The organism is Propionivibrio soli, assembly GCF_025770765.1.
Taxonomy (GTDB): Bacteria; Pseudomonadota; Gammaproteobacteria; order Burkholderiales; family Rhodocyclaceae; genus Propionivibrio; species Propionivibrio soli.
The window spans coordinates 1-55,687 of the sequence record NZ_JANZKY010000021.1 but is presented as its reverse complement, the minus strand read 5'-3'; the positions used below and the strand labels follow the sequence as shown (position 1 = coordinate 55,687).

Sequence of the window (55,687 nt, the reverse complement as noted above, 5' to 3'; positions counted from 1 at the left end):
CGGGATAGGAACCTGTTCGGGAGCCGACACGGACAAGTTCGCGAAATTCAAATTCACCGCGGTGCCGGGCAAGGTGGTCAAAGCCCCCTTGATCAAGGAGTGCTTGGCCAACATCGAGTGCAAGGTGATCGACATCGTCAGGAAGCACAACATTGTCGTGCTCGACGGCGTCGCCGCTTACATCGATTCCACCCGGAAAGAAAAACGCACCATTCACGCCGTCGGCGACGGCACGTTCATTGTCGATGGGAGGAAGCTGGACCGGAGAACGATGATGGCCTCCAAGTTGCCAGCCGGCCTTTAGCATGGCGTGAGAAAGTCGACCTGCGAGGCAGAGCCCGTCTTTTACTTGTGGTTGCCCGGCTGGATGCGCTTCTGCCAATCGCGCTGTTGCGTCTTTCCTGCGTCATAGCCATCGGTCCAGCCCTGGCGATACTGCTCGTCGTTTGCGAATCGCCGCGTATCCTTTTTCAAGCTGTAGCCCAAACCACCGGCAGCGTTCTTCCCGCTCGAGACGCCCTCCTCGTACCCCTGGCTGTACGACGCGTCCATTCCGTTGTGTTCCATTTGTTCGTGCATGCTTCCAAAGCAGCCCGTTAACGCAAGGCAAAGCGCAGTCATCAAAACTACGGGAGCGCTCTTCATCATTTATCTCCGTTGGAATAAACGCACAAATCATAGTCGCGCACAAAAATGCCAAACGACTATTTCCTTCGGGAATCCTTAAAGCGTTACTCGCCTGCGACGGAAGAAGCCGCCAAATAAGCTTTGAGTGACAACTACACAGAGATCGCCGCGCGACGCCGGCCGCGTTGGCTGAGAGGCAGCGCTCTGGAGCACCCGCCTCGCCCCGTGCGCGTCGGGCATCAAGAAGCGTCGGTGCTGATCGCCTCCACCTTCTTCTTTGACGACCTAATTTTCCTTGCCTTGACAATACTTGCCCGGGCAAGTATATTCATCACCATACCGTCTCGCAAAGGAAATTTCCGTGGTACATGCTCCGAACAAACCAGTCTCCGCTTCTTCGTTTTGTGGCGAGCCGGACAGTCTCGGCATGCTCCTGCATTTCGTTCGCCAAGGTCTGATCAAGCATTTGGAGCAAGCCTTGGCGGAGCAGGATCTCGGACTCAATTTCACGCAGTACCGCGTGCTCAAGACGCTGGCCGGCGTACCGCAAATCAGCGCCTCGGAGCTGGCACGCCGCATAGAGCATGACCCGGGCGCCCTCACCCGGCTTCTCGATAAGATGCAGGAACGGGGGTTTCTCCACCGGCACCCTTGCCCCGAAGACCGCCGTTCCGTGGAAATTTCGCTCACCGATGCCGGCCGTGCGCTGGCCCGTCCCCTGCGCGCCATCTCCGACCGCTTGACCGAGTATGCGTTGAGCGAGCTGTCGGAGGAGGAAAAAACAACGCTAACGACGCTGCTCCAACGTGTTCGAGCAACGCTGGAAAAGTAAGGAAATGAATTACATGCCTAGGCAACTAATAACCCTAAAACTAGCGTGTCTATCTGGCGTCATCTTCCTGGCCGGGTGTGCCGACATGGGCGGATTGGCCCCGTTTGGCCAACTGCGCTCGGAACAAACGGTCGCCGCCACGGCAAGCCTGGCCGGCGTGAAGCCGGCGCCCTGGCCGACCAACGATTGGTGGCGAGGGCTAGGTGACGAGTCGCTGGATACGCTGATCCGCGAGGCGGTCAAGGAGAACCCGGATATGGCGGCCGCGGACGCACGCATGCGGTTGGCGGCGGCGCAAGCTGGTTCTGCCGAAGCGGCGCTCTATCCGACGCTCGACGCCAAGGCGAGCTTCCCCGGCACACCCTTCCCCGACGATTTCCCGAAGCCCTTCGCTGGTTACACGTCGGCCAAGCAGATCAACCTGACGGCCGGGTATGTGTTCGACCTCTGGGGCGGGCAACGGGCCGCCTGGGAAGCGGCGCTCGGCCAACAACGCGCGACCGAAGTCGACGGCGAGGCGGCGAGGCTCACGCTTTCCACACGCGTCGCACAGGCGTACAGCGACCTCGCGTACGCCTTCGCCTCGCACGACGTTGCGATTGCCGACCTGGATCGGGCGCAGAAGCTGCTCGACCTCACCCGCCAGCGCGTCGACGCCGGTATCGACAGCCTCGCCCTGCTGCGCCAGGCGGAGTCGACACAGGCCAGCGCCGAACAGAAAAAGGCCCAGACGGCGCAGCGGATCGAGTCGGTGCGCATGCAACTCGCGGCCTTGCTTGGTCAGGGACCAGATCGCGGCCTGACGATCGAGCGACCGCGCGCGCTCAACGCCGCCGAGCTCAGCGTACCGGAAAACCTGCCTGCCGAACTGCTCGGGCGGCGTCCCGACATCGTCGCCGCACGCTGGCGCGTCGAAGCGACCCGCCGCAACATCGACGCGGCCAAGGCGCAGTTTTTCCCCAACATCAACCTGACGGCCGTGTTCGGCGTCATGGCGCTAAAGGGTGCCGACCTGCTCGAATCGCGGAGCCGTTTCGGACTGGTGACGCCGGCCATCTCACTGCCGATCTTCGACGGCGGCCGCTTGCGTTCCAACCTTGCCGGCCGCGACGCGGACTACGACCTCGCCGTGGCGCAGTACAACAAAACCCTGATCGGCGCTTTCAACGAGGTGGCGGAGAACCTGAGTCAATTGCGTTCGCTGCAGACTCAATTGGCATCGCAACAGCGCGCGTTGAGCAGCGCGCAACAAGCGTGGGAACTCTCCACGCAGCGTTACCGCAACGGCGTCGGCGGCTACCTGGAAGTGCTGGTCCTGCAGCAAGCGCTGCATCAGGCCGAAGATCGTTTGGCGGAAATCCAGAACCGCCGGATCGACGCCTCGATCAATCTCGTGCGCGCCCTGGGCGGTGGCTACCGTGCGGATACGCCGATCGCCTTATCCGCCGCATCCGCCGACGTTCAAGCAACAACAAAGGAAAACTGACATGAGTGACAAGCACCCCGCAGAAACGAAGCCCACCGCCTCGCGCCGCAAGCAATGGCTGGTCGGGCTGGGCATGGGCCTCGCGCTCGCCACAGCCGGATCCGGCGCTTATTACTATCTGGTCGGCCGCTGGTTTGAGAGCACCGAGGACGCTTATGCCAACGGCAATGTCGTGCAAATTTCGGCTCAAATACCGGGCACGGTGGTCGCCATTCACGCCGACAACAATGGCCTCGTGAAGACGGGCCAGGTGCTCGCTGAACTCGACACCAGCGACGCCCGCGTCGCACTCGAACAGGCCGAAGCCAATCTCGCACGCACCGTGCGCCAGGTGCGCGGGCTCTATGCCAACGTCGGCAGTGTACGTGCCGAAGTGGAATCGCGCCGCGCCATGTTCGAACGCGCGCAGGCAGACTACGAGCGACGCAAGGGCCTGGCAGCGACCGGCGCCATCCCGGCCGAAGAACTCTCGCACGCTCGCGAGGCACTGGCGGCCGCCGAAAGCGCCTTGGCCGCCTCCGACCAGCAATTGGTGAGCAGCCACGCGATGGTGGACAACACCGCGTTGCTCACGCATCCGGACGTCAAGGCAACGGCTGCGGCGTTGCGCCGCGCGTATCTGGATTACTCACGCAGCCGATTGCTGGCTCCGATTTCCGGGCATGTCGCGCAACGCAGCGTGCAAGTCGGTCAGCGCGTCCAGGCGGGTGTACCGCTGATGGCGGTGGTACCGCTCGACCAGATCTGGGTCGACGCCAACTTCAAGGAAACCCAGCTTGGCCACATGCGCATCGGCCAACCGGTCACGCTGCATTCGGACCTCTATGGCTCCGACATCACCTACCACGGCAAGGTCGATGGCCTGGGCGTCGGAACGGGCAGCGCCTTCTCGTTGTTGCCGGCGCAAAACGCCACGGGCAACTGGATCAAGATCGTGCAGCGCGTGCCGGTACGTATCGCGCTCGACCCGAAGGAACTGGCCGAGCACCCGCTCAAGATTGGCCTCTCGATGCACGCTGAAGTCGACATGCACGATCAATCGGGCCCGACATTGGCGCAAACGAGCAGCGCGACCGCGCTGTTCTCGACAGATGTATATGCGGGCGAATTGAACGAAGCCGAGCAACGCATTGCACGCGTCATCGAGGAAAACGCCGGAGCGGGTAGTGTCTCGAAGGCCAAGCTCGCCACCGCACAAAACGGAAAGCACGGCTGATGACCGCGCAATTCCGGCCCGACAATCTGGGGCTGTGCACCACGGCGCTGGCGCTCGCGACCTTCATGCAGGTCCTCGACACGACGATCGCCAACGTGTCGCTGCCGACGATTGCCGGCAACCTGGGCGTCAGCACGGACCAGAGCACGTGGGTCATCACCGCCTTTGCCGTGAGCAACGCCATCGCCTTGCCACTGACCGGCTGGTTGACGCGGCGTTTCGGCGAGGTGCGCCTGTTTGTGGCGGCCACGTTGCTGTTCACAATCGCCTCATTTCTGTGCGGCATCGCCTTCAGCATGGGCAGCCTGGTCGGTTTCCGCGCCTTGCAGGGTTTCGTCGCCGGGCCGATGTATCCGATCACGCAGGCCTTGCTGATCTCCATCTACCCCCCGAACAAACGCTCGCAGGCGCTCGCGCTATTGGCCACAGTGACCGTCGTCGCTCCGATCGCCGGTCCGATTCTCGGCGGCTGGATCACCGACAACTACTCGTGGCCGTGGATCTTCTTCATCAACGTGCCGATCGGTATCTTCTCGTCCTTCACTGTCTGGCGCCTGATGCGTCACAAGCCGGCGACGTTGGAAAAGCCGCGCATGGATTACGTGGGTCTCATCACCCTGGTGATCGGCGTCGGCGCATTGCAGCTCGTTCTCGACAAGGGCAACGAGGAGGACTGGTTCAACTCCGATTTCATCGTCGCCACGGCGATCATCTCGGCCATCGCGCTGACGATCTTCCTGATCTGGGAGCTGACCGAAAAAGAACCCATCGTCAATCTGAAGCTCTTCCGCCATCGCAACTTCAGTGCAGGAACGCTGACTTTGATGCTCGCCTACGGCGGTTTCTTCTCGATCGGCCTGCTCGTACCCCAGTGGCTGCAGACGCAGTTGCACTACACCGCCGTCTGGTCCGGCTTGGCTTCGGCGCCGATCGGCCTGCTGCCGGTATTGCTGACGCCATTCGTCGGCAAGTATGCGGCCAAGTTCGATATGCGCATGCTGGCGTCGACGGCTTTCCTGATCATGGGACTGTCGAGCTTTTACCGCTCCGGATTCAATGCCGACATCGACTTCGCGCGGATCGCCTGGGTGCAACTCTTCCAGGGCCTCGGCATCGCGTTCTTCTTCATGCCGGTGCTGACCATCCTGCTTTCGGATCTGGAAGGGCACGAGATCGCCGCCGGCTCGGGGCTGGCGACGTTCCTGCGCACGCTGGGCGGCAGTTTTTCGGCGTCGTTTACCACTTACTTGTGGAGCCACCGCGCGGTGATTCACCACGCGCATCTCACCGAAGCCATTTCGCCCTACAGCCCGAGCACTCAGGCGGCCGTGCAGCAATTGGGCCAAGGGGATGCGCAACGTGCCGCGGCACTGCTCGATCGCATGATCACGCAGCAGGCTTACCAGATCTCGTTCAACGAAATCTGCCACGGGCTCGGCTATCTGTTCCTCTGCCTGATCCTTGTCCTGTGGCTCGCCAAGGCTCCGTTTCACAAGGCCGCCAAACCGCAGGCAGAAACGGCCGGCGCACATTGACCTCGCCTGGCGTCGCGCGGGGCACCTGAAACAGCCCCGCCGCGAAGCCCTGCTGCTGCATTGCGCTTGGAACCGTCCATCCGCCTGGTTTCGCTCCCCGCTCCACGCAGCCACCTCATCCATCTTCATCGGCATCGGCGATTGCACTTTCTCGGACGCCGCGTAACCTATCGGCTTTTCCCATTCTTCTACCCGAATCACACCTTTCGAGGAGTGCGCAAATGACTGGATTGCACGATCGGTTTGCAGGGGCAAGGGCGATCGTTGTGACGGGGTTGCTCGGGGTATTGCTGGCCGGGTGTGCCACCAACAACGCACCGCAAACGACGGCGCTGGCGGATGGCGTGACACGCGTTGATCTTGGCGCCGTCGCCGTGACCATGCTGCGGGACGGTCAGGGATCGCGTCCATTGGATGCGGCCTTCGTGCGCAATGCGCCGCTCGTCGACGTTCAAGCCGCCTTGGCCGAAGCCAAGCTGCCTACAGATCGCCTTGAGGTTCCTTACACGCCGCTTGTCGTCGACGTCGGCTCCGAACGCGTGCTGTTCGATACGGGCAATGGCGAGTTCGGCGCGGCCGGCAGCGGCAAGCTGCTGGAGAACATGGCGAAGGCCCGAATCGATCCGCGGTCGATCACGGCGGTCGTCATCTCGCATTTCCACGGCGACCATATCAACGGCCTGCGCAGCCGGTCGGGGAACCTCGTCTTTCCCTATGCAAGAGTGTATGTGCCGGCTCCCGAGTGGAACTGGTGGATGGACGAAGCGCGCCTGGCGGCGACGCCGGAAGCGCAGCGTGGCGGCCTGAATACCGCGCGCCGGGTGTTCGCCCCACTCGCGGATGCCGTGGTGCGTTTCGAACCCGGCGTGGAGATTCTTCCCGGCGTGCGCTCCATCGCCGCCTTTGGTCACACGCCTGGGCACACGGTGTTCATGATCGAAGGCGGATCACGCAAGGTGCTGTACTGGGCCGATACGACAAACGTCTCGATGTTCGTGCGCCATCCGGATTGGGCCGTGGTCTTTGACATGGACGCCGAAGCCGCCAAGACGACACGTCGCCGCATCGCCGACCTCGCCATCCGCGAGAATGCGCTGGTCGCGGGTTTCCATCTCCCCGGTGCCGCCATCGGTACGCTGCAGGTGCGAGGCGACGGGTACGAGTTCACACCGCTGCCGTGAGTCCGCAAAACCTCGACAATGAGCAGGATGTCGCAAGCCCGGCGGTAAGCGAAGCGCCACAGGCTGTCATCGCCAGCCGGGCCGACATGATGCGCTACCACGACCCTGAACGCATCCAGGGATACTGCCAGTCTTGCGAGAAGCACGGTCAGTACTGGTCTTGCCCGCCCTTTGCCGAGCCGCCGCTGGCGCAATTGGGAGAGTGGACGCACGCCGTCCTTGTGACACAGAAAACGCGAGTTGCTTGCGGGGCAACGAAAGAAGAATTGATCGAATGTTTTCTTGAGGCGCGCCAAACACTTTGCAAGGCGATGCGCAATTCGGAGGTCGACGGCGCTCTGGCCGTTGTCGCCGGCCATTGTGAGGGCTGCTCGATCTGCACGCGTTCGCTCGGCATTGCCTGCTGCGCCCCGACACGAATGCGCTATTCGCTGGAAGCGCTCGGCTTCGACGTGACGGGCCTCGCGGAGGGGCTGGCCGAGCAGAAGGTACACTGGCCGGCACACGGCCTACCCGACTACTTGATGACCGTCGGTGCCTTGTTGTGTCCTAGCCCGGAGGTTGCGATGCGTTTGTATTCCTTGTTTCGGCTGGCACGTGACATGCCGCAATAATGCCGGCTCGCTACGCCATGGCAGAGGAGGTCGGGTGCTACTGCGCCTCCAGGGACTATGCTTCAGTTTCAGTAATCCGGCTCATGAGGTTGAAATGGCTTTGAAGGTTATCGCAAGAAAAAGCGGTTTGCACGGCAGGGGTTTGTTCGCCGCGAGTGACCTCGCCGCCGGGGAGCGGTTGATCGAGTACAAGGGAAAGCGCTACGCCGCGGGTGACTTGCCGGACATGAAAATCGAAGGCGTCACCAAATTTCTCGGTCTATCGGACGGAACGGGAATTGACGGAACGGGCTGGGCAGCCCTCGCCAACCACGCGTGCGAACCGAACTGCGAACTGCGTGAGCATGAGGGCCGAGGGCAGCTTAGGGCATGGCTGCATGCGCTCAGAGACATCAAGCAGGACGAAGAACTCGTGTGGGACTATCGCCTGGTCGTAAAGTCGAGGAAAGAAGCCTATTCGCGCTGGGCTTGCGCCTGCGGCGCGCCATCGTGCCGGGGCACCATGGCCAACCCGGAACTCTTCAGCAAGACCAGGAAGGACAAGGCGAAGGAACAGGCCTCATCACCTCAGTGAGATTGCAGAGAGATCGTTGCAGCCAACCAAGGCTGCGTGCTCCTACGCCACATGGCTGACTTCATTACATCGCATCACCATGCTGCTCTTCGAAATTCTTGCCGAACAACGGATTCGTGACGCGATCGCAAACGGCGAATTTGACAACTTACCGGGCGCGGGACAACCGATCGATTTCGAAGATGAACTGTTCGTCTCGCCGGAGCAGCGAATGGTCAGCCGCATCCTCAAACGCGCCGGCCTCGTTCCTTCCGACGTTTCGATGCGCCAGGCGATTGCCAGGCTGCGCGAGGAGATCAAGCAGCTCCCCGAGGATGACGCGCAGACCGAGAACAAGCGGCGGGAACTGACTTACCTGCTGCTCAAGGTCGAAGAGGAACGCGGGTTTTCCTGAGCCTCTGCGACTTGCTTCTCCGGCGCAAGACACCGTGCACCGGCAAGTCCGCCGCTTTCTACGAACCGGCCTCTTTTCCTGTCATGCGCCGGTACTCAAGCTCGGCGGCCTCGATCGACTTACCGTTGATCAGGCGCGACATCAAAGCCACGGCTACGGCACGCGTGCGACTGTTATATTCGGCGGCCCCGCTGTCGAGCAGCGGCATTTCGATCAACCCCAACTTGGCATAGAGCTGCTGCAGCCGGCCCTGCACGCTCCGCAGCGAGATGTTGCGCCGGTCGGCAATCGCCTGATCGGTGAGGCCGAGCGTAATATCGAGAAGGACTTCGTATTCGGCCTCCGACAGCCCTTCCGATCGGTCCTGCCCGCGTTGCTGCACGCCGCGGATCTCGCGATCGATCACGTTCTGCCCTTCGAGAAAAACACACTGAATGGAGCGGCGCAGACGGTCCTTCGACGACGTCTTGAGAATGTAGCCGTAGGTGGCGCATGCCGGGACGATCTTGGTTATGCCACGCACATAGGCTTCGTCATCATAGTTGGACCAGAAAACGATCGGCATCTTCGGGTTCTCGGCCCAGATGGCCTTAGCGGCCTGCACACCTGTCTTGTTCGGCATCTGCAGGTCCATGACGATGCCCTTGGGCTTGTATTCATGGACGCAGCGAATCGCTTCTTCACCGTCAGCCGCTTCGATGAGTTGCGTGCATTCAAGATCGGACTGGATGATGACTTCGCGCAGGAAGTTGCGGTGCAGCGCGTCGTCTTCAACGATCAGGAACGTGCTCATGCCTGTTTTTCTCCCTGGCTCTGGTGGGCCGGAGACGATGCCGGCAGAGCGATTTCAAGGCGCGTGCCCTTACCTCCCGGGCCCGCTGTCGCGGAAAGCTCGGCTTGTATCAGCGATGCGCGTGTGCGGATATTGCCGAGCCCTCCTGTCCGGCGCGCTCCGCCCTTCGGCAACCCGCTGCCGTCGTCTTCGACGACGATGTGTATCCGCTCGCCCGCCCGCTGTAGGCGGACCTCGATCGTCGACGCGTTGGCGTGACGTACGGTGTTGTTGATCGCTTCCTGGACGATGCGGTACAGGGCAACGACGGTGTTCGCCGGCAGGTCGTCGACGCCGGAACCGCCGTCGTCGCAAAGCCGATAGCTGAGCGGCGACGTCGCCGAACGCACGCTGCGCTCCAGCAAGGCCTCGACCGCCTCGCAAAAACCGAAGAACTGCAGAACCGAGGGTTTGGCGTTGTCGATGATGACGCGAAGTTCGCGCACGCAATGCTCGACGTCCTTCTGCACCAGCTGCAGTTCGCTGCCGCGCAGGGTCGGCTTGTTGACCAGCCGCTTCAGATTGCGCGCGATGCGCGTGAGATCGGCCAAGGTCTGGTCGTGCAGGTCCATGCCGATGGCCTGACGAGCGTTCTCGAGTTCTTCGGTCAAGCGTAGTGCACCGACCCGCAACCCCTCGGCGCGGGCCTCGGTCTCCCGCTTCTGTAACTCGCCCTGCTTGACGAGCTCGCTCTGCTGCAGCGAAAAGAAGTAGGAAGACAAAATGTCGGCAACGATTTGCGCGTTGTTCACGTCGCCCGGCCGGTAGGCGGCCGTCTTCTGCGTAGAGAACGATAGGGCGCCGCACACGCGCCCCTCGACCTTGAGGGGGACGTGCAGGCGGCTGTGCAAGCCGGCCGCGAAGATCGGCTGGGAGAAGGCGCCGGGAAAATGAAAGCGGGCGTCGGTCTGGGCGTCGTCGGTGACGATATGGTCCACCACGCCTGTAAACAGGTCGCGAATCGGGCTCGCCACCACCGGCTTGGTCGCCGTCGTGCTCGCGTCCCATTCGGTGTGCAGGCCTGTCTCGTACGCGACGACCAGCGTCCTGTCGCTGTTCAGCAAGGCGACGTCAAGGTGATCGTGCGGCAGGAGGTCGCGGATCTCTGCCGAAACGGCGCTGATTACGGCACGAAAGTCGATCTGTCCGGCGATGGCGCGGAGGATCGACAGGATCTGCGCCATGTCGATGCAGCGGGTTGAGTTTTGCATGGAGGTCCCATTTCCTGCAGCAAGACTACTGAATGATTGTGCCATGCGACAGAGGGGGAACCCGGATCGCATTGCGGGAACCCGCAAAAAAAATTCGCGATGTGCGCTTTATCGGCGATGCCGCGACAGCGATAGTTTGCGTCAGTTTCTAGACCGATAAACCAGCGCGGCATGGCAGGCAGATACCCGGCACGCTAGGGCGTTGTTTGTTGCCGCACCGACACGAGAAACGGATGAGGGCCAAGACGTTCAGGAGACTGCCGCGCGCCGATCTGGCGTTGACGGCGATGGGGCTCGGTTGCTCGCAGATGGGCGGGCTGTACCGCGCTACGACACCCAAGGAGGCTGCTGGCGTATTCGAAGCGGCCTGGGAGGCCGGCCTTCGCTATTTTGATACGGCCCCGTTCTACGGCTACACCCGTTCGGAACACCGCCTCGGAATGCTGCTCGCCGATTGTCCGCGCGCCGCCTATGTGTTGAGCAGCAAAGTCGGACGACTGATGCGCCCGGACGCAAGCGTTGCACCGGGTGATGACGGTTGGGCAACGCCGTATCCATTTCGCCCGTTCTACGACTACAGCTACGGCGGCGTAATGCGCTCGTTCGAGGACAGCCTGCAACGTCTCGGCGTCTCACGCATCGACGTGCTGTACGTACACGATATCGGCCGCTTCACGCATGGCGGGCAGCACGAGCATTACTGGGACCAACTGACCTCTGGAGGCGGCTTCCGTGCGCTCGACGAGCTCCGCCGTGGCGGCAACGTCTCCGCCGTCGGCCTTGGGGTCAACGAGAGCGAAGTCGTCGTTGATAGCCTGGGCGAATTCGATCTCGACTGCGTCATGCTCGCCGGCCGCTACACCCTGCTCGATCAAAGCAGCCTTTCGCCCTTGCTCGACGAGTGCACGCGGCGAGGTGTCGGGGTCGTAACAGCCGGGGTCTTCAACTCGGGCATCCTCGCCGGGAACAACAAGTTCAACTATGAGGATGCGCCGGCCGACGTCGTCGCGCGCGTCGGTGCGCTGCGCGCCGCGTGCGCCGAGTTTGGCGTGCCGATCCAGGCCGCGGCCCTGCAGTTCCCGATGGCGCATGCCGCCGTCGTCTCCTGTGTCGTAGGCACGCGCACGGCGGATCAATTGATTCAGAACCTGGACTGGTTCGAACAATCCATTCCCGACGCTTTCTGGGACGCTGTTCGGGAGCGCCGGCTGATCGATCCTGCCGCCCCTGTCCCGTCGTCCGGAGACATGCCGTGTTGATCGACGCGCACCAACATTTCTGGCGGCTGACAGACCGTGCCGGTTACTGGCCGCCGCCTGAGTTGGCCGCCATTTACCGCGACTTTTCGCCGGCCGATCTCGTACCCTCGTTGCGTCGGAGCGGTATCGACGGAACGGTGCTGGTGCAATCTTTGCCGAATGTGGCCGACACCGAGTACATGTTGGCGCTGGCTGAGGAAAACCTCTTCATCCTCGGCGTTGTAGGATGGGTGGACTTTGAGAGCCCAGACGTCCCGGCGTGCATTGCCCGCCTGGCCAGGAATCCCCTTCTGAAGGGATTACGGCCGATGCTGCAGGACCTCCCCGACAACCGCTGGATCGAGCGCTCGACGCTCGACCGTGCCGTCAAAGCCATGCTCGATCATCGGCTGCGTTTCGACGCCTTGGTGCTTCCTCGCCATCTCGAGCCGCTGCTCACCTTCGCGCAGAAGTATCCTGAGCTGCCGATCGTGATCGACCACGCGGCCAAGCCGGCCATCGCCGAGGGCATCGGCGATCCGTGGTTTTCCGATATGCGGCGTCTGGCCGCTCTGCCGCATGTGCATTGCAAGCTGTCCGGTTTGCTCACGGAAGCCGGTGACACACGGGATGCCGAAACGTTGTCGCCCTACGTGCGCGCCCTCATTGAGTTGTTCGGCCCAGAGCGGCTGCTGTGGGGTAGCGATTGGCCTGTCTTGCGGCTGGCCGGTGATTACCCGGGGTGGCTGGCGATGAGCCGTGGCTTCCTCGCTCACCTACCGGTCGATCAGCAGGCGGCTGTTTTCGGACACAACGCGATACGGTTCTATGACCTCGATACGGGACGCGTCGCCAAGGAACGACGATGAATAAAAGGCGCGACGCGGCATGCGTCCGGGCACCGTAAGTTCTGTTGCACGTGCTCCGGTTTTGATGCGATATTGATCCATCATTTTCGAAAAGACCACACTGTGACACCGATCGTAACCATCCGGCATCTGAACAAGACCTTCCCAGGCGTACGGGCACTCAACGACGCCCAGTTCGAGCTATTCCCCGGCGAAGTACATGCGCTGATGGGAGAAAACGGGGCAGGCAAGTCTACGCTGATGAAAGTACTCGCCGGCGTATACCAGAAGGATTCGGGTGAGATCCTGGTCAACGGCCAGGCAGTGGAAATCAACGATCCGCGCGAAGCCCAGGCGCTCGGCATCGGTATCATCCATCAGGAACTCAACCTGATGAGTCACCTCAGCGTCGCGCAGAATATCTTCATCGGGCGCGAACCGCGGACCCGCTCCGGGCTGTTCATCGACGTACCCCGGATGTGGCGCGATACGCAGGAAGTCCTCGATCGTCTGCATCTGACGCTCGATCCGCGTACGCTGGTCGGCGACTTGACGGTGGCCAAGCAGCAGATGGTCGAGATCGCGAAGGCGCTCTCGCACGCCGAATCGCGCGTCCTGATCATGGACGAGCCGACGGCGGCCCTGAACAATGCCGAGATCGACGAGCTGTTCCGCATCATCGGCCAATTGAAGAGTCACGGCGTGGGCATCGTTTACATCTCGCACAAGATGGACGAGCTCAAGCGCATCTCCGATCGCGTGACCGTGATGCGCGACGGCCAGTACATCGCCACCGTGCCGACTGCGGAAACGAGCATGGAGACGATCATCAGCATGATGGTCGGACGCACGCTGCTCGACACGGGCGGCCCACAGGTGCCGGCGGAGCAAAGCGAGGTGGTGCTGGAGGTGCGCAACCTGAACCGCGGCAAAGTGATCAAGGACGTAAACTTCGTCGTGCGCAAGGGCGAAATCCTCGGCTTCGCCGGACTGATGGGCGCGGGCCGTACCGAGGTTGCCCGTGCCGTGTTCGGCGCCGACAAGGTGGATTCGGGCGATATCCGAGTACGTGGCGAGAAGGTTTCGATCCGCCACCCGGCCGATGCAGTCCGTCTCGGCATCGGCTATCTCTCGGAAGACCGCAAGCGCTACGGCCTGGCGACCGGCATGGACGTATCTTCGAACGTTGTCCTCGCCAGCATGAAGCGCTTCCTCTGGTCGCAATTCGTCCTCAAGCGGCAAGCGATCCGCGCCACATGCGCGCAATTCGTCAAGCAGCTTGAAATCAAGACGCCGTCGTTGGACCAGAAGGTCGCACTGCTCTCCGGCGGCAATCAACAAAAGATTGTTATCGCGAAGTGGCTGGTGCGGGATTGCGAAATCCTCTTCTTCGACGAACCGACGCGCGGTATCGACGTCGGAGCCAAAAGCGAAATCTACAAGCTGCTGAATGCGCTGGCGCAGCAGGGCCGGGCCATCGTCATGATTTCGTCCGAACTGCCCGAGATTCTGCGTATGAGCCACCGGATTCTTGTGATGTGCGAGGGCCGCATCACCGGTGAGGTTTCGGCGGCCGAAGCGACCCAGGAAAGAATCATGCAGCTTGCCACGCGGCGTGAAACCGCGAAATCCAACTAGAACGGAAGACATCCATGTCTGAATCGACGACACAGCAAAAACCGAAGCGAGCACTCTTCAGCAGCAATACCCGGCAAAAGCTCCTCGCCTTTGCCAGCCTGATCGGACTCATGGTTTTCTTCAGCCTGGCGTCTCCGAGCTTCATGCAGACCGACAACATTGTCGGCATCCTCCAGGCCACGGCGGTAAACGGCGTGTTGGCGATCGCGTGCACCTTCGTAATCATCACGTCGGGAATCGACCTCTCGGTCGGCACCCTGATGACGTTCTGCTCGGTCATGGCCGGCGTCTTCCTCACCTATTGGGGGCTGCCTTTCTACGTCGGCGTTCTGGCGGCGATCTTCTTCGGCGCGCTTTCGGGTTTCATCTCCGGTACGCTGATCGCAAAGCTGAAGATTCCACCGTTCATCGCTACACTCGGCATGATGCTGGTGCTCAAGGGGCTGGCGCTGGTCATCTCCGGTACCAAACCGATCTATTTCAACGACACGCCGGAATTCACCAGCATCTCGCAGGAATCGCTGATCGGATACCTGTTGCCCGACCTGCCCATTCCCAACGCCGTCCTGATTCTATTTGTCATGGCTGTCGGCGCCAGTTTGATTTTGAACAAGACGGTGCTCGGCAACTACACGTTTGCACTCGGCAGCAACGAAGAAGCCGTCCGCCTTTCGGGCGTCAACGTCGATCGCTGGAAGATCGTCATTTACACCTTTGCCGGCGCCATTTGCGGCATTGCCGGCCTCCTCATTGCCTCGCGCCTCAACTCGGCACAGCCGTCGCTCGGGCAAGGCTACGAACTTGACGCCATTGCGGCCGTCGTCATCGGCGGCACATCGCTGAGCGGCGGCACGGGAACGATCCTGGGGACGATCATCGGCGCCTTCATCATCAGCGTGCTGACCAACGGACTGCGCATCATGTCGGTCGCTCAGGAATGGCAAACCGTCGTTACCGGGGCGATCATCATCCTGGCCGTCTTCGCCGATAACATGCGTAAGAGCAAATGACATGTACGGGAGGGTACTCCGCTCACGTTTTTCCTCGACTGCGCGCCTTCCCTTCGCGCAGCCCGGTCTTGTCGGTCAAAGGGAAAGAGTCACCGGGCGATGCTGTTGGTACGGTGTTTTTCCGTTCGTTAACGATGCAATCGTAACTGGAGAGATAAGATGGTCCTGCATAGAAAACTGTTGAGCTTGGCCGTTGGCCTCGGGTTTGGCCTGTCCGTCGGTTTCGCCGGGACGGCTTCTGCGGCTGATGACATGTACATTCCGCTCGTATCCAAAGGCTTCCAGCATCAATTCTGGCAGGCCGTGAAGGCGGGCGCGGAGCAGGCGGCGAAGGATCTGAAGGTCAAGATCACCTTCGAAGGCCCCGAGTCCGAATCGATGGTCGACAAGCAAATCGACATGTTGTCGGCCGCGCTGGCGAAGAAACCCACCGCCATCGGGTTTGCCGCGCTCGACAGCAAGGCCGCGATTCCCTTGCTGAAGAAGGCGCAAGCCTCGAAGATTCCCGTCATCGCCTTCGACTCGGGGGTGGACAGCGATATTCCCGTAACGACGACGACGACGGACAACGTCGCGGCCGCCGGGCTCGCCGCCGACAAAATGGCCGAGTTGATCGGCAAGGCGGGCGAAGTGGCGCTCGTGGTGCACGACCAGACGAGCCGCACCGGCATCGATCGCCGCGACGGATTCCTGAACCGTATGAAGTCGACCTACCCCAACATCAAGATCGTCAGCGTTCAGTACGGTGGGGGCGACCAATTGAAGTCCACGGAAATCACCAAGGCGATCCTGCAGGCGAATCCGAACATCAAGGGCATCTTCGGCGCCAATGAAGGTTCGGCTATCGGTGTGCTGAACGCCGCCCGGGAAATGAAGCGCAAGATCGTGATTATCGGGTACGACTCGGGAACGCAACAGAAAGCGGCGGTCGCCGACGGTTCGATGGCCGGCGCCATCACGCAAAACCCGGTCGGCATGGGCTACAAGACGGTCGAAGCCGCCGTCAAGGCGATCAAGGGCGAGAAGCTGCCGAAGGTCATCGACACCGGCTTCTACTGGTGGGATAAGAGCAACATGAACGACCCGAAGATCGCCGCCGTGTTGTACGACTGAGCACCGTGCAAGTAAGGGGGAAAGGCGTTCCCCCTGGCGTCCCTCCGCCGGTGTCCCTCCCACCGGTTGGAGGGACGTCCTGTATCCTGTGTCTGTAAAAACTGAGTATCGAGGCAGAGTCCGATGGCCAATGACGTAGTCGTTGTTCTCGATTGCGGCGCCACCAACGTACGTGCCATCGCGGTCGACGCGAACGGCCGCATCGTCGCCAAGAGCGTGTTGTCCAACGCCACGCAACCAGCGCAGGAGAATCCGACATGGCACGTCTGGGCGCTGGACGAAATCATGGGCAAGTTGGGTCGGTGCTGCCGCGAGATACGCGAGGCTCTCAACGGCGCCGATGCGCGTGTCGTCGGCCTGACCGTCACGTCGTTCGGTGTGGACGGCACGCTGCTCGACGCCGAGGGAAACTTGCTCTACCCGGTCATTAGCTGGAAGTGCCCGCGCACGGCGAGCGTGATGGCCGACATCCGGAAATACATCGACCCAGACCGTTTGCAGCGTGTTTCGGGAGTCGGTCATTTCACGTTCAACACGATCTACAAGCTGATCTGGCTGAAGGAAAACCGGCCAGAACTCGTCGCGCGAGCGACGACGTGGCTGTTCATCTCGTCATTGATCAACTTCCGGTTGACCGGTGTACGTTCAACGGACCGAACGATGGCCGGCACAAGCCAGTTGCTGGACTTGAACAGCGGCACGTTCAGCGAAGAAATCCTTGCCTGCGTCGGTATCGAACCGACGCTTTTCCCATCGATGGAGGCCCCCGGCACGGTCCTCGGTACCTTGCAATCCGAGGCGGCGGGATTGCTTGGATTGCCCGCCGGACTGCCGGTAACCTCTTCCGGCCACGACACGCAATTCGCCCTGTTCGGTTCCGGCGCCGGCATGAACCAACCGGTCCTCTCTTCGGGAACGTGGGAGATCCTCATGGTGAGGAGTGCGCACGTGGATACCGCGGCACTCACCGGTTTTCCCGGCTCGACCTGCGAGCTTGACGCCACGCCGGGCTATTTCAATCCTGGCCTGCAATGGCTCGCGTCCGGCGTCCTCGAATGGCTGAGGGAAACGTGCTGGAAAGACACCGATAGCGCCACCGTCTATACCCGAATGATGGAGGAGGCCGAGAAGGTGCCACGCGGCTGCAATGGCGTCAGGATGATTCCGGACCTGCTGATCGGAGAACTCGGGAGTGGAGCCGGTGCTCTCAGCGGCTTGTCGATCGCCACGTCGCGCGGGCATTTGTACCGTGCGGCCCTCGAGGCCCTCGCGGAAAAGCTCGCCGGTCAGTTGCGTGAGCTCGAGGAGATCGGCCGATTCGAAGCATCCGAATTGATCATCGTCGGCGGCGGCTCAAAGAACCATCTGTGGAACCAGATCAAGGCCGACGCGATACAGCGGCCTGTGCGTGCCGTTGCCGAAAACGAAACCACCGTACTCGGCGCCGCGTTGTACGCGTTTTTCGGGCTCGGTCGCTTCTCGTCGCCGGACGCGGCACGAGCCTCGGTGCACCATGATTACGCGCTGTTCGAGCCGGGCAGCGCAGACCTCCAACCGATCCCGTCGCAAGGAAACTGAATGAGTCCCGTAGATAACGCTACCTGGTCCATCACACCGGCGCTTCCGGACCCGGAATTCGTATGGAACGACGATGAACGTTATGTCTCGCCGGATGAAGTTCAGCGCTTCTTTCTCAGCGACCGGCTGGCCGTGCTGAAGGAACGTATCTGCGATATCGGGCGGCGGTTGTGGGCGCGCGAATACACCGACGGCAACGGCGGCAATATCTCCGTCCGCGTCGGGCATGACCTGGTGCTCTGCTCGCCGACGCTGATCAGCAAGGGGTTCATGAAGCCCGAAGACCTGTGCCTGGTGGACCTGGAAGGCCGCCAGAAAGCCGGCATCCGCCCCGCTTCGAGTGAAATCAAGACGCATCTCGCGATCATGAAGGCCACCGAGGCACGTGCCTGCGTGCATGCGCACCCGCCGCACGCCAATGCCTTCCTGATTTGCGGCATGGTGCCGCCGACCGGGATCATGCCCGAGCCGGACATCTTCTTTGGCGAAGTCGGCCTTGCGCACTACGCGACGCCTGGCTCTCCGCAAAATGCGATCAACGTCGCCACGGCCGCCAAGGACCATCAGTGCGTCTTCATGCAGAACCACGGCGTCATCGTCTGGGGACGGCACGTCGAAGACGCCTGCTGGAAAATGGAGAACGTCGACGCCTATTGCCGCATTCTTTTGCTTGCCGCCCGTCTCGATGCCCCGGTGACCCGGGTCGGTGCCGACTCGATGCGTGAACTCGTCAATATCCGCCTCAAGCTCGGCATGCCGGACGCTCGCGCCCACCGATCCGACGAAGCGCTGTTCAACGCTGATGCGTTTGCCGGCAAGCCCTTCAAAACTCTGTGAGGAAACACGATGCTCAAAGGAATTTCGCCCGCAATCTCGCCCGAACTGTTGAAGATTCTCTGCGAGATGGGCCACGGGGACGAAATCGTTCTTGCCGATGCCCACTTCCCGGGGCATAGCGTCAACCACCGCGCTATACGCGCCGACGGCGTCGCTATCGACACATTGCTACGGGGAATCGTCCCGCTCTTCGAACTCGATTCGTACGCGCCGCCGCTGATTATGATGGCGGCGGTCCCGGGCGACGAACTCGACCCGCAGGTGGAACGGCGATATCGCTACGCCTTGTTCCCCGATGGTGATGGCCCCGAAATACAGCGCATCGATCGCTTCGCGTTCTACGACCGAGCCAAGTCCGCTTTTGCCGTCGTCATGACGGGCGAAATCGCGAAGTACGGAAACATCATCTTGAAAAAGGGCGTAACGCCGGCTTTCGAGGGCTGAGCCACAGTAAACGCAAGGAATACGCTCGTGAAGGCGGCGGTCTCGACGCCACGCTCCGTTGGCCCGCACGCCGCGTCGGCGGAGCGCTTGACCACCGGGAGTCGGCGGCCCCGGCCACGATCGCCGATTAAGTCGCTGCCGAGGATCATTAGGTACCTGCCCGCTCGATTGAGCATCCCCCGTGCACCCCGCACGGCCCTGCTCCGATAAGACACTGGCCGCGGGGGTGGTATCCCGCGGCTTTGCTTTCCCTTTCGTTCGCCGAGTCAGGTCGTCGGTCGCCTAGACCTTATACACCGCCAGGGCCTGGGCGATCTCGCGGCTCATCTCGCTCATGCGATGCACGGCCTGCGCGGTGCTCTCGGCCGCCGCGGTGTTGCGCTCGGTCATCTGGGCGATCTGTTCGATGCGCTGGGAGATGGAGGTGCTGGCGGCGCTCTGTTCGCGCACGGCTTCGCTGATCTCTTCGACGGCGCCGACGACGGAGTTGGAGCCTTCTTTGATGCTTTGGATGGATTCGCCGGCGCGTTGGGCGTTCTCGACGCCGACGTCGACTTCGCGCACGGCAGCGACCATGCTGTCGACGGCTTGTTTGGCACTGCCTTGCATCTGTTGCAGGAGGGTGGAGATCTCTTGCGTGGATTTGGAGGTGCGTTCGGCGAGTTTGCGTACTTCGTCGGCGACGACGGCGAAGCCGCGCCCTTGTTCGCCGGCCCGGGCGGCTTCGATGGCGGCGTTGAGGGCGAGGAGGTTGGTCTGGTCGGCGATCTCTTTGATGATGTTGGCGACGGAGGAGATGCTTTCGCTGTCGTTGCGCAGGGCTTCGATGCGGCCGGAGGCTTCGCGCACGGAGTCGGAGATGGTCTGGATGCCGTGGACGGTGGAGAAGATGACGTCGGCGCCTTGGTCGGCTTTGTCGCGGGAGGCCTGGGTGTTGTGGCTGGCGTCCTGGGCCTGGTTGGCGACCATGGAGATGCTGACGGTGAGTTCTTCGATGGCGGCGGCCATGCCGGAGGAGGCGTCGCTCTGGGCTTGGGAGTTTTCGGCGATTTCGCTGGAGGTGGTGTTGACTTCGTCGGTGATGGCGGCCATGCGGGCGGCGGCGGCCTGAACTTCGCTGAAGCTCGAGCGCAGGCGGGTGAGGAGTTCGTTGTAGGCGTGCAAGGTGCGGCCGACTTCGTCGTTGGAGGTGACGGCAATGGTGTCGCGGAAGTCGAGTTCGTTGGCGGTGCGGGTGATGGCGCGTTGCATGGCGCCGAGCGGGCCGGTGATGGAGCGGCCGAAGAAGAAGCCCATGATGCCGATGACGGCGACGCCAAGCACGGCGGCGGAGAGGGTGATGGCCAGCGTCCGCGTGAAGGCCGATTCGGCCGAGGCGGCCACGGCGTTGACGTTGGTGACGTTGATCTTCACGAGTTCGTCGAAGGCCGCGGAGAGGCGCTGATGGACAGGAGTCACATCCTTCTGGATCACGCCCAAGGCCAGCTGCGGTTCGCCCGCGTTTGCCAGGGCGCCGACCCGTTTGGCATTCGCGATGTAGGAAGCGATCCCCATTTTCGCTTCGGTCAAAACTTTCTTCTCTTCTTCGTCCGTCGTACGTGCGGTGTAGTCGTTGATCTGCTTGATCAGGCTGTCGCAGCCCTCAGCGATGAGCTTTTCCTGGGCGGCCCCTTTTTCGGCCTCGGCTACGGCGGCTCGGTCGTAGAGTTGCGGCATCAGCGCGAGATAGCTTGTCCGCATGTTGCTCACGAGCATCAACGCCGGAACGGAATTTCCCGCGATCTCGACCATGTTGGAGTTGACCCGCTTCAACCCGTATAACCCGAAGGTCGAAACCGCGGCGCACGTCGCCATCGCAATTCCGACCAAAAGCCATACTTTTCTGCTGATCAACATCTGGACACTCCCTTTTTCCGATTTACCGATGGTCCGAATAGGCGGTACGACAAGCGGCCTTGGTTATTTGCTTGCCCGCGACAATTCTAGTCGACGCGGCGTTTGAGTGCGCAGCACGCGTTAGCTCTTGCGTACTATTTTTTTCTAACGGCGCGCAAGGCGATAACTTGGGGGCGTTTTTCTACCGAAAATTCTCGCGTCTTCCGCAACTCTCGATGGCTTACTCGATAAAACATGGAGAACAAAAAACAAGGGGCACAGCTCCGGCGATCGACGCCGAATACCGTACCCCTGCCTCAACCCTGAAGGAAGATGCTCGTTGGTTTTGAGAACTAAACGCGCACCTTGCCATCCATGTCGTCCGCGATGAACGCACGAACGATGCTCTCGAAATCCGCGTCGCCCCGGAAACCGAGCGAATGCGCGCGCGTCATGTCCCAACGCCCCGGCCAGCTGCCGACGATGCGCTGAATCGTTGCGTCACTTTCCCAGCGGACTTTGTCGACGGCCGCCTTGCCGGCCACCTTGCCGAGCGTTTCAACCATCTCTCCAACGGTCACGCTGACACCCGGCAGATTCACCATCCGGGTTTCGGCAAACGTCTCGCTGCCCAGGTCGTGCGCGAACATCAGACACTCGATGGCTTGGCGCGGAGAAAGGAGCCAAAGCCGCGTATCGCGTGTGACCGGGCAAACCGACTCCTCCGCATGCAACGGTTCGCGGATGATGCCGCTGGCGAACGACGAGGCGGCCTTGTTCGGCTTTCCGGGTCGCACCGAGATCGTCGGCAGACGCAGGCCGCGTCCGTCGATGAACCCCTTGCGACTGAAATCGGAGAGCAACAATTCACCGATCGCCTTCTGCACACCATACGATGATTTCGGGTTGAGCGCGGTATCGTTCTGCACCACCTCCGGCAGTTTGCCACCGAAGACGGCGACCGAACTCGTGAATACGACGCGCGGGCAATGCCCGAGTCGCCGGCATGTTTCGAACAGCAAACGCAGCGCGTCGACATTGATGCGCATGCCGAGGTCGAAGTCGGCCTCGGCTTGGCTGCTGACGATGGCCGCCAGATGGAAGATCGACGTCGTGCGCGTATCGACGATCGCGTTCAGGGCGTTGGGGTCGGCGATATCGCCGGTGACGACTTTCACCCGTGGGTCGGTAAAGCCTTCGGCGGGGACGACGTCGAACAACACGAGCTCGTCGATCCTCTCCTCCTGGCCCTGCGCGTTCTTCAGCGTGCCGCGCGCGAGCAGCCGCTTCGCGAGTCGCTTGCCGAGGAAGCCGGCGCCTCCGGTAATCAGGACCTTCATTGCATTTCCTTCAACCAGCCCAGGCCGTCTTCGGTCTTGCCGCGCGGACGGTATTCACAACCGACCCAACCCGAGTAGCCCGTTTCGTCGAGCAGCTTGAAGATATGGCGATAATCGACCTCGCCTTCATCCGGCTCGTGCCGCGCCGGGACGCTGGCGATCTGGACGTGGCCGATGCCCGCAAAGTTGTTCTTGAAGGTCATCGACAGATCGCCCTCCATGATCTGCGCATGGTAGAAGTCCATCTGCACCTTCAGGTTCGGTTCACCGATCTCCTTGCAAATGGCATGTGCCTCGGATTGCAGGTTGAGGAAATAGCCCGGCATGTCGCGCGTGTTGATCGGCTCAATGACCAGGGTCAGCCCGTGCTTGCCGAGTTCCTTGGCTGCATACCAGATGTTGTCGACGTACGTGACGCGGTGCGTATCGCGGTCGGCTTCCGGCGGCAGCAGACCGGCCATGGCGTGAACGGTCGGCGTGCCGAGCGCCTTCGCGTACTCGATCGCTTTCGCTACGCCGTCGCAGAATTCTTTTTCGCGGCCCGGGATCGACGCCATGCCACGGTCGCCAGCCGCCCAGTTGCCGGGAGGCATGTTGAACAGCGCATTCTTGAGCTTGTTCGCTTTCAGCCAGCCGGCCACTTCGGCCGGCGAGTAGTCGTACGGGAAGAGGAACTCAACGCCTTCGAACCCGGCTTTCGCCGCGGCGGCAAAGCGTTCCGGGAACGGGACTTCGTTGAACATCATGGTCAGATTGGCAGCAAATTTCGGCATGGCGCATCCTCAAATATCAAGTTTGAAAACCGTTTTCAATTCGTCGATCTGCTCGTCGTTGAGGCAATGGACCGACGTGTTGCGCAGGAGCAGGAATATCTTCGCCGTCTCCTCGAGTTCTTCCGACGCATAGATCGCGCCTTCCAGATCGGGGCCGGACACCACCGGGCCGTGATTGGCGAGCAGCACCGCACCATGGCGCGCGGCGAGGCCGCGGATCACGTCGCCGAGCGCCTTGTCGCCCGGGCGGTGATACGGCACCAGCGGCAGGCGGCCGATCTTCATCACGAAGTACGGTGTCAGCGGCGGGATGCAATTCTCGCGGTCGAGCCCGCCCATGCACGAGACGGCGGCCGAGTGCGTCGAGTGCAGGTGCACGATGGCCCCGGCTTTGGGCCGCGCTTCGTACATCGAGCGATGCAGGAAGGCTTCCTTCGACGGCGGATCGCCGGCGAGGAGCGTGCCGTTCCAGTCGAGTTTGGCGATGCGTGCCGGGTCGAGTTCGCCCAGGCAGGAGTTGGTCGGCGTCAGCAGCCAGCCGTCCTCCAGCCGGACGCTGATGTTGCCGCTGCTGCCGGCGGTCAGACCGCGCTCGTACAACGAGCGCGAGAGCGTCGCGATCTTTTCGCGCTGACGATTCTCTTCGGTGTGCATAAGGGCGGTCATTTGAGTTTCCCCCAGGCCTTGAGGAAGAAGTCAGGCGTACCGAAGTTGCCGGACTTGAGCGCAAGCGCGATCGGACGTCGAGTCGTGTCGCGAGTGATTGCCGTCGTCCAGGGCACGCCGGGGTCGATTTCAGGTCCGATGCGCAGGCCGTCGACGCCAAGGGCTTTCACCACCGCGCCGGAGGTCTCGCCGCCGGCGACGATCAGTTGGCCGACGCCCATGGCGACAAGGCCTTTCGCGATCGCGGCCAGAGCGTCCTCGACGAGGCTGCCGGCCTTCTCGACACCGAGCTGGGCCTGCACGGCTTTCACCGCTTCGGGTGTCGCGGTGGCGTAGAAGAGCACCGGTTCCTTCTCGATCTTGCCCTTGGTCCAGGCGAGCGCCTCAGCAACGACATCGGTGCCATGGGCGAGTTCGAAGGGGTCGATGTTGAACGCCGGGTGCTTCTCGCGCATGGCGGCGACCTGCCCTTGCGTGGCGATCGAGCAACTGCCAGAGATGATGGCGCGCAGGCCGCCGGTGGCAGGCAAGGCGTCGGCGACCTGGTTGTCGACCAGGAGTCCGGCTTGGCGGAAGTTCTGCGGCAGCCCGAGGGCGATGCCCGAGCCGGCGGTGACGAGCGGCAGGTCGGCACAGGCGGCACCGATGGCCATCAGGTCGTCGTTGCAGAGCGCGTCGGTAATCGCGAAGTTGCAGCCTTCGGCCTGGAGTTTTTCGAAACGCGCCTTGATGGCCTTCGCCCCTTGGCTGACGACGTTAAAGTCGACAAGGCCGACCTTGCCCTTGATCTGCGCTTGGAGGACGCGCACGAGGCTGGCGTCGCTCATCGGGGTCAGGGGGTGATTGCGCATGCCGGAGTCGGAGAGCAGGATGTCGCCGACGAAGAGGTGGCCCTTGTAGATGGTGCGGCCGTTCACCGGAAAGGCCGGGCAGGCGATCGTGAATTTTGTGCCGAGGGCCTGCATCAGGGCTTCGGCCACCGGACCGATATTGCCCTTGGGCGTGGAGTCGAAGGTCGAGCAGTACTTGAAGTAGAACTGCTGGCATCCGGCCTGTTGGAGCCAGCGCAACGCGGCCAGCGATTCGGCAATGGCGTCGTCCACCGGGCTCGTGCGCGACTTGAGGGCGATGACCACGGCGTCGATATCGTCGCCGATCGGCTCCTGTGGCACCCCAATCATCTGTACCGTGCGCATGCCGGCCTTCACCAGCATGCCTGCCAAATCCGTCCCACCCGTGAAATCGTCCGCTATACATCCAAGCCGTACTGCCATCGCTTACTCCTGATCAAAATAAAACTCAAAACATCCGGTTACCTACCGGATCATCAACAAAAGGTGCCTGGCGCCGCTCGATGCTCTGCAACCGAGAGAGTCCCGGTGCGGGCTCAGGGTATTGCACTTGCCACCTTTTGTTGCCGATCCGCATTCTCAACTGATGACCCAAACCACCTTGGGCTACATTCCCTCTGCGCGTTCTCACTGCACCGGTTCAAGAAAAGACGGGCCGTTGACCGGCCCGCCGAAAGTACCACCTCGTCACTTCATTCTTGGTCTGTCTGCTTGGCTATTTCTTGGCTTCCGGCAGTTTGATCCCCGGGAATACCTTGATCACCGCGGAGTCATCTTCACCGCCATGCCCGGCCGCCGACGCGGACATATACATCTGGTGCGCCGCCGCGGACAGCGGCAGAGGGAAGACTGCTTTCTTCGCGTAGTCGAGCACGATGCCGAGGTCTTTGACGAAGATGTTGACCGCCGACAAGGGCGTGTAGTCGCCGGCCAGGATATGCGGCACGCGGTTCTGGAACATCCACGAGTTGCCGGCGCTGTTGGTGATTACTTCATAAACCTGATCCGGATTGGCGCCGGCACGGATGGCAAGCGCCATGGCCTCGCCCGCCGCGGCGATGTGAACACCGGCGAGCAGCTGGTTGACCATCTTGACCACGGAACCAGGGCCGACTTCATTGCCCAGCCGGTAGACCTTGCCCGCGATCGCGTCGAGCACGTTTTCGCATTTGGCATACGCCTCCGGCGAACCCGACGACATGACGGTCATTTCTCCGGCCATGGCCTTTGCCGCCCCACCGGAAATCGGCCCATCGATCATCAGCAGCCCCGCGTCGGTCAGCCGCTTGCCAAGCGCTTTCGCAAACTCGGGCGAGACCGTCGCGCTGGCGATCACGACCGAGCCACTTTTCATGTGCGGCGCCGCGCCCTTCTCGCCGAAAAGCACCGTTTCGGTTTGATCGGCGTTGACGACGACGGTGATCAGCACATCGACCAACGGCGCCATCGCCGCGGGCGATTCGGCGCGGATTCCACCCGCGTCGACGACCTTCTGCACGGCTTCCGGACGCACATCGCAAGCATGGACTTCGAAGCCTTCCCGAAGCAGTGACATGGCCACGCCCATGCCCATGGCACCGAGGCCGATAACTCCGACCGGTTTCCTGGCTTTTGCGTTCATATGATTCTTCTTCCCTGTACGAATTGAAAATGCTCTTGCCGGCGGCGGCTAGTACCCGTATACCCAATCCCGGAGGAACAACGAGATCTGCGGGACATAGGTGATGATCATCAGACACGCGAGCACCGTCAGCACGAACGGAATGAGTTCGCGCACAATCTTGTCGAGAGAGATCTTGGCCACCGTACAGGCCGCGAACAGATTCACCCCGAATGGCGGCGTAATCATGCCAAGCGCAAGGTTCACCACCATGATCGTTCCGAAATGCACGGGATCGACGCCGAACTTCTGCGCCACCGGAGCCAAGATCGGGGCAAGGACGATGATCGACGCTGACGTCTCGATGAACATCCCGATAATGAACAATGCGATATTGACGCCAAGCAGGAACATACCGCCGGACGTCAGGTGCGCCTTGAGGAAGTCGCCGATCGCTTCCGGCACGCCGGCACGAGTGATCAGGAAGCTGAACAGCCCGGCGTTGGCGATGATGAACATGATCACGGCCGACGAAATCACCGACTTCCGGAAGATCGGGTAAAGATCTTTGACCTTGATTTCCTTGTAGATCAGCATGCCGACGATCAAGGCGTAGAAGACGGCCACGACCGCCGCTTCCGTCGGCGTGAACACGCCACCGTAGATGCCGCCGAGGATGATCACGGGCATCATCAGCGCCAGAGCCGCCTCCCGAGTAGCGTGCCCGAACTTCATGCGCCCTACGTGATCGTTCTTGCCGTAGCCCTTGTATTTCGACCAGCACCAGACGAAGAACATCAAACCGGAGCCGATCAGGATGCCTGGTCCGAAACCGGCGATGAACAGTTCCCCGATGGAGACTTCGGCCGAGACGCCATAGAGAATCATTGGGATCGACGGCGGGATGATGACGCCGAGCTCAGCACTCGTTGCCTGCAGTGCGGCGGCAAAGTTGGTGGGATAACCATGCTTGATCAGCGCAGGAATCAGGATGGCGCCAATCGCGAATGTCGTCGCGACGCTTGAACCCGAGACGGCCGCGAAGATCATGCACGTCATGACGCAGGTGATTCCCAACCCGCCCTGCAACCCGCCGACGATCGATTTGGCGAAATTGACGAGGCGGTTGGAAATGCCGCCGACCTCCATGAGGTTGCCGGCGAGGATGAAGAACGGGATCGCGCCGAGCGCGAACTTGTCGATCGACGAGAACATCTCCTTGGGCACAACCAGCATCGGTGTGTTGGTGAAGAAGAACAGGCTGGCGGTACCGGCAAATCCGATCGATACCGCGATCGGAATGCTGAAGGCAAAGAAGATGATCATCGAGAGGAACATTGCAGCGGTCATGATGACTCCTGAGTCGGTGATCGTTACGCGAGCTTATTGCTGCGTTTCGAGTTCGTTATGTTTCGGGTCGAGATAATTGGCGACGGCGGCGATGACCGCGAAAATCGCTCCGACTGGCAGTGCCGCATAACCAACGCTCATCGGCAAAAACTCCATGCCGCCGATTTCCTGGAAGCGCGTGCGCCAGGTGATGTCGAAGCCGTACCAGATGATTACAGCGAGGAAAAGGACCGCGACCACGGTGATCACGAAGTGCAGCGGTCGCTGAAACCGTCCGCTCAAGCGGAACATCAAGTCCACCGAAACTTGGGCGCCTTCGCGGAAAGCGATGACGACACCGAACATGACCATCCAGATAATGACCAGGCGGATCAAGACCTCGCTCCAACTGATCGGCTGGTTGAAAATGAACCGGCTCAGCACCTGCATCATCCCGAGGGTAGACGCGATGCCGAGCAGAACGCAGGCGGCGCGAATGATGATCGCCGATAGCCAGTGCTCGAAGCGTAGGAATGACTGTTTCATAGGTTGAACTCTCCCACCGGGAAGCGCTAAACGCTCCTTCCCGCTATTTATTCCTGGGTGTCGAGAAACCGCGCCGCTTGCTCGCGGCGCGGTAATACAAGGCTCTGTGCCGTTACTTAACGTCCATAATCCGCTTGATATTGGCCTCGCCGAACTCCTTGTTGAAGCTCGTGTAGGCCGACGCCACAGCCTTCTGGAAGGCCGCGTTGTCCACCTGCGTAATTACTTCGGTACCGGCCTTCTTCATGATGTCGATACCATTGGCTTCGTCGTCATTGACCTTCTTGCGGTTCGCGACCAGGGCGATCTTGGCGGCTTCCTTGAAGGCGTTCTTGTCCGCGTCGCTCATCTTGTTCCAGATGTCCTTGTTGATGATGAGAAGCGCGGGCGAATAGACGTGCGAATCAAGCGTCACGTACTTTTGCACGGTGTACAACTTGTTGGCGAGGATGACCGGAATCGGGTTCTCCTGACCGTCGACGGTACCGGTTTGCAGGGCAGTGAATACCTCGTTCATGTTCATCGGCGTCGGCAACGCGCCCATCGCCTTGAAGGCATCCATGTGCACCTTGTTTTCCATGGTGCGGATCTTGAGGCCCTTCACGTCCTCCGGCGTCTTGACCGGACGCTTGCTGTTCGTGATGTGGCGGAAACCGTTCTCCATCCAGCTGATCGCCACGAGTCCTTTTGACGGGAACTTGGTCAGCAACTCTTGACCGATCGGGCCGTCGAGAACCTTGCGAGCGTGATCGTAGTCGCGGAACAGATAGGGAATATCGACGATCCGTGTTTCCGGAACGAAGTTACCGACGGGTCCGGTCGAAGTAATGATCATCTCCTGCGTGCCGAGCTGCACGGCCTCGAGCATCTCGCGTTCGCCACCGAGAGCGCCGGACGGAAAATACTTGAGCTTGTAGCGACCATTCGTGCGTTTGGCGATTTCGTCGCCGAACGTGGTTACGCCAACGCCATAGTGCGAGTCAATCGTGTTTGTCCAGCCGATCTTCAGCTCGGTCTGCGCCTGAGCCGTTACCGCGGCGCCCATGCCCAAGCCCAATGCCAATATCAATCCTGCTGCAATGCGAGATGCTCTCATGTACCTCTCCTCTGTCGGAAAAACCTGCCCTGAACAGGGCGTCCACCCGAAGCCCGGTGGCCGGCAATCAGAACGTGATCGAGGTTTTTTACAGCGCCCTCTTTGTACGAGCCGGCCAGCTTCTTTTCATGTCCGGCTCAGCTTCTGACTCTTTATCGGTCAGTCCTTTTGGTACTTCTTTGTCGGCCTTTCTCTTGCTTGACAAGGCCCACAGCGAGCTTCAAAGTTGTCACACAATATTACAAATGACGAACTTCGAGCGAAGTAAAGCACATAACTTGTATAATTACAATACAGCTAGACAAATTTCCCGGGGATGTGAAATGGCGTTGTTTCCAGAGTTCAAAGTCGAGCGTTTGACCAACGGCGGTACGCTCGCGGATCGGGTTTGCGACAGTCTGATCCAGCTGATAAACAGCGACGATTTCCCTGCAGGAACACGGCTTCCCTCAGAAATGAGCATGGCCAGCCGCTTCGGCGTCAGTCGTACCGTGATTCGTGAAGCCGTCTCGCGGCTCAAATCCGAAGGCATGGTCGAATCCCGGCAAGGCAGCGGAGTCTTTGTGCGCAAGGGGAATCTCGATTCCCCATTCCGTTTCGACCGCAATGTGATGGCCTCGATGCAGTCGGTGCGACAGGTGGTGGAAGTTCGACAAGCCTTGGAGGGGGAGATCGCCGCGCTGGCCGCTGTTCGACGCACGAAGGCACAACTGGCGGCGGTCAAGCAAGCCGTGAAGCGTATCGACGAGGACGTGGCCAAAGGCAGTGACGGCGTCGACGCCGACATCGTGTTCCACCGTCGCATTGCCGAGGCTTGTGGGAATCCCCATTTCGTTGCCTTGGTTGAGTTCCTATTCAACGTTCTTCGCCGGGCCACGCAGATCACCCGCGCCATTGAAGCGACCAAAGTTGAACTCGCCCAGCAGGTCAGAGAAGAGCATCGAGCGATCGTGGAGGCTCTTGTCGCACAGGATCCGGAAGCGGCGCGCGCGGCGGCGCGGTTGCATATGGAGCGTGCATGTGCGCGTCTGGCCTCGCTTGACGACGACGGTGCGTTGCGGCGTTTCGTCGACAATCCGTCGGAAGAAATCGCATTTCCCGGTTGAGGCACGACGGATTTTCCGTCTCTCGATTGGACCTCTCCGGACACATTCCCACTCTGCAACATGCGGGAATGGGCGGCCGCTCTTTGCAGCGCAAACACGGAATGCACAGAATGCCGCAGCCTGGCATCGAGGGGAGCCGAGTCACAAGTCCAGCGATTATCCCGCATATCGAGAGCCGCCTTTCCGTTCCAACAGGTGCGCGTAACGGCCGTCCGTTCAGCCGGCATGAGCCTTCATATACGCGAGATTGTTCGCGTTCCACTGGTTTTCCAACCGGCATGTCTCTTCGAACGAGTCCTGCCACGTCAGCCAGTGCTCGACGATGCGGTTGATTCCGCGCGATTCCGGCGCCACTTTCCGGATCATGTAGTCGTAATCGAGGAGCCCCTGGCCGAGTTCGGTCCCTTCCAGCGTAAAACCAACCCAGCCGCCGCGACGCGTAAAGGCAAAGTCCTTCACGTGCAGATTCACGACGTACGGTGCGCATCGGTCGATGACATCGCGCGGGTGCTCGAGCGCCGCGACACAATTGGCGGGATCGAGGCAGATACCGAGACTTGGGCTTCCGATGGATTCAACGAGTGACACGAGCTCGCGCGAGCCGAGCTGCTCGTACGTTTCGAGCCCGATCTTCACGCCTGCCGCCTCGTAGGCCGGCAGTATCTCCTTAAGCAGCTTTTCAGCCTCGGACAACGTTGGGCGGTGATCGGGGGTGTTGACCATGCTGCGGAGGACTGTTGCTCCGAGCGCTTGCGCCATATGCAGGAACTTCGCCAGATGCGCCGGTTGGATGCCTTTCGTGCCGAGTTCGAGCACGATACCGGCCCGGTCAGCAACCGCTTTTACATCGCGGAGTTGAGCATCCGGGAAGTCGAGGATCGGAAGGTAGTCGCAGATCTGAAAGACTTCCCCTCCGAAATCCCGCGTCCGCTGAATCATGGCCGGCAAGTCGAGCGGCTGCGGCGCGCGCGCTGAATGCTGCCAAAAGAATGCGTAGGTGCCGAGGCCGATCATGTTCGTTTCCTTCCCGCGTATTACGCTGCCGACATTCAATACCATTCGTTCTCACCGTAACCGCTGCCGACTCTGCGGCCGGTTCGATTCGACGGGTAGCACCAAGGACTTCTGACCGCTGCGCTACCCGTTTGCATGGACTAGATTTTCGGATCGTCGGGGTGCAGCATCGTTGCGATACTGCGGTCGAGCACATCGTCTTCCCAGATACGTTTCCAGTCGTCACGCAACACCAGGCGGTTACCGAGCCCGACGGCCACCTTGCACGCATCGGACACTTGAACGTTACCCATCTTGCCGAGGAAGACCGCCGAGAGAATGTTGATGTGGCCCGTGAGGAAGGACACAGCGGCTTCGCGCGGGATACCGCGGCGCTCGGCCTCATTCACGGTCTCGGCCATGGCATACAGCGTGGACGCGCCGAGGATTTCGACCAGCGTCGGCTCAAGGAACGCGATGTCGCGAATGCCCATGACGAAACTCTTGCCGACGGGTGCGAACATCAGTTCGCTCACTTTACGTGCCGCGTCGAAATTCTTGTCATCGCCCTGGATCTTCGCCATGACAATATCCTGCTTGCCCGCGACCCCGCCGAAATAATCGTGCCGTGCTTCGTACGTTTCCTGGTCGGTAAAGTACGACGGGTGGCAGGGATGGGTAACGACGAACGAACAGTCGTCGCGCAGCGCCAGTTCCTTGGCCACCGCCGCCGCCGGGTCGAGAATGATCAGCGTGGCGCCCGGAGTCATCATGCTCACGATGCCGACGGAAACCTTCTTGATGATCACGTCCGGGACCGCGAGAACGACGATATCGCTCTTCGGTACAGCGGCCTCCGCCGGTACCGTATCGAAGCCACGCGCCCGAATCGACGCGATGCCGGCTTCAGAGGTCTCGCAGAAATGAAGCTCGATGCTCTCCGGATGCTTGGCGAGGTTGTTGGTAACCCGCGTACCCATCTTGCCGCCAGCCCCGATGACGCTGACCACGATCTTCTGTTGCATTGCGCGCTCCTCTTGTGAAAAAGCAAATCCGTCAAACATCAAACGTCTGATGTTTAGTTTGGCGCAACGCTATCACCGGCTTTTTTTGCTGTCAATCGAATTCGCTGGCCTCGCCAGCCGAGACGGAGGAATGCCGGGAGCGGCGGTTGTCAGGGCTTGAAAACGAGGTACTCCCAGAGCTCCATCGAATCCTCGACGGCCCGTTCCGCCGCGGCCTCGTCACGCTGCTCGATAGCGTGCAGGATCTTGGTGTGCGCCTCTCCGGTTTCCTGACTAGGCACCGTATGCTTGAGGAGGCTTTGCGCGATGTAGATCTTGAAGTACTGCATGACGAACTTGTAAACAGTCTCCAGCGGACCGTTCCGGCAGGCTTGCCCGAGCAGACGATGGAATTCCAGATCGTGCGCAAGCAGCTTCTCGTTATCGCGTTCGGGGCTGTTGCGCAACGCCACAGTCTGTTCCACACATTCCCGCAACGCGCGCAACTCGTCTTCGGACGCATTGCGGACCACGAGGCGAACCACGCTCTTCTCGAGGATCAAGCGCAACTCCTTCAGTTCGGCGAACTGCGGTTGCGAAACGATCATGCTGAAAAGGAGCGGGTCGAACACCGCCTCTACGCTGCGCGTCGAAATATACGTGCCGTCGCCCCGCTTCACCTCGACGATACCCAACGCCGAGAGGATTTTCATCGCTTCGCGCACCGAACCGCGGCTCACCGAAAGCAGCTTGGTCAGCTCCGTCTCCGCTGGTAGCCGATCGCCTGGCATGACCTTCTTGCTGAGCAGCAACTCCTTGATGCTGTTGACCACATGGTCGACGGACGATGCAGCCGGTCGGGCAGAAAGCAATGTTGAAAAGCCTGTAGCATCGGCGGAACCGGTCGAGGGCTCAGTCGAACCAAGGGGTGCCGGCGTGGGCTCCTCGCCCCTCTTCGGCGAATGCACCGATTTCGCTTGGTGTTCTTTTTCCTTGAGCATCGTCAACGTGGGCTTTCAACACGGAGGCTCCTCACATGGAGCGCTCGTCATCGTGATTCCGATATTATTCGGAGACAAGTACCAACAGGCCGGCTCGCCGCGCCCCATTTCACCGGGCAAAACGGAAGTCAGTTGCTATTCATATTTTAAACTGATTGAACTGCATGAAAGGAAAGACCCTATGACACCTTCGATCGCCTATCTTGGCCTTGGCAGCATGGGAATGTCCATGGCGGCCCGGCTGATCGAGGCCAGCTATCCGTTGACCGTTTGGAACCGCAGCGCCGGCAAGGCGGCACCGCTTACTGGAAAAGGAGCCCGTGAAGCCGCAACTCCGGAGGACGCCGTCAAGAACGCCGATTTCGTTTTTTCGATGGTTGCCGACGACCGCGCACTCGAGGACGTCGTGTCAGGCGACCACGGCATGCTGTCCGCGATGAAACCGGGCGCCGTCCACGTCTCGATGAGCACCATCCTGCCGGCCACGGCGCAACGCCTCGCGGCTGCCCATGCCGAACGCGACGTCGGCTACATCGCCGCGCCGGTCTTTGGCCGTCCGGAGGCCGCCGCAGCGGGCATGCTGTGGATCTGCCTATCAGGCAAAGCGGCCGACAAAGAGCGCTTGCTGCCGATCATCAAACCGCTATGCCAACAACACTATGACTTCGGCGAAGAGCCCCAAGCGGCCAACGTCATCAAGCTCTCCGGAAACTTCATGATCGCCTCCGCCATCGAGGCGATGTCCGAAGCCTTCGTATTCGGCGAAAAGAACGGCATCGATCAGGGCCGGCTTGCGGATTTTTTCGGCAGCACCATCTTCAACTGCCCGATCTACAAGAACTACGGGCGAATCATCGCGGAGCAGCGTTTCGATCCGCCCGGTTTCCGGCTCGCCCTCGGTCGCAAGGATATCCAACTCGTCGCCGAGACCGCACGTTCAAGCAATGTCCCGATGCCTTTCCTCGCCACGTTGCAAAACCGCTATACGGCACGGGTTGCGAAGGGCGGTGCGGAATCCGACTGGACGAGCATCGCGCTTGATGTGGCGAGCGACGCCGGTCTTGTCCGCTGAAAGTGCCACGAAGGCCATAAGGTGACGCAACTCAGCACTCGCCACGCTGCATGTCCGCAGCGTGGCGAGGGTTCCGATTCGTGGGCCTCCGAATACTTCCCTCCGAAGCGCACATCGACTGCCCGGCATTCGCCCTCTCTGGCAAGAAATTCAAGGCGAAAAAAAACCTCGCCCGAAGGCGAGGTTTATGGAGTACAGCAAATTCGTTATTTCAACTTGGTTTCCTTGTAGGCGACATGCTTGCGCGCCTTCGGATCGTATTTCATGATCTCCAGTTTTTCCGGAGTCGTTTTCTTGTTCTTGGTCGTCGTGTAGAAGTGGCCGGTTCCAGCTGTCGACTCGAGCTTGATCTTTTCACGCATGGCGATGTCCCCTGTCAGATTTCGCCGCGGGCGCGCAGGTCGGCGAGCACAGCGTCGATACCGTTTTTATCGATGATGCGCAGACCCGCGTTGGACACGCGCAGGCGCACCCAATGGTTCTCGCTTTCAACCCAAAAACGGCGGTATTGCAAGTTCGGGAGGAAGCGGCGCTTCGTTCTGTTATTGGCGTGGGAAACGTTATTCCCGACCATCGGGGCCTTGCCCGTTACTTGGCAAACACGCGCCATGATTTGTTGCTCCAATTAAGCTTGGGAAGAAAGCCGGCAATTCTAGCCCAACTGTCCGGAATAATTCAAGTCTTTTCTGACACCTAGGAGACACGCGCGCCTACAGCAACCCCCTCTCGGCGAACGAAAGCGGCTTTGCCCGCCCGGCGACGATGAAGTGGTCGAGCACGCGAACGTCGACCAGTGCCAACGAACGTTTGAGCTCCTGCGTCAGCATCTCGTCGGCCGCCGATGGCTCCGCGACGCCGGAAGGGTGGTTATGTGCGAGCACCACCGCGGCCGCATTGTGGGCCAACGCCTTTTTGACGACCTCGCGAGGGTAGACGCTCGTCTGCGTCAACGTTCCGCGGAACAGCTCCTCACCGGTAATCAATCGGTTCTGCGCGTCGAGCCAGAGCGCGAAAAACACTTCGTGCCCCAAATCGGCCAGATGCAGGCGCAAGTAATCCCGCACGGCCGCCGGACCGTCGAAAGCCGAAACGCTCTTTATCTCCTCGGCCAGCGCCCGCCGCGACATTTCCAACACGGCTTGAAGTTGAGCGTATTTGGCGGGTCCCATCCCGGGGATCTTTTCGAACTCATCCGCGCTCGCCGCAAACAGGCGGCTAAGGCTGCCGAAATGGCGAATCAGGTCGCGCGCGAGATCGACCGCACTCTTTCCCTTCATTCCGACACGCAGAAAGATTGCCAGCAACTCGCTGTCAGAAAGCGCCCTCGCTCCTTGGGTAAGCAGCCTCTCGCGCGGACGTTCGTCGGCCGGCCAGTCGGTAATTGGCATGAGACGATCTCAGTTAAAATGACCAGCCAGGCATTTTATCCAAGCAACCGGACCATTCAAATGGAATTAAGCGGCAAGCGTATCGTCCTCGGCGTAACGGGCGGCATCGCGGCTTACAAGGCGGCCGAACTCGTCCGTCTGCTGATCAAGCAGGACGCCTCGGTCCATGTCGTGATGACCGACGCCGCCTCGCATTTCGTTACCCCAGTCACCTTTCAGGCGCTTTCAGGCAACCCCGTTTTCACGGATCAGTGGGACCCGCGGATCGCCAACAACATGGCGCACATCGACCTCTCGCGGGAGGCGGACGCGCTGCTCGTTGCCCCGGCGTCGGCCGACTTTCTCGCCAAGACAGCCGCTGGTATCGCGGACAACCTGCTTACCACGCTGGTTCTCGCGCGGGACTGTCCATTGTTCGTCGCCCCCGCGATGAATCGCCAGATGTGGGAAAACCCAGCGACCCAACGCAATGTCGCGACGCTGCGCAATGACGGCATCGGCGTCCTCGGCCCCGCCGCCGGCGACCAAGCATGCGGTGAGGTCGGCCAGGGACGAATGCTCGAACCGGACGAGATAGTCGCCGAACTGATTGCGCACTTCCAACCCAAAGTCCTCGCCGGACGGAAAGTCCTCCTCACCGCTGGACCGACCTTCGAGGCTATCGACCCGGTGCGGGGTATCACCAACCTGTCGAGCGGGAAAATGGGCTTTGCCATCGCATGCGCCGCACAGGAGGCCGGGGCAGAGGTCACTCTGGTTTCTGGTCCGGTGACTCAACAGACCCCCCGCGGCGTCACGCGCGTGGACGTCACCAGCGGGCTGGAAATGCACGCCGCTGTCATGGAGCGCATTTCCGGGCAGGACGTATTCGTCGGTGTGGCCGCGGTGGCGGACTATCGGCCCGAAGCAATTGCTGATCGCAAGATCAAGAAGGAAGACGGCGCCACTCCCGATATCCGGCTCGTGCGCAACCCCGACATCCTCGCCGAAGTAGCCGCCCTGCCCGCCCCGCCGCTTTGCGTCGGTTTCGCCGCGGAAAGCCACGATCTTGCCGCTTACGCGGAACGCAAGCGTATGGCCAAGAAGATTCCCCTCATCGTCGGGAACCTGATCCAACACGGGTTCGGCGGCGACGACAACACGGTCGTCCTGTTCGACGACGCGGGTCAATGGCCGCTAACCCCAGGCCCCAAAATTCAACTCGCGCGTCAACTCATCGCGCGCATTGCTACCTTGCTGGAGAATCGCTGATGCATCGAATCGACGTCCGACTGCTGGATCCCAGGCTGAAGGACAGCCCTCCCCACTATGCAACGCCGGGTTCGGCCGGCCTGGACCTACGCGCGTGCGTCGAAGCGCCGGTGCGAATTCATCCCGGCGAAACGGTGCTCATTCCGACCGGCATGGCCATCCACCTTGCTGATCCAGGGCTCGCCGCGATGATCCTGCCGCGCTCCGGGCTCGGCCACAAGCATGGGATCGTTCTCGGCAATCTCGTGGGTCTGATCGACTCGGACTACCAGGGCGAGATCATGGTTTCCACCTGGAACCGTGGCAAGGAGGCGTTCACGATCAATCCGCTCGATCGGCTCGCTCAGCTGGTCGTAGTCCCCGTGTTGCAAGTGCAGTTCAATGTAGTCGACGAGTTCGACGCAAGTTCGCGGGGCGCTGGCGGCTTCGGAAGCACCGGGAAATCCTGACACGATAGCGGAAATCGCATGGTCTATCAGCAGACGATCGAAGTCGGCACGCGCGGGCGTGGAACGACCGACCTTACGGACGAAGTCGCGCACATCGTTCGCGACGCGAAGATCAGTACCGGTATTGCCCACGTATTCGTAAAGCATACAAGCTGCTCGGTGACCATTACCGAGAACGCCGATCCTTCCGTGCGGCGCGACCTGGAAATGCTCGCCAAGCGTTGGGCACCTGATGGCGACCCGGCGTATCAGCACGACGACGAAGGTGAGGACGACATGGCGGCGCACGCGAGGACCCTTCTTGCCGGCACGTCGGTGACTGTGCCGGTGGCGGCCGGTGCCCTTGCGCTCGGCACATGGCAAGGCATCTACCTTTGGGAACACCGTACTTCGTCGCACCGGCGGCGTATCGTGGTCACCGTTATTGGCTAAGCTTTTGATTAAGCCCGCGCGGCTTGCCAATCGAAGGTAACCGGCACCAAACCGCGTACGGCGTTGCCGAGGTAAACCGCAGCGCTGTCACGAAGGTCGGCAAGCGTCAGCGAGCATTCGACGGCGCGGCCAGTGTCGAGTAGATGGCCGCGCAGCACTCCGGGCAGCAGCCCGCATTCCACCGGCGGCGTCAGCAACGTGCCGCCCTCCTTAGCAACAAAGACATTGCTGCGCGCGCCTTCGCAGACCTCTCCCCGGGTGTTCAGGAATACGGCGTCGAATACGTTGGGGAAACCGGCCAGCCGCGCGAGTTCGCGCTCATAGCGTGCACGGGCTGTCGTCTTGTGACGCAGCAGATAGTCCTCCGGATCGAGCAATTCTTCGGCAAGAACCGCTCGCCACGGCCCGTTCGTTTCCTCTAGGGGCGTTTCCACAACGGCGATTGCGCCTTCATGCGCGAGCGTAAGACGAACCCGAAACAGCCCGTCGCTATGAGCGGCCGATCTTTCTGACAGCGCTTTCTTCACGCCCTCAATGTCGCATGAGAAACCTAGGGCTTTCGCGGACGCGGCAAGTCGAGCAAGGTGTCCCGACAACAACGGATAAGCGCCACGCTCCAGACGCAGCGTCTCAATGAGTTGGAATCCCGGATCGTACCCGGTAAGAAAACTCGCCTTAAGAAGGCATTCGGCGTATTCCCGCTCCGGCTTCGAGTCGATAACGACACCACTGCCGATGCCAAGCGTCGCTCGGCGCTCACGATCGATCTCCAGCGTACGGATCGCGACGTTGAAGCGGCAATCACCTCCAGGTGCCAGCCAACCCAATGCCCCTGTGTATAAACCGCGTGGCGACGTCTCCAATGCCGCGATCTTGCGCATTGCCGCGATTTTCGGTGCGCCGGTCACCGAGCCGCAGGGAAACAACGCGCGGAAAAGTTCGAAGAGAGAGACGCCGGGAAGATCGGCGGCAATCGTCGACACCATTTGCCAGACGGTGGGATAGTCTTCGGCCACGCAAAGCCCTTCGACGCACACCTTGCCAGGAGCCGCGAGGCGGCTGAGGTCGTTGCGCAGAAGGTCGACGATCATCACATTCTCGGCACGCTCTTTCTCAGATGCCAGCAGGGCATCGCGTGACGCCGCGTCTTCGATCGTCGTCTTCCCGCGCGGTGCCGTGCCTTTCATCGGTCGCGTGACGACTCGCGAACCGACGCGCTCGAAAAACAGCTCCGGCGAGTACGAAAGAATCGTTGCGCCAGGAACAAGAACGGCGGCGCCGTAACGAACCGGCTGGCGTTCGCGCAAACGGAGATATAGCGCGAGCGGATGTCCGAAAACGCGGCATCGAAGCGGGAAGGTGAAGTTGACCTGGTAACCGTCACCATCGTAGATCCAGCGCATGATCTGCTCGATTCGGGCGGCATACGTCGTCGAATCGATCCCGATCTCCGTTTCCGCTATGCCGACGACCCGATCGTGGGCCGCCACGCTCAGTAACCGTTGCGCGAAAAAAGCAGCAACCCCGCCGGCATCGAGGAGGGTCCTGCGGCCGAAGACCCAAGCACGCAACCTTGAACCCTGACGGCGTATCGCGGCGCCAGGTTCGAACCAAGCGCCGAGTTCATAGTCGGCCGCAACAACGACCCACTCCCCCTCTGCCGCCGCAGTCTCGACCGCGGCGAACGCATCGATCAATGCGTTCTCTCCGTCCCAATCCGCGGCCGCCACCGTGGAGTCGAAATCGATCGTCCGACTCAAGTCTTGGAACAGGACCGCGCCGCCCTGTCCATCATCAAAAAGAGCGACCGGGGCAGCTAGGCAGGTCATTGGAACGTCGGGAGCAACCGCACAAGCGCGCTACCGCGCTACTTGCGTTTGAAGAAGAACTCGAAGGTGCCGTCGGAATCCGCGTCGGAGAGAAGCTCGTTACCGGTCTGCTTGGCAAACGCTCGAAAATCCTTGACCGCATTCGGGTCGGTCGCTACGACGCGCAGAATCTGCCCTGAGGACATCTCTGAAAGGGCCTTCTTGGTGCGCAGAATCGGGAGAGGACAGTTCAATCCCTTGACATCGAGTTCGCGGTCGAAATTCATGAGCGGCTCCGCAGACGGAAGAAACTCATAATTCTAGCGTCTACCCGCCGTTCCTCTTGAGCTTAAGCTCCTCTTCCTGCAGCTTGCGCAGCTCACGTAGCCGAGCATCAACCGCCGACTGCTCGTAGAAGTTGCCGTCCGTCTCCTGCTGCGCAAACTGCAACTGTTCGACCGCTGCGCCGAGTTGACCTTGCAGCATGTAAAACTCAGCCTGCGCGCGATGCTGCTGCAAGCGTTTCCCCAACGCGGCATACGTTTTCGCCTGTAGGCCGTAAAGCTTGTAGTCGGAAGGATTCGATTGGAGTTGCGGCTCAAGGAAAGTTAGCGCCTTGTCGTAGTTGCGCCCTGCGTGAAGCGCTTCAGCGTAACCGTAGGCAAGCGACTTGGCTTGCGGGAAGCGCTGTAGTGCTTCCCGATAAATATTCTGAGCGGCGGCGAAGTCGCCCCCGGTTGCTTTCACCTCGGCCGCCAAGCCAGAAATGAATGGCGAAGCCGCCTTGAGCGCTTGTAAGGCTTCCACTTCCTTCTGCGCGTTCGCGACTTTCTTCGCTCTCATGAGGGCGACAGCAAGGCCGTAATGGACCGCCGCCTCGGACGCGTATTTTTTCTCCTTCAATTGCGTCTCGAATTCGGCGACACCCTCCTCCGGCGTCCCCATCATCGCCCGCAGCTTGGAACGCGCGAGGTAGAAGTCGAGGCTGCTAACTACCTGTCGGTAGGGGGCCTCCTCGGAACGGTTCTGCATATCCGAAATCCGCTCGACGGTCAGCGGGTGGGAACGCAGATAAACCGGGGCGTTGTTCTCGTAGAGCCGCCCGGCTTTCTGCAGACGCTCAAAAAAATCTGGCATACCGCGCACATCGAAGCCCGCCTTTTCGAGCGTCTGGAAGCCGACCCGGTCAGCTTCACGCTCGAAATCGCGCGAATACGCAAGCTGCGACTGCACCATCCCGGCTTGGGAAGAAGTCACGGCCGCCGCCGCCACTTGGGAGTTCGAACGCGCGGCCAGTATGCCAACGGCCATGGCGATCAGGCCAGGAATTGCCATTTGCTTCTGCTTCGATACTTGCCGCGCCAAATGGTGTTGGGTCACATGCCCGATTTCGTGCGCGAGGACGCTGGCCAGTTCGGACTCGGACTGCGCAGCCAACATCGTTCCGGTGTTCATGCCGATAAAGCCACCGAACATGGCGAAGGCGTTAACCGTCGTATCCCGAATGGCAAAAAAGTGGAAATCACCGGTCGGGTTGTCGCCCGCGGCCACCAGGCGCCTCCCCAAGCGATCGAGGTAATCGTTTATCTCGGGATCGTCGACGTACGTCGGCTCGCGCAGCCTGATTTCGTTCATGATGCTTTCGCCTATCCGACGCTCGACTTGCGGCGAAAGGTCGGCCCGCGCCGATTCTCCGAGGTCAGGGAGTTCCTCGGCGGCAATCGATGCCGTGGCGAGGACAACGCTCAGCGAGGCGGCTGCGACGGATTTCGCGAGGCGCAAGACCGGTTGGCGAATACGGGAAGAGAAGCAGAAGGAAATCACGGTAGGCATGAGAATACGCGCCGTTCGGTATCGGTCAATGATACTTGAGTCCCGACACCGTGCGTTGTTTCAAGTTGTTTCGCCCAATCGTAGAGCCCCTAGTCACGGGCGAAAAAAAACCCGCCGAAGCGGGTTTTTTCAGCGCTGTCTGGACTAGACGCGCGCGATGTTAGAAGCCTGTTTACCCTTTGGACCCTGAGTCACATCAAACGTAACTTTTTCGCCCTCTTTGAGGGTCTTGAATCCGCCCATGGTGATCGCCGAAAAATGGGCGAAGAGATCTTCGCTGCCATCGTCCGGAGTAATGAAACCGAACCCCTTGGCGTCGTTGAACCACTTGACAGTACCTGTTGCCATATTGCTACTTCCTTGAAAAAAGACTGGAACCGGGCATTCGCCCGACTTGCATGTTTGGTATGCGGACCGAAGTCCAAACCGAAACATTCAGTCTTTGTACGCTAGTTGTCACCGATGCGTCAAGCATTTTTCAACCCCGTACGGGAGCAAAAGACGTTTTATGTCCGCAGAAGCGGTCAATTCGCAATGTTGCGGAGCAGGAAAGACTGGTTAGAATTGGTTTATGGCAAAACAGCATCAGGAAGGATCGGTTCTCGAAGCCAAGCGCACCAAACTCGCGCCTCCGCCTCTCTATACCGTGTTACTGCTCAACGACGACTTCACTCCAATGGAGTTTGTCGTCCTCGTTCTACAGAAGTTTTTTTCGATGAGCAGAGAACGGGCGACGCAAATCATGCTCAAAGTACACGTGGAGGGAAGAGGTGTGTGTGGTATCTATCCACGCGACGTCGCCGCCACCAAGGTCGAGCAGGTTACGACCTTCGCACGGGAAAACCAGCACCCGCTGGCGTGCGTCATGGAGGAGAATTGAATGATTGCGCAGGAACTTGAAGTCAGCTTGCACATGGCCTTCGTCGAAGCCCGGCAGAAGCGCCATGAGTTCATTACGGTCGAGCATCTGCTGCTCGCGTTGCTCGACAACCCTTCGGCTGCCGAGACGTTGCGGGCATGCGGAGGGAACATCGAACAGCTCCGCAAGGATCTGACGAAGTTCATCGGCGAACATACCCCCACCGTCGAGGGACAGGAAGACATCGACACGCAACCGACGCTGGGTTTCCAACGCGTGATCCAGCGCGCGATTCTCCACGTGCAGTCTTCGGGCAAGAAGGAAGTCAACGGCGCGAACGTACTCGTTGCGATCTTCGGCGAGAAGGATTCGCACGCCGTCTACTACCTGCAAAAGCAGGGAATCTCTCGCCTCGACGTAGTGAATTTCATTTCGCACGGCATCAGCAAAGTGCCGCAGAACAACGCTGCTCGTCCGGAAAACGAAGCCGAGCCAGAGGGCGAACAACAAGCCGCGGCTGGCCCGTTGGACAGCTACACGATCAACCTCAACGCGCTCGCCATGCAGGGCAAGATCGATCCGTTGATTGGGCGCGACAGCGAACTTGAGCGCGTCGTGCAAACGCTTTGCCGCCGGCGCAAGAACAACCCTCTGCTGGTTGGCGAAGCCGGCGTAGGCAAGACTGCGATCGCGGAGGGCCTCGCACGCCGTATCGTGGAAGGCGAAGTGCCGGAGATTCTGTCCAAAGCGACGGTCTACTCGCTGGACATGGGCGCCCTGCTCGCCGGGACCAAGTATCGAGGCGACTTCGAGCAACGACTCAAGGCCGTGCTCAAGCAGCTGACCGAAAACCCGCTGGCGATCCTCTTCATCGATGAGATCCATACGCTGATCGGCGCCGGATCGGCGTCGGGCGGTACGCTGGACGCCTCCAACCTGCTCAAGCCGGCCCTATCCAACGGCCAGTTGAAGTGCATCGGCGCCACGACGTACACCGAGTACCGCGGCATCTTCGAGAAGGACCACGCGCTTTCGCGACGCTTCCAGAAGATCGATGTGAACGAGCCGTCAGCGGCCGAGACGATCGAAATCCTGAAAGGCCTCAAGGCGCGTTTCGAGTCGCATCACGGCATCAAGTATTCCTCGGCTGCGATCACGTCTGCCGTTGAACTCTCTGTGCGCTTCATCAGCGACCGTCACCTGCCGGACAAAGCGATCGACGTCATCGACGAAGCGGGAGCCGCACAGCGCATTCTGCCCAAGTCGCGGCAGAAGAAGATCATCGGCAAGCAGGATATCGAGGACATCATTTCGAAGATTGCGCGCATTCCGTCGACCCATGTGTCAACCGATGACCGTGGTGCCCTGAAGAACCTCGATCGCGACCTGAAGGCCGTGGTCTTCGGCCAGGAAATGGCTATTGATGCGCTTGCGAAGGCAATCAAGATGGCGCGCTCCGGCCTTGGCAATCCATCGAAGCCGATCGGCTGCTTCCTCTTCTCCGGCCCGACCGGGGTCGGCAAGACGGAGGTTGCGAAACAGCTCGCTTATTTCCTGGGCAACGAGCTGATCCGTTTCGACATGTCGGAGTACATGGAGCGGCACGCGGTGTCGCGGCTGATCGGTGCACCGCCCGGCTATGTCGGTTTCGACCAGGGCGGACAGCTCACAGAGGCCGTGACGAAGAAGCCGTACTGCGTGCTCCTGCTCGACGAAATCGAGAAGGCGCATCCGGACATCTTCAACATCTTGTTGCAGGTGATGGACCACGGGACGCTAACCGACAATAACGGGCGTAAGGCCGACTTCCGCAACGCGGTGATTATCATGACGACCAATGCCGGCCAGGAGGCGATCCAGCGGCCGAACATGGGCTTCACGAGCACCAAGCAGGTGGGCGACGAAATGGCCGAGATCAAGCGGCTGTTCACGCCGGAATTCCGTAACCGGCTCGATGCGACGATTTCGTTCAAGCCGCTCGACCACGAGGTCATCCTGCGCGTCGTCGACAAATTCCTGATGCAGCTCGAGGAGCAGTTGCAAGAGAAGAAGGTCGAAGCGACTTTCACGGAGGCGCTCAAGAACCACCTGGCGGAAAAAGGCTTCGACCCGCTGATGGGAGCCCGGCCGATGGCGCGGCTGATCCAGGACACGATCCGCTCGGCGCTTGCCGACGAACTCCTGTTCGGTCGGCTCGCGAACGGCGGTCACGTCACCGTGGACGTCGACGAGGAAGGCAAGGTCAAGCTGTCGTTCGAAGAGGAGGCCGCGGAGGTCGCATAAGCGCAGTTCAGCACAATCCGCATCTGACCTCGATGAACGGCCACGCACAAACGTGGCCGTTTCTTTTATTGACTTCGGATCGCGTCGGATACTAAATGCGCCACGGCCATGCGAAAATCCCCGCAGACCTTTTCCTTGGAGCACCCATGCAGCATTTTGCCAGCGACAACTATGCGGGAATCTGCCCCGAAGCCCTTGACGCCCTGCTCGCCGCCAACGTCGGTCATGCCCCGGCGTATGGGGACGATGACTGGACGCGCCAGGTTTCCGACCGTCTACGCGAATTGTTCGCCACCGACTGCGACGTGTATTTCGCCTTCAATGGGACAGCGGCCAATTCGCTCGCGCTGGCTTCGCTGTGTCAGAGCTATCACAGCGTGATTTGTCATGAGGTCGCGCACGTCGAGACGGACGAATGCGGCGGCCCGGAGTTTTTCTCCAACGGCTCCAAGTTGCTGCCGGCCAGGGGCAGCAATGGCAAGCTGACGCCCGACGCCATTCGCGAGGTCATTTCACGCCGGAGCGACATTCACTATCCGAAACCGCGAGTCGTAACGCTGACCCAAGCCACTGAAGTGGGCACGGTGTACCAACGCGACGAGGTGGCAGCGATCGCCGATTTGGCCCATGAGCACGGCCTGCGAGTGCATATGGACGGCGCGCGCTTCGCGAACGCGGTTGCCGCGCTTGGTGTCGCTCCGAGCGAAATTACATGGCGCGCTGGGGTGGATGTCCTCTGCTTTGGCGGAACGAAGATGGGGCTCCCGGTCGGCGAAGCCGTCGTCTTTTTCGACCGCTCGCTTTCCGAGGATTTCGCCTGGCGCTGCAAGCAAGCCGGGCAACTGGCGTCGAAAATGCGCTTCCTGGCGGCGCCCTGGCTCGGCATCCTCGAAGGCGGCGCGTGGTTGCGGCACGCCGGGCACGCGAACGCCATGGCACGGCGATTAGCCCACGGCATCACGGCTATCGGCGGCGTGGAAAGACTCTTCCCGGTCGAAGCCAACAGCGTTTTCGTTCTCTTGCCTGAGCAAGCTCAAGCAGCGTTGCGTGCCCGCGGTTGGCGGTTCTACACCTTCATCGGCGCTGGCGGCGTGCGTTTCATGTGCGCCTGGGACACGACCCCGGAAAGCGTCGACGCACTACTCGCCGATCTTCGCTCAGCACTGAGCTGAACGACGCAGGCGTGCGCATCTGCTCAACTACCGAGCAAAGCGCAGAAGCGCGTCAGGTCGACATTGCCCCCACTGATGATGACGCCTACCCGTTGACCGCGGAGTTGCGACTTCATCGCCCGTGCCGCTGCAAAACCGAGACAACCGGTCGGTTCGACGACGATCTTCATACGTGAGGCGAAAAAGCGCATGCAGTCGATCAACTCAAGATCGTTGGCGGTCAGGATGTCCTCGACATCGCGCCGTATGATCTCGAAAGTGTAATTGCCCAAGTGTTGCGTCTGCGCGCCGTCGGCAATCGTCTGCGGGGTGTCGATGTGGACAATGGCCCCTGAGCGGAACGAACGCTGGCCGTCGTTGCCGGCCTCCGGTTCGACCCCATAGATTCGGCAGTTCGGCGAGAGCGCGCGTGCCGACAGCGCCGATCCTGAAAGCAAGCCACCGCCCCCGAGACAAACGAAAAGCGCGTCGAGCTCGCCAACCTCCTCGAACAACTCCTTCGCCGCGGTACCCTGACCGGCGATCACATCAGGATGGTCATAGGGTGGGATAAGGGTCAGGCCCTGCTCCTCCGCGAGCGCTCGCCCGATCGCCTCACGGTCCTCCTTGTACCGATCGTACTCGACCACCTTGCCACCATACCCGCGCGTCGCCGCGACTTTTGAGGCAGGCGCGTCGTTCGGCATGATGATAGTCGAGGAGATGCCGAGCAGCGAGGCGGAAAGCGCGATCGCCTGAGCATGGTTGCCGGAGGAGAACGCCACGACGCCAGCACGTCGCTGCCGCTCGTCGAATTTCGACAGGGCGTTGAACGCGCCGCGAAACTTGAACGCCCCCATGCGTTGCAGATTCTCGCACTTGAAATAGACGCTAGCGCCTAACTCCTGGTCCACGGTACGCGACCGCATGACCGGAGTGCGATGGGCATGACCGGCTATTCGACCAGCCGCTGCAACGATATCATCGTAAGTGGGCAGATTGAGCATGGGGCAATTCCTTTCCAAGAGATTGTGGCCTACCACGGCCACGAGACGCGTACTCCGTGGCCGCTCGTCTCGGCACGCTCGAAGAGCAGTCGGGCAACAGTCAGATCCTGCAAGGCCAACCCGGTCATATCGAAGACGGTGACATCAGTCGCCTGTCGCTCCAGGTCCGTCTTGCCGGTGATGAAGTCTCCAAGTTCCGTGCAAGGCGTCGACGGCGCCCATTGCATCTCGCCAATCTGGCTGGCTTGCGTGCGGTCGTCGACTATCAGGCGCACGCGCGAGAGAAGGCCCTCTGGCAGTTCGCGCTTGCCGCGCGTGTCGGCGCCGACGCAGTTGAGGTGGGTCCCTGGGCGCACGGCGTTCGCGTCAAAGAGCGGACCCCTGCCCGGTGTCGCGGTAATCACGATATCGCTCTCGGCGACAGCGGCATTGAGGTCACTTGCCGGTGCGATGTCGCAACGATCCGCAAAACGCTTTTCGAAAGCGGCATCCGCCCCCCCGTGAGAAGCCACGTAGCGGACTTGCTTGATTCCATCCATGACCTGCAGCGCGAAATCCACTTGTACGGCCGCCTGCACGCCCGTACCAAAGACGCATAGCCGCGCACTGTCTGGGCGCGCAAGATAAATCAGCCCGAGCGCCCCGGCAGCGCCGGTGCGCAGGGTGGTGACGACGTTACCGTCGATAACGCAACGCGGCCGGCCCGTTTCAGGGTCGAAGAGCAGGATCGTTGCCTGATGCGGCTCTCCACCGCGCTGGCGGTTGGCGGGCCAGAAACCGGCGGCTTTGAATCCGAGCAGCCCTTGCGATGGGACATCGCCGGATTTGATGCCAAACACGGCACCCGACAGCAAGCGCTCACGCACAATAGGAAAGGTGCGACCTGCCTCAAGACTGTGGAGTTCGAATGCTTCACGCACGGCGCCAAGCGCGCTGGCAGAGTCGAGCAGCGCCTCCACCGTAGGCGCGTCCAACAGCAGCAGATGGGCGTCACTTGGCATCGTTGTACACCGTTGCGCGTGAAACGCCGAGATGCTGCGCGACGGTTTCTGTCGCTCGCCGCACCTCCATGCATCCGGCGGCCTTCAACTCGCGCACGAGAGCTCGCCGCTCCACCGCCTTAAGCGATCGCGGCGTGGTCGCGAGACGCGCCGCAAATTGATCGATGCGCTTCCGAATCGTCTCCGCCGCGGAAGGATCGAGCGTTTCAACCGTGGTCCCCGGCTCGTCGACTCGGCTGAATTGCCGAAGCATGTTTTGCAGTCCGTTGAACTGGCTGAGGTCCACATTCAAGCACAGGGCCGCCACGTAACGGCCACTCGCGTCCTTGAGGCCAATGGACGTGCTTTTCACCTGGCGGCCGTCAGCAAAGCGGTTGGCATAGTTTGCGATCACTTCCGGGTACGCAGGGTCGGCGATACGAGCCAAGCCTAGCTCGGTCACCGGATCGCCGACCGAACGGCCGGACAGGTTGTTATGAATGGCCAGTATGGCGTGTTCGGGGCGAGTCAGATCGTGCACTACCACTTCGCAAAACGGGGCAAACGTTTCCCCAAGGCCCTGCGCAATTTTCTCGATCTGCGCCAGAAAAGCGGCGTGCTCATTCGCTTTCGTTCTCATATGTACAGATTATCTAAGTTTGTACATTTTGTCAAAACTCGTTTGTGCTGATCGCGGCTTGTTATGCGAAGGACAAGCTCAGAAAGGTAGGGAAGCCAGGAAAAACCGCGCTCGGGATAGGACCATCATGCAGCAGTTGACCATGCCGAAGTGCGAGGCGCGAGATGCCGTAGGCAAGGCACCTCGAAAGCCCTACAGTACGACCTGCGTACCGAGTTCGACGACGCGGTTGCTGGGAATCTTGTAGAAGGTCGTGGCACTGCTCGCGTTGCGGAAGAGGAAGATGAACAGCTTTTCACGCCAGTACGCCATTTCCGAGCCGATCTTGGGTACCAAGGTGGCCCGGCCGAGGAAGAACGAGGTCTCCATCATGTTGATGTCGAGCCCCTGCGCGGCGCATAGGGAGAGGGCCTGCGGAATGTCTGGTTCGTCCTTGAACCCGTACTGCACGGTAATGCTGTAGAAATCGCCCTTCAGCTTATGGATTTCGACACGGTCGATCTCAGGCACATAGGGCACGTCGAACACCTTGACCGACACGACAAGCACACGTTCGTGCAGAACCTTGTTATGCATCAGGTTGTGCAGCATCGCGTTCGGCACGCGATCGTTGCTCGAGGTCATAAACACCGCGGTTCCCTGCACTCGCTCGGGCATCGAAACGAGCAACGCGTCGATGAAGGCAGTCAACGAAATTGCCTCGCCACTGGTTCGATCGGTGAGCAGTTGACCACCGCGCTTCCAGGTGCTCATCAGGAGAAAGACTGCCGACCCAACCGCCAAGGGGAACCAGCCACCGTCCGGGATCTTCAGCACGTTGGCAAACAGGAAGGTCGCTTCCACGCAGAGGAACACGGCGAAGAGAGCAATTGCCCGCCCCCACCCCCAGTTCCAGCTCTTGGCGGCTACGAAGGTGGCGAGAATCGAGGTAATGACCATATCGCCGGTTACCGCAATTCCGTACGCCGCTGCTAAGTTGTTCGTCGAGCGGAAACCGAGCACGAGAACCACCACCGCCAAGAATAGCCCCCAGTTAACCCCGGGCAGATACACCTGTCCCTGAGCTTTCTCTGACGTGTATTGAACCTCGAAGCGAGGTACGAAACCGAGCTGCATAGCCTGTCGGGTGACCGAGAAAGCACCCGAGATGACAGCTTGCGACGCGATCACCGTCGCTGCTGTCGCCAACGCGATAAGGGGATACAGGAACCAGTCCGGCGCGAGGTGATAGAACGGGTTCTCTATCGTGGCCGGATCCGCAATGATGAGCGCCCCCTGCCCATAGTAGTTGAGCAGCAACCCCGGCAGGACGAAGCCGAACCAGGCTTGGCGGATTGGTCGACTGCCGAAGTGGCCCATGTCGGCGTAAAGAGCCTCAGCGCCAGTCACGGATAGCACCACCGCGCCCATCGCCAGCACGGCGATATTACTGTGCTCGATCAGGAAGCGAATTCCATGCAGCGGGTTCACCGCGCCAAGCACCGCGGGATGGGCGGTTAAGCTGATAAAGCCCAGCACGCCGAGCGTCGAGAACCACATCACCATGATCGGCCCGAATAGCGCACCGACCGAAGCCGTTCCCCGCCGCTGAAAATAAAAAAGCAGGAAAAGGATGACCAAGGTCATCGGAATGATGAAGGGTCGGAATGCGGGCGTGGCCACATCAAGACCTTCGAGCGCGGAGAGAACTGACATGGCCGGCGTGACGACTCCGTCACCATAGAACATCCCTGCACCGACCAGGCCGGCGAGCAGGATCGCTTTCTCGCGGTGGCGATTGTTCTTGGCATTGTGCAGCGCAAGCGCGATGAGGGCCATGATTCCGCCCTCGCCCCGGTTGTCGGCGCGCATGATGAAAACGACATACTTGACGGAAACGATGATAATCAGCGCCCAGGTAATCAACGAGAGGATGCCGAGCACGTTTCCTGGGTTCAGAGGGATTGGGTGAATCCCAGCGAAGACTTCCTTCATCACGTACAGCGGACTGGTTCCGATATCACCGTAAACCACGCCGAGCGCAGCCAGTGCCAGCGCCGCTTGCTGCGCCCTGCTTTGATTCGTTCCGTTGTGCATTTATACGGTCTCTTTCAAATGCTGTTCTTTGCAACGGCGGGCGAAGGGCATATAGCGCGCCGAATGCAAAGTCCCCCTCGGGACTCTGATTCTTGTCGTTTCGAGGCAGGCGCTGCATCGCCCACTTCGGCGGGGTAAGGCTTCAATGCAAGGCTTCACGCGCCGGTACACGGCTGACAACAACGGGGAGTCGGGCGCACCGCGCCGGACTCCCCTGCGAATTTTCCTTGCTGAGCCGACGCCCAGACTTACGAGGCGCGATCTTACCCGATCGAGGCCTCACATGCACCTTCGGCCCCTTCGCGGTAGTTTCGGTTCTGGAAAAAAAAACGGCAGGAGATGTTCCCGCCGGAGGCAATCAGGAGAAGATGTTGCGTCAGAAAGGTCGATGAGCAACTGCGGATCGCTACGCCGAGAGGGCGATCCGCGTACCACTCCACGCGCCAGGAAGAATGGATGACGCGTTGGTCCGCTCGAAGCTTCCGTGCGTACCCGCTGTCGGTTTGCCTAAAAGGGAACCGACCATCGCCTGCCGGGCGGGAAGACGCGGCCCCGCTCGGCAGGCGTTCTTGCCGTTAACCGATCAGATGATCTGCGTCGACGTACTCATACCCGAGCGCGCGCGCCACGGCGGCGTACGTGACCTTACCTTCCGCGACGTTGAGTCCATTCTTGAGATGCACGCAGTCCTTAAGGGCTTTCTTCCACCCCTTGTCGGCCAGCGAAAGCGCATAGCCGATCGTCGCGTTGTTGAGCGCAAACGTCGAGGTGCGCGCCACGGCGCCGGGCATGTTGGCTACGCAGTAATGGACGACGCCGTCGACGATGAATGTCGGCTGTGCGTGCGTAGTCGGGTGGGAGGTTTCGAAACATCCGCCCTGGTCGATCGCCACGTCAACGATCACCGCCCCCTTCTTCATCTGCGAAATCATCCCAGCCGTCACCAGCTTCGGAGCCGCCGCACCTGGAATCAACACGCCGCCGACCACCAGATCCGCGTCCATGACGGCTTCTTCAATGTGCTGCGCGGTGGAAAACAACGTCGTGATGCGGTTACCATAAACAAGATCCAATTGGCGCAGCCGGTCGACGTTCTTGTCGATAACCGTAACCCGTGCGCCAACCCCCACGGCCATCTGCAATGCATTCGTGCCGACCACGCCTGCGCCAATGACTACGACGTGCGCTGCCGCAACGCCTGGTACGCCGCCGAGCAGAACGCCCATACCGCCCTTTGATTTTTCCAGATGCGCGGCACCGGCCTGAATGGCCATTCGCCCTGCCACTTCGCTCATCGGCGCCAGCAACGGCAGACCGCCGTTCGGACCGGTGATCGTTTCGTACGCCACGCAGATGGCACCCGAAGCGAGGAGCGCGGCCGTCTGTTCGGGATCAGGCGCCAGGTGGAGGTAGGTATAGAGAATCTGCCCCGGACGCAGCATCGCGCATTCCTGCGGCTGCGGTTCCTTGACCTTCACGATCATGTCGGCCGTGGCAAAGATCTCCGTCGGCTCGGCAAGAAGGGCAGCACCCGCCGCTTGGTAATGTTCGTCGAAGAGCCCGATGGCCTCGCCGGCCCCTTTTTGAACAAACACCGAATGGCCGCGCGAAACCAACTCGCGCACGCTGGCGGGTGTCAGTCCAACGCGATATTCGTGATTTTTGATTTCCTTAGGTACCCCGATTCGCATGACGTTTTCTCCATTGTGGGTTAAGTCGAAGCCGGTGCACGCAGTCTCGTGGAAGTCACTTGGGATTTAAAGTAGTATTAAACGAATTCACATTTAATAAGAATCGCTAATAGCCCTCGGAGGCATTCATGGATCGTTTTACGCCGGACCTTCTCGAATGCCTCGCGGCCATCGTCGAGGAAGGTGGCTTCGAGAAAGCGGCGCAGCGCCTGTCGATTACCCAATCGGCGGTGTCTCAGCGTTTGCGCGCGCTCGAAACGCAAGCAGGCACGGTGCTTATCGTGCGGGGACGACCGTTGCGGCCAACACCGGCCGGACGCCTTTTGCTCAAGCACACCATGCAAGTCCGGCTTCTGCATACCGACCTCGAACAGGAATTGCGCAAGCTCGCCCCAGGAACAACCGGTGGTAACAGCCTTGGCGAAAGTGAACGCATTTCCATCGCCGTCAACGCCGACAGCATCGCCACCTGGGCACTCCCTGCGTTCGACGCTTTGGTACGCCAGGGCGTTCCACTCGAGATCATTACCGACGATCAAGACTTCACGCAGGAATGGTTGCGAGAAGGGCAGGTATTGGGATGTGTCACGACGCTGAAACAGGCGCTTCGCGGCTGCAAGCTGGTTTTTCTCGGTTATATGGATTACGTGGCGGTAGGCAGCCCGGACACGGTCAAGCGTTTCTGCCCAGGCGGTCTGTCAGCGCATAACTTCCGGCAGTTGCCCTTCATCGCGTTCAATCGCAAGGACGATCTGCAGACCGAATTCGTGAGCCGCGCGTTCAAGCTGAAGCAAGCGAAGCTGAATCAGTGTTTCGTGCCTAGTTCAGAAGGCCAGGTACGCGCCGTTCTCGCTGGCTGGGGAGCCTGTGTCGTGCCCGAGATCCAAGTGCGGACGGAGCTCGAAAGCGGCGAACTGGTCAACCTCGTGCCGAATTCGCCGCTGCCTCTCGGCCTTTACTGGCACTGCTGGAATCTCGATTCCGCCGTGCTCAACGCGCTGTCAGCGGCGGTCGTGGACGCGGCGGCGAAGGTGCTGTGGCAAAGCAGCGGTAGCCGCACAGCGCGCGGCAAGGCGTAAGCCACCGGTAAGGGTTGCCCCGCTATGCTCGGAACAAAGCACTGGAATTTTGGTCTGCCACACATCGTTGACAACGGCCCACACATAAAAGAGAGAAACATGCAAAACGAGACCGTCAAGTATCTTCAACTGCTGTCCGAGAAATACCCGACCATTCAGGCGGCGTCGACGGCGATCATCAATCTGAGCGCTCTGCTCCAATTGCCCAAAGGTACAGAGCACTTCCTCTCCGATATCCATGGTGAATACGAGGCGTTCCAGCACGTCGTCCGTAACGGCGCGGGATCGATCTGGCGCAAGATCGAGGAAATGTTCGGCAACACGATGTCGAAGTCGGAACGGCGCAACCTGGCGACGCTGATCTACTACCCCGAATTGAAGACGCCGATGATGCTGCAATCGGTTGCCGACAGGGACGAGTGGAGCCGCCTGACGCTCGTTCGCCTGGCCAAGTTCTGCCGGCGCCTGAGCGCGAAGTACCGGCGCGAAACGGTACGCCGTTTTCTGCCGCCGCACGTCGCCGAGGCCATCGAGGAGTTGCTGTACGACCAGGAAGGCGTCGAACACAAGGCGGCGTACTACCAGAGCCAGATCGACATGATCGTCTCTACGGGCAGCGCGCAGACCTTCATCATCAGCCTCGCCGAACTCATCCAGCGCCTGGCGGTAGAGCGCCTGCACGTGATCGGTGACATCTACGACCGCGGGCCCGGCGCACACCTGATTCTCGATAGCCTCATGGAGTACCACCAAGTCGACATACAGTGGGGCAACCACGACATTCTGTGGATGGGAGCCGCCGCCGGCAGCGAGCCATGCATCGCCAACGTGATCCGCACCTGTCTGCGTTACGGCAATATGGAGACGCTCGAAAATGGCTACGGCGTCAGCCTGCTGCCGCTCGCGTCGTTCGCCCTCGAAACCTACAAGGACGACCCCTGCGAATTGTTCATTCCCAAGGTGTCGCCGGACGAGAAGTTCACTTCCCAGGAAATCCGCCTCATGGCGCAGATGCAGAAAGCCATGGCGATCATGCAGTTCAAGATCGAAAGCCAGGTCATCAAGCGCCGGCCCCACTACCAGATGGATGACCGGCTGCTGCTCGACAAGATCGATTACGAGCGCGGCGTTGTCCAACTCAACGGCGTCGACTATCCGCTGCTCGACACCTTCTTCCCGACCATCGACCCGAAAGCGCCCGATGCGCTGACGCCCGAAGAACAACAGGTCATGGACAAACTCAGGCTTTCCTTCGTCAACAGCAAGAAGCTGCAGCAGCACGTCCGCTTCCTCTTCTCGAACGGGAGCCTCTATCTAATTCACGACGGCAACCTCCTCTACCACGGCTGCATCGCCATGGAAGAAAACGGCGAGTTCAAGTCGTTCAACGTCGACGGCAAGTCTTTCAAGGGCAAGGAATTCCTCGACCGAGTGGACCGGCTGGCACGCCAGGGCTACTTCGCAACCGACAACCCCGAAGTCAAGCAATACGGCATGGACGCCATGTGGTTCCTGTGGTGTGCGCCGCAGTCGCCGCTGTTCGGGAAGGAAAAGATGGCCACCTTCGAACGCTACTTCCTGGCCGACAAGGTGACGCACGCCGAGAAGCGTAACGCCTACTACACGCTGCGTGACACGGAAGAATCAGCCACCAAGATCCTGCGCGAGTTCGGCCTCGATCCCAACACCGGGCGCATCATCAACGGCCACGTACCGGTCAAGGTGTCGAAGGGGGAACGCCCGATCAAGGCCAATGGCAAGCTTCTCGTTATCGACGGCGGTTTCTCGAAGGCCTATCAACGTGAAACGGGAATCGCCGGCTATACCTTGATTGCCAATTCACGAGGCATGCTGCTCGCAGCGCACCAGCCTTTCCACTCGACGCAGAAGGCCGTGTCGGAGGAAGTCGATATCGACAGCGAAACGGAGATCATCCACACGCATCCCTTCCGCATGTGTGTGCGCGACACCGATCGCGGTCGCGAGATCCAGCGCAAGATCGACGATTTGCAAGCGCTGCTGCATGCTTATCGCGAAGGCGTGATCAAGGAACACAGCGTCTGCTGATTCGGAAGTCCGGAGCGCCAGGCGCCAGAGACGGCAAAAGAAACGGCCTCCCTTGGGAGGCCGTTTCTTTTGGGGGCGCTTCGGACCGGACGGAGCGGCTCAGCGCGCCGCCCCGCCGGTTTAGTGGCGCCGCTTACCGGATGACGCGAGCGCCCTTGCCCTTCATGGCGGCTTCGACTTCCTCGACACGCACCATCGAGGTATCGCCGGGGGTGGTCATCGCCAAGGCACCG

General features: G+C 60.7%; 55 protein-coding genes (1 of these 55 cut by a window edge). 28 read left to right on the top strand and 27 right to left on the bottom strand.

What is annotated here, in order from left to right; all coding sequences use genetic code 11:
• Positions 1 to 304 carry the 3' portion of a flavin reductase family protein gene (locus NZ453_RS20590; RefSeq protein WP_263772818.1) on the top strand. It extends 239 nt beyond the left edge of the window, so 304 of the gene's 543 nt are visible here — the last part of the coding sequence; the start codon falls outside the window, past its left edge; the stop codon is at positions 302 to 304.
• Between the two features lie 41 nt (positions 305 to 345).
• On the opposite strand, the gene NZ453_RS20585 is transcribed toward NZ453_RS20590, so the two are convergent.
• Positions 346 to 567, bottom strand: a complete 222-nt coding sequence (locus NZ453_RS20585; RefSeq protein WP_263772816.1) for a hypothetical protein — start codon at positions 565 to 567, stop codon at positions 346 to 348.
• Positions 568 to 1,054: 487 nt separating this feature from the next.
• Here NZ453_RS20585 and NZ453_RS20580 point away from each other — a divergent pair, with 487 nt between their 5' ends.
• The 8 genes from NZ453_RS20580 to NZ453_RS20545 all read left to right on the top strand — a co-directional run bounded on the left by NZ453_RS20580 (position 1,055) and on the right by NZ453_RS20545 (position 8,459).
• Positions 1,055 to 1,459 (top strand): MarR family winged helix-turn-helix transcriptional regulator, encoded by a 405-nt coding sequence (locus NZ453_RS20580; RefSeq protein WP_263772815.1) that lies wholly within the window; start codon positions 1,055 to 1,057, stop codon positions 1,457 to 1,459.
• Between the two features lie 13 nt (positions 1,460 to 1,472).
• Entirely contained in the window at positions 1,473 to 2,945 is a 1,473-nt protein-coding gene (locus NZ453_RS20575; protein WP_263772814.1) for an efflux transporter outer membrane subunit, read from the top strand.
• Between the two features lies 1 nt (position 2,946).
• A complete protein-coding gene (locus NZ453_RS20570) occupies positions 2,947 to 4,161 on the top strand; it encodes an HlyD/EmrA/EmrK family protein (protein WP_263772813.1) in 1,215 nt (404 codons plus the stop codon).
• Entirely contained in the window at positions 4,161 to 5,696 is a 1,536-nt protein-coding gene (locus tag NZ453_RS20565; protein WP_275983315.1) for a DHA2 family efflux MFS transporter permease subunit, read from the top strand. Before NZ453_RS20570 ends, NZ453_RS20565 begins: the two co-directional genes overlap by 1 nt.
• Positions 5,697 to 5,917: 221 nt before the next feature.
• Positions 5,918 to 6,877, top strand: coding sequence for an MBL fold metallo-hydrolase (locus NZ453_RS20560; protein ID WP_263772812.1), 960 nt, complete (start codon positions 5,918 to 5,920; stop codon positions 6,875 to 6,877).
• Positions 6,874 to 7,491, top strand: coding sequence for a DUF2284 domain-containing protein (locus NZ453_RS20555; RefSeq protein WP_263772810.1), 618 nt, complete (start codon positions 6,874 to 6,876; stop codon positions 7,489 to 7,491). The genes NZ453_RS20560 and NZ453_RS20555 overlap by 4 nt, the downstream gene beginning before the upstream one ends.
• Before the next feature lie 94 nt (positions 7,492 to 7,585).
• On the top strand, positions 7,586 to 8,065 hold the full coding sequence (locus NZ453_RS20550; RefSeq protein WP_263772809.1) for an SET domain-containing protein: 480 nt from the start codon (positions 7,586 to 7,588) through the stop codon (positions 8,063 to 8,065).
• A gap of 16 nt (positions 8,066 to 8,081) precedes the next feature.
• Positions 8,082 to 8,459, top strand: coding sequence for a DnaJ family domain-containing protein (locus NZ453_RS20545; protein WP_263772807.1), 378 nt, complete (start codon positions 8,082 to 8,084; stop codon positions 8,457 to 8,459).
• Between the two features lie 58 nt (positions 8,460 to 8,517).
• Here the strand turns inward: NZ453_RS20545 and NZ453_RS20540 are convergent, their stop codons facing one another.
• Positions 8,518 to 9,252, bottom strand: a complete 735-nt coding sequence (locus tag NZ453_RS20540) for a response regulator transcription factor (RefSeq protein WP_263772805.1) — start codon at positions 9,250 to 9,252, stop codon at positions 8,518 to 8,520.
• Positions 9,249 to 10,502: a GAF domain-containing sensor histidine kinase gene (locus NZ453_RS20535; RefSeq protein WP_263772804.1), complete on the bottom strand. Its 1,254-nt coding sequence runs from the start codon at positions 10,500 to 10,502 to the stop codon at positions 9,249 to 9,251. The genes NZ453_RS20540 and NZ453_RS20535 overlap by 4 nt, the downstream gene beginning before the upstream one ends.
• A 233-nt stretch (positions 10,503 to 10,735) precedes the next feature.
• On the opposite strand from NZ453_RS20535, the gene NZ453_RS20530 reads away from it, so the two are divergent.
• The 8 genes from NZ453_RS20530 (at position 10,736) to fucU (ending at position 19,208) form a co-directional block, all read left to right on the top strand.
• Entirely contained in the window at positions 10,736 to 11,761 is a 1,026-nt protein-coding gene (locus NZ453_RS20530; protein ID WP_263772802.1) for an aldo/keto reductase, read from the top strand.
• Positions 11,755 to 12,609: an amidohydrolase family protein gene (locus tag NZ453_RS20525; protein WP_263772800.1), complete on the top strand. Its 855-nt coding sequence runs from the start codon at positions 11,755 to 11,757 to the stop codon at positions 12,607 to 12,609. The genes NZ453_RS20530 and NZ453_RS20525 overlap by 7 nt, the downstream gene beginning before the upstream one ends.
• A gap of 102 nt (positions 12,610 to 12,711) precedes the next feature.
• Positions 12,712 to 14,226: a sugar ABC transporter ATP-binding protein gene (locus tag NZ453_RS20520; protein WP_263772799.1), complete on the top strand. Its 1,515-nt coding sequence runs from the start codon at positions 12,712 to 12,714 to the stop codon at positions 14,224 to 14,226.
• Between the two features lie 14 nt (positions 14,227 to 14,240).
• Positions 14,241 to 15,236, top strand: a complete 996-nt coding sequence (locus NZ453_RS20515; protein WP_263772797.1) for an ABC transporter permease — start codon at positions 14,241 to 14,243, stop codon at positions 15,234 to 15,236.
• A gap of 159 nt (positions 15,237 to 15,395) precedes the next feature.
• Complete coding sequence (locus NZ453_RS20510; RefSeq protein ID WP_263772794.1) at positions 15,396 to 16,349, top strand: ABC transporter substrate-binding protein; 954 nt, start codon at positions 15,396 to 15,398, stop codon at positions 16,347 to 16,349.
• A gap of 123 nt (positions 16,350 to 16,472) precedes the next feature.
• Entirely contained in the window at positions 16,473 to 17,927 is a 1,455-nt protein-coding gene (gene fucK, locus NZ453_RS20505) for an L-fuculokinase (RefSeq protein WP_263772793.1), read from the top strand.
• Positions 17,928 to 18,764, top strand: a complete 837-nt coding sequence (locus NZ453_RS20500; RefSeq protein ID WP_263772791.1) for a class II aldolase/adducin family protein — start codon at positions 17,928 to 17,930, stop codon at positions 18,762 to 18,764.
• Positions 18,765 to 18,773: 9 nt separating this feature from the next.
• Positions 18,774 to 19,208: an L-fucose mutarotase gene (gene fucU, locus NZ453_RS20495; RefSeq protein WP_263772790.1), complete on the top strand. Its 435-nt coding sequence runs from the start codon at positions 18,774 to 18,776 to the stop codon at positions 19,206 to 19,208.
• Positions 19,209 to 19,490: 282 nt separating this feature from the next.
• Here fucU and NZ453_RS20490 read toward each other — a convergent pair whose 3' ends face one another.
• A complete protein-coding gene (locus NZ453_RS20490; protein WP_263772846.1) occupies positions 19,491 to 21,062 on the bottom strand; it encodes a methyl-accepting chemotaxis protein in 1,572 nt (523 codons plus the stop codon).
• On the opposite strand from NZ453_RS20490, the gene NZ453_RS20485 reads away from it, so the two are divergent.
• Positions 20,998 to 21,210, top strand: coding sequence for a hypothetical protein (locus NZ453_RS20485; RefSeq protein ID WP_263772847.1), 213 nt, complete (start codon positions 20,998 to 21,000; stop codon positions 21,208 to 21,210). The genes NZ453_RS20490 and NZ453_RS20485 overlap by 65 nt on opposite strands.
• Positions 21,211 to 21,436: 226 nt before the next feature.
• Here the strand turns inward: NZ453_RS20485 and denD are convergent, their stop codons facing one another.
• The 8 genes from denD to NZ453_RS20445 form a co-directional block, all read right to left on the bottom strand.
• On the bottom strand, positions 21,437 to 22,423 hold the full coding sequence (denD, locus tag NZ453_RS20480; RefSeq protein ID WP_263772789.1) for a D-erythronate dehydrogenase: 987 nt from the start codon (positions 22,421 to 22,423) through the stop codon (positions 21,437 to 21,439).
• Positions 22,420 to 23,196, bottom strand: a complete 777-nt coding sequence (gene otnI / locus NZ453_RS20475; RefSeq protein WP_263772787.1) for a 2-oxo-tetronate isomerase — start codon at positions 23,194 to 23,196, stop codon at positions 22,420 to 22,422. The genes denD and otnI overlap by 4 nt, the downstream gene beginning before the upstream one ends.
• Before the next feature lie 9 nt (positions 23,197 to 23,205).
• The gene (otnC, locus tag NZ453_RS20470; RefSeq protein ID WP_263772786.1) at positions 23,206 to 23,862 is read right to left on the bottom strand and encodes a 3-oxo-tetronate 4-phosphate decarboxylase; all 657 of its coding nucleotides are present in this window, start codon (positions 23,860 to 23,862) and stop codon (positions 23,206 to 23,208) included.
• Positions 23,859 to 25,136: a 3-oxo-tetronate kinase gene (gene otnK, locus NZ453_RS20465; RefSeq protein WP_263772784.1), complete on the bottom strand. Its 1,278-nt coding sequence runs from the start codon at positions 25,134 to 25,136 to the stop codon at positions 23,859 to 23,861. The genes otnC and otnK overlap by 4 nt, the downstream gene beginning before the upstream one ends.
• A gap of 292 nt (positions 25,137 to 25,428) precedes the next feature.
• Positions 25,429 to 26,334: an L-threonate dehydrogenase gene (ltnD, locus tag NZ453_RS20460; protein WP_263772782.1), complete on the bottom strand. Its 906-nt coding sequence runs from the start codon at positions 26,332 to 26,334 to the stop codon at positions 25,429 to 25,431.
• Positions 26,335 to 26,382: 48 nt separating this feature from the next.
• Positions 26,383 to 27,663, bottom strand: a complete 1,281-nt coding sequence (locus NZ453_RS20455; protein WP_263772781.1) for a TRAP transporter large permease — start codon at positions 27,661 to 27,663, stop codon at positions 26,383 to 26,385.
• Positions 27,664 to 27,696: 33 nt separating this feature from the next.
• Positions 27,697 to 28,188 (bottom strand): TRAP transporter small permease, encoded by a 492-nt coding sequence (locus NZ453_RS20450; protein ID WP_263772779.1) that lies wholly within the window; start codon positions 28,186 to 28,188, stop codon positions 27,697 to 27,699.
• Between the two features lie 112 nt (positions 28,189 to 28,300).
• The gene (locus tag NZ453_RS20445) at positions 28,301 to 29,284 is read right to left on the bottom strand and encodes a TRAP transporter substrate-binding protein (RefSeq protein ID WP_263772778.1); all 984 of its coding nucleotides are present in this window, start codon (positions 29,282 to 29,284) and stop codon (positions 28,301 to 28,303) included.
• Positions 29,285 to 29,340: 56 nt separating this feature from the next.
• Between NZ453_RS20445 and NZ453_RS20440 the strand changes: the two genes are divergently transcribed.
• Positions 29,341 to 30,390, top strand: coding sequence for a FadR/GntR family transcriptional regulator (locus NZ453_RS20440; protein WP_263772777.1), 1,050 nt, complete (start codon positions 29,341 to 29,343; stop codon positions 30,388 to 30,390).
• Between the two features lie 216 nt (positions 30,391 to 30,606).
• On the opposite strand, the gene NZ453_RS20435 is transcribed toward NZ453_RS20440, so the two are convergent.
• From NZ453_RS20435 to NZ453_RS20425, 3 genes are all read right to left on the bottom strand, one after another.
• Complete coding sequence (locus NZ453_RS20435) at positions 30,607 to 31,449, bottom strand: sugar phosphate isomerase/epimerase family protein (protein ID WP_263772775.1); 843 nt, start codon at positions 31,447 to 31,449, stop codon at positions 30,607 to 30,609.
• Positions 31,450 to 31,544: 95 nt separating this feature from the next.
• Positions 31,545 to 32,408, bottom strand: a complete 864-nt coding sequence (locus tag NZ453_RS20430; RefSeq protein ID WP_263772774.1) for a phosphogluconate dehydrogenase C-terminal domain-containing protein — start codon at positions 32,406 to 32,408, stop codon at positions 31,545 to 31,547.
• Between the two features lie 149 nt (positions 32,409 to 32,557).
• Complete coding sequence (locus NZ453_RS20425) at positions 32,558 to 33,388, bottom strand: FadR/GntR family transcriptional regulator (protein ID WP_263772773.1); 831 nt, start codon at positions 33,386 to 33,388, stop codon at positions 32,558 to 32,560.
• Between the two features lie 181 nt (positions 33,389 to 33,569).
• On the opposite strand from NZ453_RS20425, the gene NZ453_RS20420 reads away from it, so the two are divergent.
• Positions 33,570 to 34,460, top strand: a complete 891-nt coding sequence (locus tag NZ453_RS20420) for an NAD(P)-dependent oxidoreductase (RefSeq protein ID WP_263772772.1) — start codon at positions 33,570 to 33,572, stop codon at positions 34,458 to 34,460.
• Between the two features lie 206 nt (positions 34,461 to 34,666).
• Here the strand turns inward: NZ453_RS20420 and rpmG are convergent, their stop codons facing one another.
• From rpmG to radC, 3 genes are all read right to left on the bottom strand, one after another.
• Complete coding sequence (gene rpmG, locus NZ453_RS20415) at positions 34,667 to 34,822, bottom strand: 50S ribosomal protein L33 (RefSeq protein WP_275983313.1); 156 nt, start codon at positions 34,820 to 34,822, stop codon at positions 34,667 to 34,669.
• Positions 34,823 to 34,836: 14 nt separating this feature from the next.
• Positions 34,837 to 35,070, bottom strand: coding sequence for a 50S ribosomal protein L28 (gene rpmB, locus NZ453_RS20410; RefSeq protein ID WP_263772771.1), 234 nt, complete (start codon positions 35,068 to 35,070; stop codon positions 34,837 to 34,839).
• A gap of 100 nt (positions 35,071 to 35,170) precedes the next feature.
• Positions 35,171 to 35,848: a RadC family protein gene (gene radC, locus NZ453_RS20405; protein WP_263772770.1), complete on the bottom strand. Its 678-nt coding sequence runs from the start codon at positions 35,846 to 35,848 to the stop codon at positions 35,171 to 35,173.
• A gap of 60 nt (positions 35,849 to 35,908) precedes the next feature.
• On the opposite strand from radC, the gene coaBC reads away from it, so the two are divergent.
• Genes coaBC through NZ453_RS20390 form a run of 3 tightly spaced genes read left to right on the top strand, consistent with a single transcriptional unit; the run spans position 35,909 to position 37,980 of the window.
• Positions 35,909 to 37,099, top strand: coding sequence for a bifunctional phosphopantothenoylcysteine decarboxylase/phosphopantothenate--cysteine ligase CoaBC (gene coaBC, locus NZ453_RS20400; RefSeq protein ID WP_263772769.1), 1,191 nt, complete (start codon positions 35,909 to 35,911; stop codon positions 37,097 to 37,099).
• The gene (gene dut, locus NZ453_RS20395) at positions 37,099 to 37,548 is read left to right on the top strand and encodes a dUTP diphosphatase (RefSeq protein WP_263772768.1); all 450 of its coding nucleotides are present in this window, start codon (positions 37,099 to 37,101) and stop codon (positions 37,546 to 37,548) included. The genes coaBC and dut overlap by 1 nt, the downstream gene beginning before the upstream one ends.
• 18 nt (positions 37,549 to 37,566) lie before the next feature.
• On the top strand, positions 37,567 to 37,980 hold the full coding sequence (locus tag NZ453_RS20390) for a secondary thiamine-phosphate synthase enzyme YjbQ (RefSeq protein WP_263772767.1): 414 nt from the start codon (positions 37,567 to 37,569) through the stop codon (positions 37,978 to 37,980).
• A gap of 8 nt (positions 37,981 to 37,988) precedes the next feature.
• Here the strand turns inward: NZ453_RS20390 and pabB are convergent, their stop codons facing one another.
• The 4 genes from pabB to NZ453_RS20370 all read right to left on the bottom strand — a co-directional run bounded on the left by pabB (position 37,989) and on the right by NZ453_RS20370 (position 41,969).
• Complete coding sequence (gene pabB, locus NZ453_RS20385; RefSeq protein WP_263772765.1) at positions 37,989 to 39,809, bottom strand: aminodeoxychorismate synthase component I; 1,821 nt, start codon at positions 39,807 to 39,809, stop codon at positions 37,989 to 37,991.
• A gap of 38 nt (positions 39,810 to 39,847) precedes the next feature.
• A complete protein-coding gene (locus tag NZ453_RS20380; protein ID WP_263772764.1) occupies positions 39,848 to 40,075 on the bottom strand; it encodes a sulfurtransferase TusA family protein in 228 nt (75 codons plus the stop codon).
• 40 nt (positions 40,076 to 40,115) lie between these two features.
• The gene (locus NZ453_RS20375) at positions 40,116 to 41,621 is read right to left on the bottom strand and encodes a beta-barrel assembly-enhancing protease (RefSeq protein WP_263772762.1); all 1,506 of its coding nucleotides are present in this window, start codon (positions 41,619 to 41,621) and stop codon (positions 40,116 to 40,118) included.
• A gap of 144 nt (positions 41,622 to 41,765) precedes the next feature.
• Positions 41,766 to 41,969 carry a cold-shock protein gene (locus NZ453_RS20370; protein ID WP_263772760.1) on the bottom strand — a complete coding sequence of 68 codons (204 nt, stop codon included), beginning with the start codon at positions 41,967 to 41,969 and terminating at the stop codon, positions 41,766 to 41,768.
• A gap of 223 nt (positions 41,970 to 42,192) precedes the next feature.
• On the opposite strand from NZ453_RS20370, the gene clpS reads away from it, so the two are divergent.
• The 3 genes from clpS (at position 42,193) to NZ453_RS20355 (ending at position 45,935) form a co-directional block, all read left to right on the top strand.
• Positions 42,193 to 42,501, top strand: a complete 309-nt coding sequence (gene clpS / locus NZ453_RS20365) for an ATP-dependent Clp protease adapter ClpS (RefSeq protein WP_263772758.1) — start codon at positions 42,193 to 42,195, stop codon at positions 42,499 to 42,501.
• On the top strand, positions 42,502 to 44,763 hold the full coding sequence (gene clpA, locus NZ453_RS20360) for an ATP-dependent Clp protease ATP-binding subunit ClpA (protein WP_263772757.1): 2,262 nt from the start codon (positions 42,502 to 42,504) through the stop codon (positions 44,761 to 44,763).
• A gap of 146 nt (positions 44,764 to 44,909) precedes the next feature.
• Positions 44,910 to 45,935 (top strand): threonine aldolase family protein, encoded by a 1,026-nt coding sequence (locus NZ453_RS20355; protein ID WP_263772755.1) that lies wholly within the window; start codon positions 44,910 to 44,912, stop codon positions 45,933 to 45,935.
• A 23-nt stretch (positions 45,936 to 45,958) separates the two neighbouring features.
• On the opposite strand, the gene NZ453_RS20350 is transcribed toward NZ453_RS20355, so the two are convergent.
• From NZ453_RS20350 to ald, 5 genes are all read right to left on the bottom strand, one after another.
• On the bottom strand, positions 45,959 to 46,921 hold the full coding sequence (locus NZ453_RS20350) for a threo-3-hydroxy-L-aspartate ammonia-lyase (protein WP_263772754.1): 963 nt from the start codon (positions 46,919 to 46,921) through the stop codon (positions 45,959 to 45,961).
• Between the two features lie 29 nt (positions 46,922 to 46,950).
• Positions 46,951 to 47,922, bottom strand: coding sequence for an ornithine cyclodeaminase family protein (locus tag NZ453_RS20345; RefSeq protein ID WP_263772748.1), 972 nt, complete (start codon positions 47,920 to 47,922; stop codon positions 46,951 to 46,953).
• Entirely contained in the window at positions 47,912 to 48,541 is a 630-nt protein-coding gene (locus tag NZ453_RS20340) for a helix-turn-helix transcriptional regulator (protein ID WP_263772746.1), read from the bottom strand. The genes NZ453_RS20345 and NZ453_RS20340 overlap by 11 nt, the downstream gene beginning before the upstream one ends.
• Positions 48,542 to 48,733: 192 nt before the next feature.
• Positions 48,734 to 50,617 carry a potassium transporter Kup gene (locus NZ453_RS20335; RefSeq protein ID WP_263772745.1) on the bottom strand — a complete coding sequence of 628 codons (1,884 nt, stop codon included), beginning with the start codon at positions 50,615 to 50,617 and terminating at the stop codon, positions 48,734 to 48,736.
• 575 nt (positions 50,618 to 51,192) lie between these two features.
• A complete protein-coding gene (gene ald, locus NZ453_RS20330; protein ID WP_263772744.1) occupies positions 51,193 to 52,308 on the bottom strand; it encodes an alanine dehydrogenase in 1,116 nt (371 codons plus the stop codon).
• Positions 52,309 to 52,436: 128 nt separating this feature from the next.
• Here ald and NZ453_RS20325 point away from each other — a divergent pair, with 128 nt between their 5' ends.
• Both NZ453_RS20325 and NZ453_RS20320 read left to right on the top strand, forming a co-directional pair.
• Positions 52,437 to 53,387, top strand: coding sequence for a LysR family transcriptional regulator ArgP (locus tag NZ453_RS20325; protein WP_263772743.1), 951 nt, complete (start codon positions 52,437 to 52,439; stop codon positions 53,385 to 53,387).
• A gap of 99 nt (positions 53,388 to 53,486) precedes the next feature.
• A complete protein-coding gene (locus NZ453_RS20320) occupies positions 53,487 to 55,454 on the top strand; it encodes a fructose-1,6-bisphosphatase (RefSeq protein ID WP_263772742.1) in 1,968 nt (655 codons plus the stop codon).
• Positions 55,455 to 55,687: the final 233 nt, after the last annotated feature.

What these genes read in the sequence shown, in the direction of transcription:
- NZ453_RS20585 (WP_263772816.1), bottom strand. Translation starts at nt 567, where the DNA reads ATGGAACACAACGGAATGGACGCGTCGTACAGCCAGGGGTACGAGGAG.
- NZ453_RS20580 (WP_263772815.1), top strand. Translation starts at nt 1,055, where the DNA reads ATGCTCCTGCATTTCGTTCGCCAAGGTCTGATCAAGCATTTGGAGCAA.
- NZ453_RS20575 (WP_263772814.1), top strand. Translation starts at nt 1,473, where the DNA reads ATGCCTAGGCAACTAATAACCCTAAAACTAGCGTGTCTATCTGGCGTC.
- NZ453_RS20570 (WP_263772813.1), top strand. Translation starts at nt 2,947, where the DNA reads ATGAGTGACAAGCACCCCGCAGAAACGAAGCCCACCGCCTCGCGCCGC.
- NZ453_RS20565 (WP_275983315.1), top strand. Translation starts at nt 4,161, where the DNA reads ATGACCGCGCAATTCCGGCCCGACAATCTGGGGCTGTGCACCACGGCG.
- NZ453_RS20560 (WP_263772812.1), top strand. Translation starts at nt 5,918, where the DNA reads ATGACTGGATTGCACGATCGGTTTGCAGGGGCAAGGGCGATCGTTGTG.
- NZ453_RS20550 (WP_263772809.1), top strand. Translation starts at nt 7,586, where the DNA reads ATGGCTTTGAAGGTTATCGCAAGAAAAAGCGGTTTGCACGGCAGGGGT.
- NZ453_RS20540 (WP_263772805.1), bottom strand. Translation starts at nt 9,252, where the DNA reads ATGAGCACGTTCCTGATCGTTGAAGACGACGCGCTGCACCGCAACTTC.
- NZ453_RS20535 (WP_263772804.1), bottom strand. Translation starts at nt 10,502, where the DNA reads ATGCAAAACTCAACCCGCTGCATCGACATGGCGCAGATCCTGTCGATC.
- NZ453_RS20530 (WP_263772802.1), top strand. Translation starts at nt 10,736, where the DNA reads ATGAGGGCCAAGACGTTCAGGAGACTGCCGCGCGCCGATCTGGCGTTG.
- NZ453_RS20515 (WP_263772797.1), top strand. Translation starts at nt 14,241, where the DNA reads ATGTCTGAATCGACGACACAGCAAAAACCGAAGCGAGCACTCTTCAGC.
- NZ453_RS20510 (WP_263772794.1), top strand. Translation starts at nt 15,396, where the DNA reads ATGGTCCTGCATAGAAAACTGTTGAGCTTGGCCGTTGGCCTCGGGTTT.
- fucK (WP_263772793.1), top strand. Translation starts at nt 16,473, where the DNA reads ATGGCCAATGACGTAGTCGTTGTTCTCGATTGCGGCGCCACCAACGTA.
- NZ453_RS20500 (WP_263772791.1), top strand. Translation starts at nt 17,928, where the DNA reads ATGAGTCCCGTAGATAACGCTACCTGGTCCATCACACCGGCGCTTCCG.
- fucU (WP_263772790.1), top strand. Translation starts at nt 18,774, where the DNA reads ATGCTCAAAGGAATTTCGCCCGCAATCTCGCCCGAACTGTTGAAGATT.
- NZ453_RS20485 (WP_263772847.1), top strand. Translation starts at nt 20,998, where the DNA reads ATGTTGGAGTTGACCCGCTTCAACCCGTATAACCCGAAGGTCGAAACC.
- NZ453_RS20490 (WP_263772846.1), bottom strand. Translation starts at nt 21,062, where the DNA reads ATGGCGACGTGCGCCGCGGTTTCGACCTTCGGGTTATACGGGTTGAAG.
- denD (WP_263772789.1), bottom strand. Translation starts at nt 22,423, where the DNA reads ATGAAGGTCCTGATTACCGGAGGCGCCGGCTTCCTCGGCAAGCGACTC.
- otnI (WP_263772787.1), bottom strand. Translation starts at nt 23,196, where the DNA reads ATGCCGAAATTTGCTGCCAATCTGACCATGATGTTCAACGAAGTCCCG.
- otnC (WP_263772786.1), bottom strand. Translation starts at nt 23,862, where the DNA reads ATGACCGCCCTTATGCACACCGAAGAGAATCGTCAGCGCGAAAAGATC.
- otnK (WP_263772784.1), bottom strand. Translation starts at nt 25,136, where the DNA reads ATGGCAGTACGGCTTGGATGTATAGCGGACGATTTCACGGGTGGGACG.
- ltnD (WP_263772782.1), bottom strand. Translation starts at nt 26,334, where the DNA reads ATGAACGCAAAAGCCAGGAAACCGGTCGGAGTTATCGGCCTCGGTGCC.
- NZ453_RS20455 (WP_263772781.1), bottom strand. Translation starts at nt 27,663, where the DNA reads ATGACCGCTGCAATGTTCCTCTCGATGATCATCTTCTTTGCCTTCAGC.
- NZ453_RS20450 (WP_263772779.1), bottom strand. Translation starts at nt 28,188, where the DNA reads ATGAAACAGTCATTCCTACGCTTCGAGCACTGGCTATCGGCGATCATC.
- NZ453_RS20445 (WP_263772778.1), bottom strand. Translation starts at nt 29,284, where the DNA reads ATGAGAGCATCTCGCATTGCAGCAGGATTGATATTGGCATTGGGCTTG.
- NZ453_RS20435 (WP_263772775.1), bottom strand. Translation starts at nt 31,449, where the DNA reads ATGGTATTGAATGTCGGCAGCGTAATACGCGGGAAGGAAACGAACATG.
- NZ453_RS20430 (WP_263772774.1), bottom strand. Translation starts at nt 32,408, where the DNA reads ATGCAACAGAAGATCGTGGTCAGCGTCATCGGGGCTGGCGGCAAGATG.
- NZ453_RS20425 (WP_263772773.1), bottom strand. Translation starts at nt 33,388, where the DNA reads ATGCTCAAGGAAAAAGAACACCAAGCGAAATCGGTGCATTCGCCGAAG.
- NZ453_RS20420 (WP_263772772.1), top strand. Translation starts at nt 33,570, where the DNA reads ATGACACCTTCGATCGCCTATCTTGGCCTTGGCAGCATGGGAATGTCC.
- rpmG (WP_275983313.1), bottom strand. Translation starts at nt 34,822, where the DNA reads ATGCGTGAAAAGATCAAGCTCGAGTCGACAGCTGGAACCGGCCACTTC.
- rpmB (WP_263772771.1), bottom strand. Translation starts at nt 35,070, where the DNA reads ATGGCGCGTGTTTGCCAAGTAACGGGCAAGGCCCCGATGGTCGGGAAT.
- radC (WP_263772770.1), bottom strand. Translation starts at nt 35,848, where the DNA reads ATGCCAATTACCGACTGGCCGGCCGACGAACGTCCGCGCGAGAGGCTG.
- coaBC (WP_263772769.1), top strand. Translation starts at nt 35,909, where the DNA reads ATGGAATTAAGCGGCAAGCGTATCGTCCTCGGCGTAACGGGCGGCATC.
- dut (WP_263772768.1), top strand. Translation starts at nt 37,099, where the DNA reads ATGCATCGAATCGACGTCCGACTGCTGGATCCCAGGCTGAAGGACAGC.
- NZ453_RS20390 (WP_263772767.1), top strand. Translation starts at nt 37,567, where the DNA reads ATGGTCTATCAGCAGACGATCGAAGTCGGCACGCGCGGGCGTGGAACG.
- pabB (WP_263772765.1), bottom strand. Translation starts at nt 39,809, where the DNA reads ATGACCTGCCTAGCTGCCCCGGTCGCTCTTTTTGATGATGGACAGGGC.
- NZ453_RS20380 (WP_263772764.1), bottom strand. Translation starts at nt 40,075, where the DNA reads ATGAATTTCGACCGCGAACTCGATGTCAAGGGATTGAACTGTCCTCTC.
- NZ453_RS20375 (WP_263772762.1), bottom strand. Translation starts at nt 41,621, where the DNA reads ATGCCTACCGTGATTTCCTTCTGCTTCTCTTCCCGTATTCGCCAACCG.
- NZ453_RS20370 (WP_263772760.1), bottom strand. Translation starts at nt 41,969, where the DNA reads ATGGCAACAGGTACTGTCAAGTGGTTCAACGACGCCAAGGGGTTCGGT.
- clpS (WP_263772758.1), top strand. Translation starts at nt 42,193, where the DNA reads ATGGCAAAACAGCATCAGGAAGGATCGGTTCTCGAAGCCAAGCGCACC.
- clpA (WP_263772757.1), top strand. Translation starts at nt 42,502, where the DNA reads ATGATTGCGCAGGAACTTGAAGTCAGCTTGCACATGGCCTTCGTCGAA.
- NZ453_RS20355 (WP_263772755.1), top strand. Translation starts at nt 44,910, where the DNA reads ATGCAGCATTTTGCCAGCGACAACTATGCGGGAATCTGCCCCGAAGCC.
- NZ453_RS20350 (WP_263772754.1), bottom strand. Translation starts at nt 46,921, where the DNA reads ATGCTCAATCTGCCCACTTACGATGATATCGTTGCAGCGGCTGGTCGA.
- NZ453_RS20345 (WP_263772748.1), bottom strand. Translation starts at nt 47,922, where the DNA reads ATGCCAAGTGACGCCCATCTGCTGCTGTTGGACGCGCCTACGGTGGAG.
- NZ453_RS20340 (WP_263772746.1), bottom strand. Translation starts at nt 48,541, where the DNA reads ATGAGAACGAAAGCGAATGAGCACGCCGCTTTTCTGGCGCAGATCGAG.
- NZ453_RS20335 (WP_263772745.1), bottom strand. Translation starts at nt 50,617, where the DNA reads ATGCACAACGGAACGAATCAAAGCAGGGCGCAGCAAGCGGCGCTGGCA.
- ald (WP_263772744.1), bottom strand. Translation starts at nt 52,308, where the DNA reads ATGCGAATCGGGGTACCTAAGGAAATCAAAAATCACGAATATCGCGTT.
- NZ453_RS20325 (WP_263772743.1), top strand. Translation starts at nt 52,437, where the DNA reads ATGGATCGTTTTACGCCGGACCTTCTCGAATGCCTCGCGGCCATCGTC.
- NZ453_RS20320 (WP_263772742.1), top strand. Translation starts at nt 53,487, where the DNA reads ATGCAAAACGAGACCGTCAAGTATCTTCAACTGCTGTCCGAGAAATAC.